General features: G+C 58.4%; 51 protein-coding genes and 1 pseudogene (2 of these 52 running past the window's edge). 23 read left to right on the top strand and 29 right to left on the bottom strand.

What is annotated here, in order from left to right; genetic code table 11:
* Both AC1RTQ_RS09385 and AC1RTQ_RS09380 read left to right on the top strand, forming a co-directional pair.
* Window positions 1-74 carry the final stretch of a hypothetical protein gene (locus AC1RTQ_RS09385; RefSeq protein WP_492875176.1) on the top strand. 565 nt of this gene lie to the left of the window's left edge, so only the last 74 of its 639 coding nucleotides appear in the window; the start codon falls outside the window, past its left edge; its stop codon occupies window positions 72-74.
* Window positions 75-238: 164 nt separating this feature from the next.
* Window positions 239-487: a hypothetical protein gene (locus AC1RTQ_RS09380; RefSeq protein ID WP_492875174.1), complete on the top strand. Its 249-nt coding sequence runs from the start codon at window positions 239-241 to the stop codon at window positions 485-487.
* 294 nt (window positions 488-781) lie between these two features.
* Here the strand turns inward: AC1RTQ_RS09380 and AC1RTQ_RS09375 are convergent, their stop codons facing one another.
* The 3 genes from AC1RTQ_RS09375 to AC1RTQ_RS09365 form a co-directional block, all read right to left on the bottom strand.
* Entirely contained in the window at window positions 782-967 is a 186-nt protein-coding gene (locus tag AC1RTQ_RS09375) for a hypothetical protein (protein WP_492875172.1), read from the bottom strand.
* Window positions 968-1,186: 219 nt separating this feature from the next.
* Entirely contained in the window at window positions 1,187-1,573 is a 387-nt protein-coding gene (locus tag AC1RTQ_RS09370) for a type II toxin-antitoxin system VapC family toxin (RefSeq protein WP_492875170.1), read from the bottom strand.
* Window positions 1,573-1,788, bottom strand: a complete 216-nt coding sequence (locus tag AC1RTQ_RS09365; RefSeq protein ID WP_302090639.1) for a type II toxin-antitoxin system VapB family antitoxin — start codon at window positions 1,786-1,788, stop codon at window positions 1,573-1,575. Before AC1RTQ_RS09365 ends, AC1RTQ_RS09370 begins: the two co-directional genes overlap by 1 nt.
* A gap of 85 nt (window positions 1,789-1,873) precedes the next feature.
* Between AC1RTQ_RS09365 and AC1RTQ_RS09360 the strand changes: the two genes are divergently transcribed.
* A complete protein-coding gene (locus tag AC1RTQ_RS09360) occupies window positions 1,874-2,713 on the top strand; it encodes a SprT-like domain-containing protein (RefSeq protein WP_492875168.1) in 840 nt (279 codons plus the stop codon).
* Between the two features lie 229 nt (window positions 2,714-2,942).
* Entirely contained in the window at window positions 2,943-3,776 is an 834-nt protein-coding gene (locus AC1RTQ_RS09355) for an EAL domain-containing protein (RefSeq protein ID WP_492875166.1), read from the top strand.
* Window positions 3,777-4,239: 463 nt separating this feature from the next.
* On the opposite strand, the gene AC1RTQ_RS09350 is transcribed toward AC1RTQ_RS09355, so the two are convergent.
* Window positions 4,240-4,947, bottom strand: a complete 708-nt coding sequence (locus tag AC1RTQ_RS09350; protein WP_492875470.1) for a response regulator — start codon at window positions 4,945-4,947, stop codon at window positions 4,240-4,242.
* A gap of 419 nt (window positions 4,948-5,366) precedes the next feature.
* On the opposite strand from AC1RTQ_RS09350, the gene AC1RTQ_RS09345 reads away from it, so the two are divergent.
* Entirely contained in the window at window positions 5,367-7,898 is a 2,532-nt protein-coding gene (locus AC1RTQ_RS09345; RefSeq protein WP_492875164.1) for an ATP-binding protein, read from the top strand.
* 45 nt (window positions 7,899-7,943) lie between these two features.
* Here the strand turns inward: AC1RTQ_RS09345 and AC1RTQ_RS09340 are convergent, their stop codons facing one another.
* The 8 genes from AC1RTQ_RS09340 to AC1RTQ_RS09305 all read right to left on the bottom strand — a co-directional run bounded on the left by AC1RTQ_RS09340 (window position 7,944) and on the right by AC1RTQ_RS09305 (window position 19,397).
* A complete protein-coding gene (locus AC1RTQ_RS09340; RefSeq protein WP_492875162.1) occupies window positions 7,944-10,088 on the bottom strand; it encodes an ATP-binding protein in 2,145 nt (714 codons plus the stop codon).
* A 55-nt stretch (window positions 10,089-10,143) separates the two neighbouring features.
* Window positions 10,144-11,274, bottom strand: coding sequence for a CblD like pilus biogenesis initiator family protein (locus AC1RTQ_RS09335; protein ID WP_492875468.1), 1,131 nt, complete (start codon window positions 11,272-11,274; stop codon window positions 10,144-10,146).
* Between the two features lie 120 nt (window positions 11,275-11,394).
* Window positions 11,395-14,097 carry a TcfC E-set like domain-containing protein gene (locus AC1RTQ_RS09330; protein ID WP_492875160.1) on the bottom strand — a complete coding sequence of 901 codons (2,703 nt, stop codon included), beginning with the start codon at window positions 14,095-14,097 and terminating at the stop codon, window positions 11,395-11,397.
* 112 nt (window positions 14,098-14,209) lie between these two features.
* Complete coding sequence (gene cblA / locus AC1RTQ_RS09325) at window positions 14,210-14,728, bottom strand: cable pilus major pilin CblA (protein WP_492875158.1); 519 nt, start codon at window positions 14,726-14,728, stop codon at window positions 14,210-14,212.
* A 3-nt stretch (window positions 14,729-14,731) separates the two neighbouring features.
* Entirely contained in the window at window positions 14,732-15,553 is an 822-nt protein-coding gene (locus AC1RTQ_RS09320) for a fimbrial protein (protein ID WP_492875156.1), read from the bottom strand.
* 1,096 nt (window positions 15,554-16,649) lie between these two features.
* The gene (locus AC1RTQ_RS09315) at window positions 16,650-17,621 is read right to left on the bottom strand and encodes a Bug family tripartite tricarboxylate transporter substrate binding protein (RefSeq protein WP_492875154.1); all 972 of its coding nucleotides are present in this window, start codon (window positions 17,619-17,621) and stop codon (window positions 16,650-16,652) included.
* Between the two features lie 30 nt (window positions 17,622-17,651).
* A complete protein-coding gene (locus tag AC1RTQ_RS09310) occupies window positions 17,652-18,014 on the bottom strand; it encodes an AtuA-related protein (protein ID WP_492875152.1) in 363 nt (120 codons plus the stop codon).
* A gap of 3 nt (window positions 18,015-18,017) precedes the next feature.
* Window positions 18,018-19,397, bottom strand: coding sequence for an acyclic terpene utilization AtuA family protein (locus tag AC1RTQ_RS09305; RefSeq protein ID WP_492875150.1), 1,380 nt, complete (start codon window positions 19,395-19,397; stop codon window positions 18,018-18,020).
* Window positions 19,398-19,477: 80 nt separating this feature from the next.
* Here AC1RTQ_RS09305 and AC1RTQ_RS09300 point away from each other — a divergent pair, with 80 nt between their 5' ends.
* Both AC1RTQ_RS09300 and AC1RTQ_RS09295 read left to right on the top strand, forming a co-directional pair.
* Window positions 19,478-20,368: a LysR family transcriptional regulator gene (locus tag AC1RTQ_RS09300; protein ID WP_492875148.1), complete on the top strand. Its 891-nt coding sequence runs from the start codon at window positions 19,478-19,480 to the stop codon at window positions 20,366-20,368.
* 366 nt (window positions 20,369-20,734) lie between these two features.
* The gene (locus AC1RTQ_RS09295; RefSeq protein WP_492875146.1) at window positions 20,735-22,303 is read left to right on the top strand and encodes an argininosuccinate lyase; all 1,569 of its coding nucleotides are present in this window, start codon (window positions 20,735-20,737) and stop codon (window positions 22,301-22,303) included.
* A gap of 105 nt (window positions 22,304-22,408) precedes the next feature.
* Here AC1RTQ_RS09295 and AC1RTQ_RS09290 read toward each other — a convergent pair.
* Window positions 22,409-23,089, bottom strand: a pseudogene (locus AC1RTQ_RS09290) (aminotransferase class I/II-fold pyridoxal phosphate-dependent enzyme); the annotation flags it as partial.
* Window positions 23,090-23,523: 434 nt separating this feature from the next.
* Entirely contained in the window at window positions 23,524-24,507 is a 984-nt protein-coding gene (locus tag AC1RTQ_RS09285) for a DNA-binding protein (protein ID WP_492875144.1), read from the bottom strand.
* A 390-nt stretch (window positions 24,508-24,897) separates the two neighbouring features.
* Here AC1RTQ_RS09285 and AC1RTQ_RS09280 point away from each other — a divergent pair, with 390 nt between their 5' ends.
* A complete protein-coding gene (locus AC1RTQ_RS09280) occupies window positions 24,898-26,004 on the top strand; it encodes a site-specific integrase (protein ID WP_492875142.1) in 1,107 nt (368 codons plus the stop codon).
* Here the strand turns inward: AC1RTQ_RS09280 and AC1RTQ_RS09275 are convergent.
* Window positions 25,974-26,912: an alpha/beta hydrolase gene (locus tag AC1RTQ_RS09275; protein ID WP_492875140.1), complete on the bottom strand. Its 939-nt coding sequence runs from the start codon at window positions 26,910-26,912 to the stop codon at window positions 25,974-25,976. The two genes, AC1RTQ_RS09280 and AC1RTQ_RS09275, sit on opposite strands and share 31 nt — an antisense overlap.
* A gap of 190 nt (window positions 26,913-27,102) precedes the next feature.
* Here AC1RTQ_RS09275 and AC1RTQ_RS09270 point away from each other — a divergent pair, with 190 nt between their 5' ends.
* Window positions 27,103-28,200 (top strand): outer membrane protein transport protein, encoded by a 1,098-nt coding sequence (locus AC1RTQ_RS09270; protein WP_492875138.1) that lies wholly within the window; start codon window positions 27,103-27,105, stop codon window positions 28,198-28,200.
* A gap of 53 nt (window positions 28,201-28,253) precedes the next feature.
* On the opposite strand, the gene AC1RTQ_RS09265 is transcribed toward AC1RTQ_RS09270, so the two are convergent.
* The 6 genes from AC1RTQ_RS09265 to scpA all read right to left on the bottom strand — a co-directional run bounded on the left by AC1RTQ_RS09265 (window position 28,254) and on the right by scpA (window position 36,654).
* Entirely contained in the window at window positions 28,254-28,718 is a 465-nt protein-coding gene (locus tag AC1RTQ_RS09265) for a VOC family protein (protein WP_003054918.1), read from the bottom strand.
* A 69-nt stretch (window positions 28,719-28,787) separates the two neighbouring features.
* Window positions 28,788-29,600: a YdcF family protein gene (locus tag AC1RTQ_RS09260; RefSeq protein ID WP_492875136.1), complete on the bottom strand. Its 813-nt coding sequence runs from the start codon at window positions 29,598-29,600 to the stop codon at window positions 28,788-28,790.
* A 145-nt stretch (window positions 29,601-29,745) separates the two neighbouring features.
* A complete protein-coding gene (locus tag AC1RTQ_RS09255; RefSeq protein WP_492875134.1) occupies window positions 29,746-31,794 on the bottom strand; it encodes an acetyl-CoA carboxylase biotin carboxylase subunit in 2,049 nt (682 codons plus the stop codon).
* A gap of 27 nt (window positions 31,795-31,821) precedes the next feature.
* Window positions 31,822-33,357 carry an acyl-CoA carboxylase subunit beta gene (locus AC1RTQ_RS09250; protein ID WP_003065036.1) on the bottom strand — a complete coding sequence of 512 codons (1,536 nt, stop codon included), beginning with the start codon at window positions 33,355-33,357 and terminating at the stop codon, window positions 31,822-31,824.
* Window positions 33,358-33,437: 80 nt separating this feature from the next.
* Window positions 33,438-34,442 (bottom strand): methylmalonyl Co-A mutase-associated GTPase MeaB, encoded by a 1,005-nt coding sequence (gene meaB, locus AC1RTQ_RS09245; protein ID WP_492875131.1) that lies wholly within the window; start codon window positions 34,440-34,442, stop codon window positions 33,438-33,440.
* A gap of 37 nt (window positions 34,443-34,479) precedes the next feature.
* Window positions 34,480-36,654, bottom strand: coding sequence for a methylmalonyl-CoA mutase (scpA, locus tag AC1RTQ_RS09240; RefSeq protein WP_492875129.1), 2,175 nt, complete (start codon window positions 36,652-36,654; stop codon window positions 34,480-34,482).
* A gap of 121 nt (window positions 36,655-36,775) precedes the next feature.
* Between scpA and AC1RTQ_RS09235 the strand changes: the two genes are divergently transcribed.
* From AC1RTQ_RS09235 to AC1RTQ_RS09210, 6 genes are all read left to right on the top strand, one after another.
* Window positions 36,776-37,411 carry a GntR family transcriptional regulator gene (locus tag AC1RTQ_RS09235; protein ID WP_492875127.1) on the top strand — a complete coding sequence of 212 codons (636 nt, stop codon included), beginning with the start codon at window positions 36,776-36,778 and terminating at the stop codon, window positions 37,409-37,411.
* A 120-nt stretch (window positions 37,412-37,531) separates the two neighbouring features.
* A complete protein-coding gene (locus AC1RTQ_RS09230) occupies window positions 37,532-39,076 on the top strand; it encodes an MHYT domain-containing protein (RefSeq protein ID WP_492875125.1) in 1,545 nt (514 codons plus the stop codon).
* A gap of 76 nt (window positions 39,077-39,152) precedes the next feature.
* Window positions 39,153-41,102, top strand: a complete 1,950-nt coding sequence (locus AC1RTQ_RS09225; protein WP_492875123.1) for an AMP-dependent synthetase/ligase — start codon at window positions 39,153-39,155, stop codon at window positions 41,100-41,102.
* A 58-nt stretch (window positions 41,103-41,160) separates the two neighbouring features.
* Window positions 41,161-41,490, top strand: a complete 330-nt coding sequence (locus AC1RTQ_RS09220) for a GGDEF domain-containing protein (RefSeq protein WP_492875121.1) — start codon at window positions 41,161-41,163, stop codon at window positions 41,488-41,490.
* A gap of 184 nt (window positions 41,491-41,674) precedes the next feature.
* Window positions 41,675-42,070 carry a GFA family protein gene (locus AC1RTQ_RS09215; protein WP_492875119.1) on the top strand — a complete coding sequence of 132 codons (396 nt, stop codon included), beginning with the start codon at window positions 41,675-41,677 and terminating at the stop codon, window positions 42,068-42,070.
* A 5-nt stretch (window positions 42,071-42,075) separates the two neighbouring features.
* Window positions 42,076-43,212: a winged helix-turn-helix domain-containing protein gene (locus AC1RTQ_RS09210; protein WP_492875117.1), complete on the top strand. Its 1,137-nt coding sequence runs from the start codon at window positions 42,076-42,078 to the stop codon at window positions 43,210-43,212.
* Between the two features lie 227 nt (window positions 43,213-43,439).
* Here AC1RTQ_RS09210 and AC1RTQ_RS09205 read toward each other — a convergent pair whose 3' ends face one another.
* The 3 genes from AC1RTQ_RS09205 to AC1RTQ_RS09195 all read right to left on the bottom strand — a co-directional run bounded on the left by AC1RTQ_RS09205 (window position 43,440) and on the right by AC1RTQ_RS09195 (window position 44,314).
* Window positions 43,440-43,619, bottom strand: a complete 180-nt coding sequence (locus AC1RTQ_RS09205) for a hypothetical protein (RefSeq protein ID WP_492875115.1) — start codon at window positions 43,617-43,619, stop codon at window positions 43,440-43,442.
* 166 nt (window positions 43,620-43,785) lie between these two features.
* Complete coding sequence (locus AC1RTQ_RS09200; RefSeq protein WP_492875113.1) at window positions 43,786-43,998, bottom strand: hypothetical protein; 213 nt, start codon at window positions 43,996-43,998, stop codon at window positions 43,786-43,788.
* 106 nt (window positions 43,999-44,104) lie between these two features.
* Complete coding sequence (locus AC1RTQ_RS09195) at window positions 44,105-44,314, bottom strand: hypothetical protein (RefSeq protein WP_492875111.1); 210 nt, start codon at window positions 44,312-44,314, stop codon at window positions 44,105-44,107.
* A 32-nt stretch (window positions 44,315-44,346) separates the two neighbouring features.
* Here AC1RTQ_RS09195 and dusA point away from each other — a divergent pair, with 32 nt between their 5' ends.
* From dusA to rsxB, 3 genes are all read left to right on the top strand, one after another.
* Complete coding sequence (gene dusA / locus AC1RTQ_RS09190) at window positions 44,347-45,381, top strand: tRNA dihydrouridine(20/20a) synthase DusA (protein ID WP_492875109.1); 1,035 nt, start codon at window positions 44,347-44,349, stop codon at window positions 45,379-45,381.
* Between the two features lie 170 nt (window positions 45,382-45,551).
* The gene (locus AC1RTQ_RS09185; protein ID WP_492875108.1) at window positions 45,552-46,985 is read left to right on the top strand and encodes a polyhydroxyalkanoate depolymerase; all 1,434 of its coding nucleotides are present in this window, start codon (window positions 45,552-45,554) and stop codon (window positions 46,983-46,985) included.
* A 29-nt stretch (window positions 46,986-47,014) separates the two neighbouring features.
* A complete protein-coding gene (gene rsxB / locus AC1RTQ_RS09180) occupies window positions 47,015-47,677 on the top strand; it encodes an electron transport complex subunit RsxB (protein ID WP_492875106.1) in 663 nt (220 codons plus the stop codon).
* An 89-nt stretch (window positions 47,678-47,766) separates the two neighbouring features.
* Here rsxB and AC1RTQ_RS09175 read toward each other — a convergent pair whose 3' ends face one another.
* The gene (locus AC1RTQ_RS09175) at window positions 47,767-49,260 is read right to left on the bottom strand and encodes a methyl-accepting chemotaxis protein (protein ID WP_492875104.1); all 1,494 of its coding nucleotides are present in this window, start codon (window positions 49,258-49,260) and stop codon (window positions 47,767-47,769) included.
* A gap of 189 nt (window positions 49,261-49,449) precedes the next feature.
* Here AC1RTQ_RS09175 and dapC point away from each other — a divergent pair, with 189 nt between their 5' ends.
* The 5 genes from dapC (at window position 49,450) to prmB (ending at window position 55,130) form a co-directional block, all read left to right on the top strand.
* On the top strand, window positions 49,450-50,655 hold the full coding sequence (gene dapC / locus AC1RTQ_RS09170) for a succinyldiaminopimelate transaminase (RefSeq protein WP_492875102.1): 1,206 nt from the start codon (window positions 49,450-49,452) through the stop codon (window positions 50,653-50,655).
* Window positions 50,656-50,736: 81 nt separating this feature from the next.
* A complete protein-coding gene (gene dapD, locus AC1RTQ_RS09165; RefSeq protein WP_003054847.1) occupies window positions 50,737-51,570 on the top strand; it encodes a 2,3,4,5-tetrahydropyridine-2,6-dicarboxylate N-succinyltransferase in 834 nt (277 codons plus the stop codon).
* A 197-nt stretch (window positions 51,571-51,767) separates the two neighbouring features.
* The gene (locus AC1RTQ_RS09160) at window positions 51,768-52,937 is read left to right on the top strand and encodes a PilT/PilU family type 4a pilus ATPase (protein ID WP_492875100.1); all 1,170 of its coding nucleotides are present in this window, start codon (window positions 51,768-51,770) and stop codon (window positions 52,935-52,937) included.
* A gap of 49 nt (window positions 52,938-52,986) precedes the next feature.
* The gene (gene dapE / locus AC1RTQ_RS09155; protein WP_492875098.1) at window positions 52,987-54,186 is read left to right on the top strand and encodes a succinyl-diaminopimelate desuccinylase; all 1,200 of its coding nucleotides are present in this window, start codon (window positions 52,987-52,989) and stop codon (window positions 54,184-54,186) included.
* Complete coding sequence (gene prmB / locus AC1RTQ_RS09150; RefSeq protein ID WP_492875097.1) at window positions 54,183-55,130, top strand: 50S ribosomal protein L3 N(5)-glutamine methyltransferase; 948 nt, start codon at window positions 54,183-54,185, stop codon at window positions 55,128-55,130. Before dapE ends, prmB begins: the two co-directional genes overlap by 4 nt.
* A 78-nt stretch (window positions 55,131-55,208) precedes the next feature.
* Here the strand turns inward: prmB and AC1RTQ_RS09145 are convergent, their stop codons facing one another.
* The 4 genes from AC1RTQ_RS09145 to AC1RTQ_RS09130 form a co-directional block, all read right to left on the bottom strand.
* Window positions 55,209-55,376 (bottom strand): hypothetical protein, encoded by a 168-nt coding sequence (locus tag AC1RTQ_RS09145; protein ID WP_492875096.1) that lies wholly within the window; start codon window positions 55,374-55,376, stop codon window positions 55,209-55,211.
* Window positions 55,377-55,502: 126 nt separating this feature from the next.
* Window positions 55,503-55,736 carry a class I SAM-dependent methyltransferase gene (locus AC1RTQ_RS09140; RefSeq protein ID WP_492875466.1) on the bottom strand — a complete coding sequence of 78 codons (234 nt, stop codon included), beginning with the start codon at window positions 55,734-55,736 and terminating at the stop codon, window positions 55,503-55,505.
* Window positions 55,737-56,104: 368 nt separating this feature from the next.
* Entirely contained in the window at window positions 56,105-56,374 is a 270-nt protein-coding gene (locus AC1RTQ_RS09135; RefSeq protein ID WP_492875095.1) for a hypothetical protein, read from the bottom strand.
* Window positions 56,375-56,666: 292 nt separating this feature from the next.
* Window positions 56,667-56,810 carry the final stretch of a ferritin-like domain-containing protein gene (locus AC1RTQ_RS09130; protein ID WP_492875464.1) on the bottom strand. Its footprint extends 717 nt past the window's final position, so only the last 144 of its 861 coding nucleotides appear in the window; its start codon lies off the right edge, out of view — the gene reads right to left on this strand; the stop codon is at window positions 56,667-56,669.

Raw genomic sequence — 56,810 nt, 5'->3', positions numbered from 1 at the left:
ATCTGAATGAGGTCAAGAAGACAGCTTTGCGTCTACCGATGTTCGGTCAGAGTGTGTCTGATGGACCGCAATGATCTTGATGCTCTGGCCTTTGCGGTGGCCTTGGCTCTGCACCTCACAGGTGTGATGCCCTCTTCTTCTGGGGCTTGCTTGCCTCAGGAATGTGTTGTTCAAGCGGGGCCGCTCGGTGTTACAGCCACCTGGCGCCCCTAACCAAAAGCAGTTGAAAGGAACTGAAATGGCTACTGAAAATTTTAAGGCGGCTCAAGCCGCGTGGGCGAATGTCGTTGCTGACGCTCAGAAAAACCAGTTGAGCAAGGATTCGTTGCTCCAACTGCAGCAAGGCGCAGCGCTCCTGTTGGCCCCTGCCAAGGCAGATCAGCGTCCTCAGGCTCGGGAGGTTGAAGCTTGGTTGGAAAGCATGGGGATTGCAGCCTCTCTGGGTCTTGCCGCGTTTGAGGCCGCGGGGGTGGACAGGTTGGCTTGAGTGATTCACGCGATCGCAGCACTCCAGGGGGTATCGGGGGCGTAGCCCCTGATGTAGCGAAGCGAAACCCGACTGCAGTCGATTAACCACTGGCGATATCCGCGATTAACCTCCGTTGAATCAACGGAGCGGCCGTTCGCGTCCTGATAAACAAGAAAACCTGAAAATAAATCCTCAACGGGGGATAAATAGGGTTTATTTACTCGCTGATGAAGATTATTATCTCGGGGAGTCCAGATAATGCCTTATACATCGCATCTAGTATAAAAGCTCTAAAAATAGGAGCGCTAGAGCTCAATTTTTTGCGGCTTTCAGCAGACCGTTGGGACTACGTTTAAACCTCTTCCTCTTCACCAATTGCGGGTCAAGCCCATGGCCACAGCAGCCATCCTTGTGCAGCATTTTCTCCGTTTTCTCACGTTGCTCAGGCGTTGTGTAGCCGTGTTGAACGGCGATCTCGATGGCGCGATCGAGCTGCATGTGGTAGCGCCAGGTCAATGCTGGCTCCGACGCGTAGCTCGTCTCGTACACCTGGCCATAACCTCGATTGGCAGCGTCCAACAAGGCTGCGTACTTCGCTCTGAAAAGGTCTTCGCCTCTGGAGCTTGCGCTGCGTCGAGTGCGTCGACGCTCGGTGACGTAGTAGTTCTTTTTAAAGAAGACCTTTGATCCATGATCTTAGGAAGTACTTTCCTAGCTTCAATATGTTGGTATGGCGTATGCGACGCCCAGTTGGTTAGCCATCTCAGCAAGACGTCGATCAGCTGTCCACAGCAGTGCCCCAGGTGTGATCAATGTCGATGCCAGCAGTGATAGATCCACTAGGCCGCAGCCTCTACCGAAGAGCTTGTTTTTCTCAAGAAACTCCAGAGTCTCCCGAACTGAGGCCTCCTGGCTCGGGCGCAGCATTGCCAGAGTCGCCAGGGTGTCACCGCGTGGTGCAGGCGGTGTACCGCACGCGATCTCTGCACGCACTATCGAGTGCATCAGCACGCTGTCTTGCATCAGTAGTTCCTGCAGATGGGCATCGGCTTCGCGAAAATGCCTCACCCACACCGACGTATCGACAAGAACGGACACAGGCATCAGCGAGAGCCCTCTGCATCCGTCCCACTGGCGCGGCGTGGCACATCAGGCATATTTGGCGCGGCACCGCCGAGCGCAGCCAAACGCTTACCTGCCTCAACACGCGTGAATGTTTCCAGTGCCAGTCGTACCAGTTCAGGCACCGCAATACCGGGCGCTGCGACGGCTCGTGCGCGGTTTACGACATCGTCATCGATTGTGAAAGTCGATCTCATGACTACTCCTTAAACATCAAATTTGATGCATTTTTGCATCAAATTTGATGTTTGTGAATCATGCTTTGTATTGCACAATACAAATATGCAACCTAAGTCTACCGAGATCGACCTCGCGCATATACGCCGCCTGGCTCCAACACAGGAAACCTACAACGAGCTGCAGATGGCTTATGACCATTTCAATGCGCGGCTGTTTGAGGGGCAACTGCCCAGCTGCTTGATTACGCTGCAGCGGGAAAAGCGGACTTTCGGATATTTCTCGGCCGCCCGCTTTGCATCGGTGGACGGCTCAACCACAGACGAGATTGCGATGAATCCGACCTATTTTGCTGTGGTCCCCATCATCGAAACACTCCAGACTCAAGTTCATGAGATGACACACTTGTGGCAGCACCATTTCGGCAAGCCAGGCCGAGGCCGATACCACAACGAAGAATGGGCACGAAAGATGGAAAGCATTGGGCTCATGCCCTCTTCCACCGGGCAACCTGGTGGCGCTCGAACCGGTGATTGCATGGCGGACTACGCCGTCGAAGGTGGCCGCTTTTTAGCGGCCTGCCAAGACTTGTTGACGGCAAAGTTCAAGTTCAGTTGGTACGACCGATTTCCCTCTGCAGGTCATGTGCTCGCTGGTCAAGCCAGCATGGCCAACCATATTCGAGGAATTGAGGGCACCAAACCGCCTATGGCAAGCATCCCAGCCCTCGCCGAGGCCGTGAAGCCCACGGGCTTGGCTATGGCTGCCATAACTGGAGAACACGGAGCGCTGACCGCGCCCGCGAACAAATCAAACCGAGTGAAATACAGCTGTATCGGCTGTCAAGACGCAATCTCAGTCTGGGGCAAACCCGGCCTCAAGCTAATCTGCGGTAGTTGCCTGCAAGGCTTCAGTCCTACAGGTGCGGGGGCTGCCCATTGTTGACCAGTATTCCATTCAGTATTGACCTTCATGATTGTGTTGACCAACGACGGCAACCGACAGCTGAGCTCAGCCAATGCCTTTGGCAGTTCACGAGATTTTTCAGACGGTTCTGATTTATCCCGCGCAATTCCTTAGCGATACTGAGATTCATCAGGCAATTGAATCGCAGCGACGATGGCTTCTGACTTTTGCCAGAAGCGCTAGCAGCCAGTTTCAAAAAGGAGTACTCATGAAGGACGACTTCGCCATGAGCGTTGAAGTTGCAACGGTATCTGGCACGAGCCGACTTGTTGATCGAATTTGCGCCGGCGTCTTGGCCGGGGAGTTCTCGGTGGCGTTCCAACCGATCATTGACGTGCACTCTGGCCGTACGGTGGGGGCCGAAGCTCTATTGCGCTGGCAACATCCGGAGCTCGGTCAGCTCTTGCCTGGAGCCTTCGCTAAGGCGCTAATGAAACCCGAAGCCGCATGGGCAACAACAGCGTTTGTCATCGATGAAGTGTGTCGGCAACTGAGCGCCTCGATGACCACCTCCTCCGCAGGTGCCCCTGAAAATGGTGCCGAGCTGCAGTTTGTGTCGTTCAATGTTTTACCGTCCCAACTTCATGACCCAAGACTTGAAACGCTGATCCGCTGGTCATCTTTGATGCATCGTATCCATCCATCGCAGATTCTGATCGAATTGCTCGAGTGCGAGCCGATAGTTGATCAAGCCGAGCTGCAGCAAGACATTGAGAGGCTGCAGCGGCTGGGAGTGCGCGTTGCCATTGACGACTTTGGCAGCGGCGCATGGACTTTAAGCGATCTGGCCAACCTCAAGATAGATGTCGTCAAAATCAGCGGTGAGCTCATAAACCGAGGCTCACTGGATTCAAGAACGAGGCCTATTCTTGGCGGCATGATCGGTTTGCTTTCAGATCTTGGAGTCGCGGCAGTCGTGGAAGGGATAGAGTCGATGGATCATCGAGCCTGGATTGAAACGCAGAAGCCTGTTATGGCGCAAGGCTATGGCTACGCGAGACCTCAACCTTGTCTGCGCTCTGCACTAGATATCGAAGCATAGATCCGCCGCATTGTTTCATTCGCAGCGACACCCTCCGATCGCACAGTGGTTCCGTTGTGCAATATGCAGCAGATAGAGGCCCTCCTCTACGCTTAACTTTATAAGTAGAGTTAGCGTTGCCGCTCCCGGGTAGGAGGAGATATTGCGCTCAGAGGTTGCTGAACGCTCGACTCGTTCAAGGGTGTTCCGACCCCGCATGGCCTCTTCGACCATTGTCTAAGAGCTCGGATGCATAAAAGGACACCATAGATATCGGCTGAACCAGGAAGGAGTGCCTACTGCCCTACGCTTAAAGTTTTTTAAATGCCGCAGCAGAGCACACCTGTAGTGCTCAAGGACTGACCTCGCCGCGACAGTTGGCGCATCAGACAGATGCCGAGCACTTCAACCTCCTCATATTTCGGTACGGCGGTCGCTCGGGTCAACCATTCCTGCCACGCTCGGAATCGCAAGGGTTGGTCGCTCAGGGCTCCTCTAGCAGCTTGCGGGATGCAAATAGCTCGGCATCGCTGCGGATACCAAGCTTTCGAAGTGCCGATTGCTTTTGCGTGCTAATCGTCTTAGAACTGCGAGCGAATTTCGCCGCGATGTCAGACACGGACATGCCCGCGAGATAGCAGCGCAGCACTTCATGCTCGCGCGGACTTAGGCTTAAGATCGCAGATAGGCCGGAGTCGGACGCCGATGTACTCTCGGCGCTCACGACTTTTTTTCTCGCAAGGCGGGGGTCCGGCATTGAGCTCGACATGAGCTTACCGGACAACTCTACGCTGATGTACGGACGGCCTCTCGCGACGACGAAGATTGCATCCGCGAGTTTGCTGAGATCTTCGCTCTTGCCGAAAAAGCCGAGCGCGCCCGCCCGCATTGTCATGTTGACGGTCGCAGGCGTATCGCTACTCGACGTCATCAGGATCTTGCATTCCGGGAAACGTGTACTGATCAGCTTGACCAGATTGAGGCCGTCGATCTCGCCGGGACCTAGTGTGTAGTCGAGCAACACAACGTCTGCTAGATTCACCTGGAGCCAGCAAATTAAGTCACGCGATTTCCCGAAGCTCGCCACCACTGCAATGTCATTCCTCTCTGCCAGATAACTGGAGATCCCATGCTGGACTACGGCATGGTCGTCCAGGATCACGACCCGGATCACCCGGTGTTCTGGCCTCATTGTTAACCCTTTCATTCTTGTGAAATGGCTTTGAATGGCTGACTCATTTTTAGTCATCACAAGCAGCTAGCAATGCGGATGAGCATCGGAATCAGACCACAGCCTTTCAAAATAATTTATATGCCCTCCGCCTAATCCGGTCGGAGGTTCGCGCCTATCACTAGCGTCCGAGCAGTTTCAGATAACTTAGTGATTCGGTTGTGGCGAAGGCTGTACAAAGGATGATATGCGCCTGGCGGCTTTGCGCTCGCGATGTACGGCCTATGATTGCAGGCCCGTCTCTCGACTTGAACCGGATTCAGACGGGGGATACTGCTGTAGATATGCACCACAACGCCGGATCGACATTATCGCAGCCGCTCAAGCAATGCGGCCGATTCATTACAGCTCGACCGAGACTGTGGTGGAAGTACGTAAGCATGTTAAATTTGAATGGACGCTCGATCCTAATCTGCCTAGTGTTCGGGCTGACGCCGGCGCTAGGGTGGGCAAACGGCAGGCCGCAGTTTACGCCGGAGGAACAGGCATGGATCGCTACGCATCCCGTAGTTCGGACTCGTGTCGATCCAAGCTGGCCTCCCTTCGAATTTCGACAAAATGGCAAGATCGTCGGTGTCGTTCCGTCATTTCTAGAGGCAATCTCGCGGATTAGCGGGTTGCGTTTCGAGTACGTCGACGATGTCACCTGGCGCAACTCGGCGGAGGCGTTGCGCTCCGGCAGGATCGACATCGCTCCAGATCTGACCTGGCGCAACGCGCTTGATGCATGGAAGGTGCCTCATCCCGATACCAGCTCAGGTATTCAGGCAGGTTCCACCCCGGCCTCAGTCCGCGACAGCCTCATCTTCAGCCGCCCCTATTTCGTCGGCACAGTGTTTGTCGTGTCGTCAGAGCGTCTGAACCTGTTAGTCGACGCCCGTAATCTCGCCGGCCGGCGCATTGCCATCAAGGGCGGAGGTGCAATTGAAGACGCGATTCGCCATGGCGACATCCCCGTCATTCTGTTGACCTACGACGATGATCGAGGTGCACTTGCGGCGGTCGCCGAAGGCAACGCCGATGCCGCTATCGGCCCGGACGTGTCGATGCTGCCGCTCGTGCAGCGTCAATACCGCGACAAGCTGTTCGTGTCCGGAGGGCTACCGGACACTCCGTATGCCCTCTCTATTGCGACGCGCAGCGACCTGCCGGTGCTCGCATCGATTCTCGATAAGTCCCTCGCCTCGATCCCGGCGCGCGACGCCGAGCAGGTCGTGCATCAATGGATCGAATCGACCGACTACGGCAAACCGTCGCTTCAATCGATCCTTTACTACCGACGCTGGCAGGTAACGGCAGCCGGAGCCGGCCTGCTCGCGCTGATAGCAATCGCATTCGCTGCCTGGCGCTCGCGCGTCGCGGCCGTGCGCAGCGAGCAGGACAAGGCGATGTTTTTCGCATTTATAAGCCACGAGATCCGCACACCGATGCACACGATCCTGTCTTCGCTGGAGTTGCTGCAACGCGCGAAGCTGCCGCCAAAGCAGGCAGGTCGCGCCGACGCGGCAGTGGCCGCGTCGGAATCACTGCTGGCATTGCTCGACGACCTTCTCGAATACTCGCGCCTAGAATCACGCAACGTGGTGCTCGCACCCGAGCCTACATACGTCGAACCCTGGGTACAACGAAGTGCCGACATGGTGCGCTGGAGGGTCGACGAGAAGAAACTGGGCCTCGCGCTCGAGTTCGCCTGTCCGCCGGGGCTGTGCTTGCTGATCGATCCGATGCGCACGCAGCAGATCGTGCTGAATCTGCTTGTCAACGCCATCAAGTTCACATCTACCGGTTCGATTACGCTGCGTGTCGACTACCTCGACGGTAAACCGAGCCGTGCCGGATCACTGGTGATTGAGGTTTGCGATACCGGCATCGGCATTCCGCCCGAGCGCCAGCGCCACATTTTCGAGCCCTATCAGCGTGTCGAGCACTCGAGTACTCGCCGTGTCAGTGGAAGCGGATTGGGGTTGTCGATCTGCCGCGAACTAGTCGACCTAATGAAAGGCGTGATTACCGTCAGTAGCAGCCCTGACAACGGCACGGTCTTTACCGTGATCCTGCCGGCGCCGCGCATCGGACATGCGCCGGCTGCAGACATGACCGACACGCGCGACACGAAGTCTGACCCATCGCTGCCTGTGGCGGCGCATGCGCTGCTGAAGGCCTACCCGCCGCAGCCCGTCAACGGACCGATGATCCTGGTCGTCGACGACCACGAGGCCGTTCAACACGCGATCCAGCACCAACTTGACGCGCTCGCATGCCGCTCGGCCGTTGCCGACAACGGCGAGCAGGCACTCGCGCATTTCGCGCGGGCCGAGTTCGACATGGTGCTGCTCGATTGCGACTTGCCCGACATCGACGGCTATACGGTTGTGCAACGTATGCGCAACGACGAACGACTTCAGCAGCGGTCGCACACGCCCATCATCGCGATCTCTGCGTCGAGCGGCGACGCACATCGAGAACGGTGCTTCGACAACGGCATGGATGGCGTACTGTGCAAGCCGCTAAGGCTCGAGGAACTGCGCCAAATGATCGACCTGTGGTGTCCGTTCGCCTTCATGAATGAGAGCGCACCAGCGGCCGGAGACATGCGAGCGCCAAAAGCAGACTTCTGGGCGGTCTTTCGGCAAAGCGTAGACGCCGATCTGGCAGCGCTGGGCGACGCATTGTTGAATGGCGATGTCGATCGTGCACGTCATGCGTCACACCGAATCAAGGGCGCCACAGCAATTGCTGGTCATGCAGCGACGAGCGAACTGGCAGCCGAACTTGAGCGTCTGCTTGAGGCTACATCCGGCATCATGCCGTCAAGCATCCATGCTCTCGGTGACGAACTGTTGCGCCTGCATCGCGCCGACATGGCCGGGCTTGACGCCACCGAGCGCAAATCGGCCGACCCTGATGCATAGACCGCCGAGATGACCGAATGTCAGCCCCTGGGATACGTCGAAATTCTATGACGCGTCCGGTGCGTCGAAAGCATCGACCAGGCACCACGTCGCGATCGCGTTGCGAAGCATTTCAAGCCGTAACGGTTTTCCAAGCACGCCATCCATGCCGCTATCGAAGCACTGCTCGCGATGCGCCTCGCCAGACTCAGCCGAAATCGCGATGATCGGAACCCGCCGGGTCTTGCGGGCGGCCTCTTCCTGCCGGATCGTGCGCGCGAGTGCATAGCCGTCGATATCGGGCAGATTGCGATCGAGCAACACCATGTCGATCCGGTCCTGTGCGAGGTACCGCAATGCGTCTTTTCCCGTGCCTGCAACCACCCCGAAGCAGCCAAGTGCATCGCACTGATCCTGCAGTGCGGTCCTGACTGCGTCATGATCGTCGACGATCAGGATGCGTGCTGCACCGCGCTGCACCGGCCCGGCTGTTGCGAGCTCCAGTGTCGGCGCAGTCGTGACTGGCGGCATCCGGAACACCCCCTGCACTGCCGGAGCTGGCAATTTCACCGTGAATACCGTTTCTACATACGGCGTGCTTTTGACCGCGATCGAGCCGCGCATCAACTCGACGAGCTCGCGACAGATCGCAAGCCCGAGCCCACTGCCGCCAATGCCTTGCTGAGGCTCACGATCAGCCTGCCAGTATGGTTCGAAGACGCGGTCGACGCGATCAGGCTCGATGCCGATGCCAGTGTCGCGCACTTCTAGAATCAAGGAGCCGTGGCGTCCATGACGGGCAGCGTGATAACCCACGTGCAACGTAACGGCCCCGCTCGCTGTGAAATTGATCGCGTTGATAAGCAGATTCAGCACAATCTGGCGCACGCGAACTGGGTCAATCAGCACGAGCATCGACGGCAGCTCTGGCACATCAAGCAGCAACGCCAATGCTTTTCTCTCCGCCCTCCATCGCACCATGTCGACTGTTTGACTGGCCCACACATCGAGTTTGACCGTTTGCGGCAACAGAGTGACCCTGCGTGTCTCAAGACGGGAGTAGTCGAGGATATCGTCGAGCAACGTCAGCAGCGTCTCGGAAGCCGACGCGGCCGCATCCACACGGCAGGCCTGCTCAACGGGGAGCTGCGAACGCTGCAGGAGCTCGAGCGACGACAGGACCGTCTGCATCGGCGTGCGTATCTCGTGACTGACGAAGGCCAGGAACATCGCCTTGTCGCGCTTGCTGCGGATGGCTGCTGCACGGGATTTCCACATCAGGTACACAAGCACCGCGAACGTCAGCAATGTAACTGCGGTCGCCAGTACCACTGGTGCACGATAACGCAGGATCGAGCGGATCGACGGCTTGCCGTAGTCGCCCAGCTCGATCGAGTCTCGCGTGATGCCGGCCGTCTCGCTGACCGTCATGGCAGCGAGCGACTTGTCGATGATTGATGCGAGAATCGGCAGATCGGCGCGGGTGAGCATTGCAAGCGACACCGGGCGATCGGCCAGCATGCCGGACATGTATATCTGGCCGATGAATTGCCGACGCATGATCGGCAGGATCGTGACGTCGACACCAAGCGCGGCGTCGGCGTCGCCGTTTGCCACTGCGGCTAGTGCAAGCTCCTCGGTGTCGAACGTGCGCACGTCGAGCGGTACGCCGCTGTGACGAACAAAGTATTCGACCGCTCCTTGTCCCTTGATGGCCACCCGCTGCCCCTTCAACCGCTGCAGGCCAAAGATCATCGCGGAATTGTTGCCCGTCACAACGGTCAGCCGCCCGACCAGATATGGTGCACTGACCCTTGCACCGACACCAGCACGTTCGGGCACCAACTCGCGCCAGACGCCCGGCAGCAAATCGACCTTGCCGGACGCGAGCGCCTCGTACGCCTGACCCCATTCCGTGCCGGGCACGGTCTGGAACGCGAGACCGGTCATTCTTGAGATAGTACTCAGGTAACCTGCAACGAGGCCCGTCTGCTCACCGTTGTGCATGTATTCGATCGGGCGCCAGTTTGCCTCGACCGCGATATGGACGACCGGGTGATTGCTAATCCAGCCAAGTTCCTCGTCAGTGAGGATCGCCTTTCCCCTGACGTTCGCTGTGCCCGTGCCGACCGAAAGGATCAGCAGCATGGTCGTCAATACGTGGCGAAACATGCGCGACACCGGGAGATGTGCGAAGGATGTAGCTTCCATGATTGATTCGCTGGGGATAGAGGTACCCGACGCCCGGTAGCGGGCGCCCAACACGCTAGAGATTGGCGGATGACGGCGTAAACGTGATCGTCAGCTTGTTGCTGTACTTGCCAGGACGCTTCCTGACCGACTGAAACTCCGGTGTGTCGAGTGTCAATGGCGTCGGCGTGCAGACGACCGGCACCGAAATCCCCGGCAGCGATACCAAGCGACCGGCACTGTTGTTCACGCCCTGAAGCCGCACCTTCTCGTTGTTAGGCAGCGCAATCTTCTTGCCCGCATACGTCAGGTTGAGCGCGTAATCGATGCGTGATTCGTAGCTGCCGCTCTTGTCCGAGTCGAGCAGGACCGAATACTGGCCCTTGTTACGCCGGTCGACGGTGAGACCATCGCTCGCCGATATATCGAACCAGGTGCTTTGTGAGTTGTAACCGTCATACAGGCACAAGTCGACATTCGACGTACCTGACAACCGGCTGCCATTCGGCAGCGCTCTCAGTTTGAGGTCGACGACGGGCGTAGCGGTCGCGAACTCCGGAAGATAGATCTGTATGTTGCCCTTGTCGGTGACATCGAGCTTGATCTCTGCACGAAACACCGCGAGCAGCGGTGCAATGCTGCTGGACCAGGATCGCAGATTGAGTCGCAGGTTCGCCTTCCAGGTTCCGCCCGACGGGAGTTTCTTCAACTCAGCGGCGGGAATCCTAACGAAGAGTAGGCGCCCGTCAAAGTAGATGACGGAGGGACAATTTTGAAGGGCCACCGGCCTCGCTTCTTCTATCGGGCTTCGTTCACCCCCAAGGATTCCTCCGGGAGCGAGAGCGCCCGAGCAAGTTCGATGAATTTCTGATGCAGTTGAACCTCGAAGAGTCAGTACTGCCGTCGCGCCGCTCTTTTCTTCCTTGAACAACAGCTTGATGTCGGTCGAGCTTCCGGTTGGAAACCATAGCCATACCGGCTTGGTCGGACATGCACCGGTCGTCATATCGTTGAGAGATTCGCAAGTCCACGTGTTCTGTCCCCATTTTAGAGCATCGTCCGTATCGTAGCCCCCCGATGCCCGGTCGAAGATGATGACATCGCTCACCACAGCAGCTCCACGATCGTATGTGGCTTGCACCGTAACAGTGCGCCCTAATGGCTGTACCATTAACGCCGACGCATCTAGTGAGATTGCTCCCAACATGGCGGCGAGGACGATTCCTGTGCAGCGAGTTCGGATGATCTGAAGCATATTGATGACAGTTTCCGTATATGTTCTGGTTGACAGTGGAGGCACACCGTGTAGACAAGCGCACGTTGTGTGTCACCGAGACGAGAAGGTCGCGCCAGCGGCTCGGTCGTGCATCACATTCGCGTAACGACGCTCCAGCAGCTTGCGCACGCGGGCCTGCTTGCGCAGCGACTTCGGCAGCGCGTCCGGGCCTGCCACTTCGCAGTGCACCTTGCCCACCATCATCAACACGTCCTGCTGACGCTTGACCTGCAGCGGGCAACGCATCAGGGTAGGACCGTCGACGACGAAGAGTTCGCTTTCCTTTTGCTCCATTTCTGCAACGAAGCCGCCCTGGCTGTCGATCAACGGCATCGCGCCATTGAGAATTACGCTGTCCGACAGCGGCATCCCGCTCTTCGAGAAAGCCTGCCCGACATAGGTGTAGCTGACTTTCGCATCGACGTTGCGCAGCGCAAGTTGCCCGGGCACCATGAACAGTGTGCGCTTGCCGAGCCCCTCGGTAACGCTCGTCGTACCAGGAGCCGCGTGCGCACCTGCGTCGCTCACTTCGGCGGTCACCGGCCTGAAGGCAGACACCGGAAGCAGCGCACGTTGCCCAAAGCCCACTTTGATTCGCGTACCCGAATCGCTGCTGACCTCGGCCGCCATGACACTCGCATCGTCGCGCTTTCCTACTCGCACGGCGAAGCCCGCGAGCGGATCCGACTGTGACGCGGAAGCGCCGAGAAAAACGCCCTGTCGCGCCACGGCGAACGACGACGAATAGCTTGCCGTTACAGACGGATTGTTGCCGCCGCTATCGCGGCTGTAGCTGTTCGCAACCGTCCCGGCGACGTCACCGTAGCGCCCCTTCCAGCGCCCCTGTATCGCGCCGGTCAGGCTGTCGATGCCGTCGCCCGACAGACCGAGCGCGAGCTCCCGGTAGCTATCACCCTGCCAGTTCCAGTTTCGATCGAGCGTGTAACGAGTTTTCGTGCTGTCGCGATTCGAGCGAACGTCAACGCCCGCCGATGTGTAGGCGGACGCGCGCCGCGTCTGCAACGCGGGCTCAGCCATCGAAAGCGTCACGCCAACGTAGCCACCATAATCGCTGCGCGCGACTGCGTTGCGATTCGCGTATATGCCAATCCGCAGGTTCGCGCTGATCTTGCGCCATGTCATCGATCGCGAAAGCGCTACCTGAAACGCGCGGGACACCTGGTTGCCTTGATGGGCAATGGGCGTCGCCCATGGTCGCTCCGACGCGTTAGCTAGTTGGAAAGGTGACCGCCCGACGCTCTTGTTGTAGGTGTAACCCAGCATCGCCGACCAGTTTCTGAGCGGAAACGACACGTTCGCGTTCAGCATGTCGTAGCAACCGATGTCACGATATGACGCTGCCGAGCCGCTGCACGCCGCTCCGCGCATTTGGTAGCGATATACGCTCCACGACAAGCCATTGACGAACGAAATCTGTTGCGTGTTGCCGCGCGAGCCGTCGTTCCCGACAAAGATCGAACCGCCGGCGGATAGGACCCCCTGCGGAAATGCATGGCGCCACTCAAGTGCCGTTTCGTTGTACACATGTCGGCCGATGCTCGCAATGCCGCTTGTCAGCGCCATTGCGCGCGAAAGCGGAATGCGCACGCCAGCAGCTGTTGCCATGCTGTCCGACGCATTTCGGGCGGACGTGCGGCCAGCCTGCGCAAACCATTGCCGCGTGCGCGAATTGACACCACCGCCCGTCTTTGTGAGTGGCGTCGTCTGCGTGCGCGTCTGCACGCCATTTTCGAACACGCGCAGCGTCAGTGGATACGTACCTTCCGGAAAGCGCGACGTATCGAGCGCGTTGACGCCGGCTTTCATGTAGACCGTGCCGAGCAGTTCTTGCCCACGGTACGCATCGATGCGCGAGTCGCGCGGCAGCAGCAGAGTTACAGGCGTGCCTTGCTGAGCAATTTCCGGCTTCACATAGGCCAGCGTTGTTCCGACACGCACGCCGTCCAGCGTGCCAACCGGCAGCATCGTGAAGCCGAAGTTGCCACCTAGCGCGCTCGCGAGGTTGCGATTGTCCATGCGGCCGGCCTGCGCGTAATGCTCGGTGCCGAGATCGTGACGGTAATAGAGATCCCGGAGCAGGAATTCGCTGTTCGATCCGCGCGAGTAGTCCGCATGGGTAAAGCCCCAGTTTCCACCGACGAAGCTTTTCGGCGTAAGGCCCAGCGCACCCGTGCCCGACAAGGACAGGCTTTTGTAGTCGCGACCGCCCGAAAAATTGATCGTCTGCTGATGGATCAGCGCGTTTTCTGTCATCGGCGACGGTTCACGAAAGCGCTGATCGCGCTCCTGCGTGCTCACCCAGTCACGCGATAGGAACAGCTCGATGTTCCCGTCGCTTTCGTCATAGATCACCGCCGCGCTGTCCGTGTCGACATACCCGCAGCCGTTCACGCCCGCCTGTCCGGCGCAAGCGAGGTTGCCGTTGCGCGACATCATTGTCGACAGCGCGTCGCCGATCAGCGACATGTCTGCTGCCGGATCAATCTGCGGACCGAGCGCGTGCAGCAGGGGCGCGGGATCCTCGAATCGAACGGCGTCCGGCGTCACGAACACGCGAAACAATCCAAGCGACTTGCCTAGAAAATTGACGTTGATACGTTCGTCGTGCCCCGTCATGATGTCCTCGAAGCCCGGCGGCACAGTCGAAGCGGGGTAGGCAGAGGACGCGAGGCCCATCATGCTTAGCGCGCCCAGGCATGCGACAACGGTTTTCTTGAGGTCAACTGGAATCATGCGGGCACAGGAACTTATGGCAAAGGACTACAAAAAGGGCGCGCCGCTAAGACGCGCCCATCGATAGATAGGGCGCGGTACTTAGGCGCGCCCGTCTTTCCTGCGAAGAGGCTTAGTCCCCGCCACCTTCCCCGCCACCTGTTGCTGCTGCGCTCTGCGTGAGGACGAGGCTGACGAGACCCTGATAGCTGCCGGTCAGGAGTACCCCGGGAGTCGACTGAGCGATCGACAGCGGCAGGACGATCGAGCCATCTTTCACGTCACCGAGGAAGATTTCCGCAGCCTGCAGCGTCTTCACTGTCGTGGCCAGCGTCTCGTCACCCAACTTAACCGTCAGCGGGGCGGCATCCGCGCTAGGGTTCGTCTGGTTCGTCAGGGACGGCGAACTCGCGAGGCGAACCTCCACATTCTTCGCCTTGTCGTTCGTGAAGATCTTCGTGCTCACTACAGCTGGCTGGAGACCGACGCCCGGCAGATATTGCATCTGCATGGTTGTCGGCAGTGCAGAGCCGTCCGCCGACAGCAGTTCAAGTGTGGCGTCGACGTTAGCAGTGACGGTGATGTTTTTTTCAACAGCATGAGTCGACATGGCCATCAGGGCCGCGGCAGCGATCGGAACGAATTTCAACATTGGTTAGTCCTTATGGTTGGTTGATAAATTGGTGGGACCCGTTTGGGTTTCGTTGTTAGCGCTCAGCGCGTCTATCGCGTCGGTGGAAACCGTACGTACAACCTTCTGCTGTACACCTGACATTCCCTCGACTCGATATCGGATTCGCACATAAGGTGCGGAATTCAGTCCGTCCATCCTGAACTGCTGGTCTGGATAGACGCTGCGTTCAAATTTCGTCCACTGGCATGAAGAGTCTTCTGTGTCGGTCTGGCACGCACCGGCGTCAATAAGGCCGATCCGAACATTGCCGGTGTTGGTCAGAAGTCCGTTCGACACCTCGAAATCGGGAACGGGCGTCTTGGGCAGTACACGAACGAGCGGTGCCCACGAGATGGTGAAGTTGACTTTGCCGGACACCTCATCGTTCACTGCGGAATGGTCTTCAGAGAGCGAGGCCACCGGTTCCATGTAGACGCGATACAGCGCCTCCTTCTGAGGCACGCCCAGCGAAATCACCCGCACGAGCCGCGTGCCGCCAGCCGGCAATGCGAACTTCGCTGGCGAGATCACGACCGCGTCGTCGCCGGAGCTCATGCTGGTCTCCTCGCGCTCGTGATCTGTTGCCGGGTCGATTACGCGCTTCGCAATCACCTTCACGTATTGCGTCGATTCGGATTTCGAATAGACGCGCAGCTCTGCGGCTGGCCCACTGCCAGCTCCGATGGAGGTCCCCATTGGATAGACCATCATGTTTGCGCTGGCGATCGGGGAAGCAAGTGACGTTGTGATCGTGGCGATTAATGCCGCTGCAATACGGTATTTATCTTCAAATATGATCTGCATAACTCCTTAATAAAAATCCAGAATCGTTCATGCATTCATAGGTCAAACTGAATGTGGCGTTTACCTAGATGGCATATACGACTCAGTAAGTGGGCCAGCCATTACGATGCAATGCTTGTTGCGATGTAATATTTAGGTTGGATTTTTACTAAGAGAGAGAATCAGGTCTATAAGAATTGGACTAAAAATCCCGAAAATCGTGCGATTTGCTCAGTTGGCGTGCTGGCGAAGAGCTGCAGTCACCTGCTAGCCAGGCAACTTCTCATGTGGGAGCCAAAGTAGTACATGATTGGGGGAAACTTGGCCGTGACGGGCCGCAACTGCAGCCAAGCATAGTTGGCTGAAGGGCAGTGAAATCTGGCTGCTGCTAGGGTGGATGTGCACAACCCGGCGATGCTTCCAGATTGTTCAATCCACGGCTCCATGGTGCTCTTTAGCTCACGCAGCGGTAGTTCAACGTGCTTTGACGGTGATATTCGTTTTGCTTAATGGCAAGTCCTGCCATTTACCCAATTTCTCAAGAGTGTCGAAATATTTCGGGACGACTTAATTGAAAGTCGACTGATGCCATATTAAAGACCTCTTGTCGACGCCAAAAAATTGCTTGAATTCTCAAAGGCTGGATTCTGAGGTATTTGCATTACCATGCTTATATTAAGTTGCCTTACGCAGGGTGACTTCAATTGCTCAGATCAAGCAGATCGGCTACCCATACTGGAAGATTGACGTCGATATCCAAGGTGGTGTCAAGCGGTAGTCTGCTCAGTCTGGTGCTTGCCTTGGCCAAAGGTTAATACGCATGGTTTGGAGTTGCAATTGACCAGAATTTTTCAACTCCGATAACGGAGCATCGGGCACTTTGGTGAGGCGTGGCTCATCACATGAGCCTTTTGTTCTGCTACTTTTCACGTCTCCGTCGACTTCGGCACGGGACGATTTTTCATGCGCAACGTCTCGCAGATGCAACTGCATAACGCGTGGTGGCGTGCTCTACAGCGAGCGCCAAGCACCTCAAGGCTGCCGGGCTGTTCACTTGAAAAGTGAGTGATGTGCGAGTCAGCGACCAATATCCTTGACCGCTGCGCAGTCGTCTGCTTTATTCAGGGGTAATGCCTGCCGCCTTGATGACCTGCCCCCACTTGGTGGTTTCGGCGGCTTGGAATTGTGCCAACTCCGAGGCTGAGGTGGTCCAGGCTTCGGAGCCAGACATATTGAAGAAGGACTTGGCCGCAGCACTGTTCACGGCTTTGGTCAGCAATTGGTTGAGTCTGCCCGCCACAGGTGCTGATGTATTGGCGGGTGTGTAAGCGGCAAACCAGTAGCCCATGTCATAGCCTTTGACACCAGCTTCCGAGATGGTCGGAACATCAGGCAACTGTGCACTGCGCTTCTGGGTGGAATATCCCAATGGGCGCAACTTACCCGCCTTTATCTGAGGAACGCCCGTCGAGACGTCTGTAATCATCAGGTTTATTTGCCCTCCGAGAAGGTCCGTGAGAGCAAGCGGATTGCTCTTGTAGGGAACGTGAAGGATATCGACGCCAGCGAGCTGCTTGAGCATTTCGCCTGCGACTCTGCTTGAAGAGCTGCCGCTGCCAAAACTCAGCTTGCTGGGATTGGCTTTGGCGTAGCTCAGCAGCTCGCCCACGGAGTGATATGGCGAAGTCGCAGGGACGACCAGAACCTGCCCACCTTTGCCCAGACCTGTGATGGGGGTGAAATCCTTGACAGGGTCATAGGAGAGCCTTTTGTACAAATGTTCATTGGCCGCATGCGTCGTATTGGTCGTGATGAGCACGGTGTAGCCATCAGGCGCGGCCTTGGCCACCGCTTGAGCTGCAATCATGCCACTGGCACCGCCTTTGTTTTCCACCACGACCGGCTGCTTGGTTTGCTCGGTAACGGCTTGTCCCAAGGCGCGCGCAAGCTGGTCTGTGGCGCTGCCGGCGGCAAACGGAACGATAAAGGTAATGGGCTTGTTTGGATATTCGCCCTGTGCAAAGGCCAAGGGGCTGATTGCCAGGCTTGCACCGCATGCAAGAACAGTGCGTCGTGTCAGAAATTTCATGGTTTGTCTCCTAGTGGTTGTTGTAGAAATTCAGGGTGTCGGACCGGCCAGCAGTGACTCGAGATGGCATGGAACCACGACAGGCATTTCAAGCACCCTGAAGCACAGCGTTTTTCCATGGCTATCCAGATTCAGCGAGTCATTGACCCCCCCATCCAGCACGTTGTCGAGCACCAGATTCATGGCGTGGAGCCTGGGTAGCAGGTATCGCCGGACATAGCTTGGCTTGCGGTCTGCAAACAGACGAATCACGGCTTGTTCGGTGACTTGCTCGCACACCACTTCCCACAACTGCGGATGCCATGCAATGACGCTGATGTTGGAGCGGTTGCCTTTGTCACCCGTGCGTCCATGCGCAACTCGGTAAAGGGGAACGGTAAGGCTTGAGTTCATGGCTTACTCCTGATGCGACTTGGTCCAGTGGAAGCCAGTCGTAATCTGTTGCTGAGGTACCAGGCACGACACCATTCCCAGACGCTGGCGCATATGGGTGCGAACGCCCCCTCCCCCCGCCGGGCCGCAGCAATACAAGGCATTTATCTCGCGCGGCAGACGCGCAGCGACTGCATGGTCGGCATGCTGCCAGGCCATGCGAAGCCGAACATCCCGGGATTCGCCGACAATGCTTGCTTCAGTCAGCCAGTCGCTGGTGTCGTTTCCCCAGACGCTGGTTACGCCGATCAGGTCTGTTCTAAGGGGCGCAATATTCGTCAAGCGCCTGGATATGGTCTGGGCGGCCAAACGCGCACGTTCAACGGCTCTTGGACCTGCGTAGGAGATCTCTCCCTCGGCAAACCACCCTGACTCGAAGCAGACATTGACTTTGAGCATCTCCGGTCTCGGGTGGCCGATGACACCTTCCAGGCGAACCCGGTCAGGTCCGACCGAAATCACTTCTGCCTGGGTAATGTCGGCAACAACGTCTGGCGTGAGGTAGCAGGCAGGGTCATGGATTTCGTAGAGCAACTGCTCCTTGACCGTGGCTGCCGTGATGCACCCCCCGGTCAGAGATGGCTTGAAGATGGTGCTGTTGCCCGCGCTGTCGATTTCGGCAATGGGATACCCCAGGCGGTCCATGTCCGGTACATCTTTGTACCCGGGGTCTGCGAAATAGCCGCCAGAGACCTGGGTTCCGCATTCCAGCAGATGCCCGGTCATCGTGGCTCGGGCCAGGCGATTCCAGTCATCCCAGGCCCAGCCGAAGTGGGCCATGGCAGGTCCCACCACCAGTGAGGGGTCGGAGACGCGGCCGCACACCACAATGTCCGCGCCTGCCAGCAGGGCCTCGGCAATGGGGCGTGCACCTATATAGGCATTGGCGCTCACCAGTTGCTGTTCTGGCATGTCCAAGCCCAGGGCTTTTTCGAGCAGCTGGTAATGCGCGGGGCCGCTGAGGTCATCTCCATGAACCACCGCTATTTGGGGTAGGCGCGTTCCGAGCTCCTTGGCCAATACAGCGATGGCTCGCGCTGCACCTTGTGGGTTGGCCGCGCCAAAGTTACTGACGATTCGAATGCCATGCGCGAGGCAGTCGGCGAGCACGGGCCGGAGAAACTCCACCATGAGAGGCTCATAGCCTGCATCGGGATCCTGACGACGAGCAAGCTGTGCCAGTGCCAGAGTGCGCTCAGCAAGCGTTTCAAAGATCAGAAAGGCAGGTTTGCTTTGTCGAATCAGCTCCTGCACGACGGGTTGCGCCGCATCAATTCGATCGCCGGAAAAGCCTGCCGCACATCCGATGAGCAATGACGTCGTTTCGTTTTGCACTCTTGTCATGAAACCTCCTGTTGCCCACTATAGGAAAACCGCTATAAGCTGTGAAATCGATAATTGAGATTAATTAATCTGCATTTCAAATGAATCTATCGTCGCGCGATGTGCAGGCATTCCTTGTACTGGCCAAGCAAAAGAACTTCACCCAGGCCGCCAGCATGTGCCACCTGTCACAACCGGCTTTCAGCGCACTCATCCGCTCCCTGGAGCAAACGGTAGGTCTCAAACTTTTCGACCGCAGCACAAGACACGTGGTGCTTACCCGTGAAGGAGAACGATTCCTGCAGTCTGCGGAGCGCCTCGCCACAGAATTCGCTGCCTGCGAAAGAGCGATGCGTGATACAGCACAACTGGCCCACGGGCACGTATCAATTGCATTGCTGCCATCCCTTGCCGCAGGCTGGCTTCCTGAGGTGCTGAAGGTGTACACGGCCCGCCATCCGGGAGTTCAGCTGAGTGTGTTGGACGTGCTGTCCGAGCCATGCATTGCTGCCGTGGCCAATGGAGAGGCGGATTTTGCACTGGCCGCCATACGCGTGGATACACCCGACCTGAAGGCTGAGCCGTTTTGCAGTGACGGCTTCTATATGGTGTGCCCTAGCGACCATCCACTGGCGGTCAAGGACGCGCTGTCGCTGGAGGATCTGACGCCCTGGCCATTCATCCACCTGGCACGCCACAGCAGCGTTCGTCAGTATCTGGAGGCCGCTTTTTTTCCTCGAACGATGCAGACTTTCGTTGAAGTTGAGCAATTGGCCACCGTGATGGGGCTGGTGCAAGCCGGACTAGGCATCACCGTAGCTCCTGCGCTGAGCCTGTTTCACTTCGACAAGCCGGGGCTGGTGGCGCGGCACCTGCTGCTGCCAGGTATGGACCGGCAGATCTACATGGTCCGGAAGCGAGAGCGCAGCCTTTCATTGGTGGCTGAAGCGCTCTATCAATTGATGCAGGACATGCGTCCTGCAAACGCCTGAACCCCATGCCTGCGAAATCCAGGCCGCAAATGCTCGGCGATCAGCCACGCTGCGAATGCAGCCAAGCATGAGGGATCAGCTCCTCCGAAACCCAGGAGACTATGGCCACGCCTGCAACTGCGAAGTGCGCGAAAACACGGCATGCATGGCCAGCTGTCGTCAGCCTGCCACTGTCCAGGTTTGCGCATCTACACGCTGTCCTCTCTTGGTCTTAAGCTCAGCTGCTTACGGGTCAGCCCATTGAAGCCACTTGCGTCCTTGCATCATGCAGAGATATCTCGCATCTGTGCTTGCAGAGAACGCAAGTCGGTCATGCAGTGCAGCTGGCCTTGCTCAGCATCACTTTCTAAAGCCGCGGAGACATACATGAAGTTCAGAACCAGCCGCAAGCGCACTGCCGCCAACCTCAATTTCCCTGGCCGTCTCACCGACGGCGTGCTGCGCAAGCTGCTAGTTGCTGGGTTTGCGCTGGCAGCGTTGGCCAACGTCACGCTTGCGCAGGAGTCAAAGCGAGATGCCTTCTTCTGGCTGGGCCAGATCAACAAGGCTTCGGCAGTCATCAATACCGACGAAGGCCTGCTGGACAAAGCCATGGCGCCCAAAATTGCACGAGGTCTACAGAGTGTGCTGGCGGCAGGCGATGCCCCCAACGGAAAACGACCGGGTCTGGTGATCACATTCGAGCCCCTGCTCATCGAAGCTGCCGGCGTGGAAGCCACCTTGCTGCATGCCGGGCGCTCAAGTCAGGACATGCTGGCCACCGTGCGCTCCGCCATACAGCGCGACGACATGCTGCGTCTGGCCAGGCAGCTGGCTCAGACCCGTGCTCATCTTCTGCGGCTGGCCGAGACTTATGCCGCCACAGTCGTTCCGAACTATACCAACGGGGTTGCGGCCCAGCCCAACAGTTACGGGCACTATCTTCTGGGGCATCTCGCGGGCTTTGACCGTGATGCCCAGCGTCTTCACGAGGCTTTTGCACGCATCGACCAGTCGGCAATGGGCACTACGGTTCTCAACGGCACCAGCTGGCCGCTGAATCGGGAGCGCATGGCCAAGTACCTTGGCTACCCGGTCACCGTGAATAACGCCTACGATGCCGCGCAAATCCTGGCTGCGGAAATGCCGGTGGAGGTTGGCGCAGTTGCTTCGAGCATTGCCCTGCATGTCGGAGCTTTTGTCGAGGACGTGATGGTGCAGTATGCACAGCCCAGACCCTGGATTCTGCTGCGGGAAGGCGGAGGCAACACCTATGTCTCCAGCGCCATGCCTCAGAAGCACAATCCTGGATTGCTCAACGACACCCGCGCCAATGCCTCGCGGGTCTTGACCCTGGGTGTGGGGCGCCTTATCAGCCAGCACAATATTCCGCCGGGAATGAGCGACAACAAGTCTTCCCATGACTCTTCGGCGCTCGTTGGTGCCACGATTTCCACTCTTCAGGGGTTTGACAAGGTGCTAGGCGGCCTGGTCATCAATCCCGAGCGCGCGCTGGAGGAGCTCAATCTCGACTGGACGGCATCCCAGGAAGTGGCCGATGTACTGATGCGCAAGTACAAATTGCCGTTCCGCGTTGGCCACCACTTTGCGTCGGAGGTCGTGAGCTTTGCCAAGGAGCGCAATATCACCCCACGCGACTTCCCATACGCCGATGCTCAGCGCATCTATGCAGCGACGCTGAAACACGAGATGCCCATCGAGAACGGCAGCCTGCCAATGTCAGAGAGCGAGTTCCGGGCAGCGCTGGACCCTGTGGCCATCGTGAAGAATCGTGTGACTGCTGGCGGCCCCCAGCCTGCGGAGATGGCCCGCATGATTGCGCGCTCCAGGCAAATGCTTGCCCAGGAGGAGCAGTGGACGGCCGAGCGAAGCAAACGCATCGAGACGGCCATCAAGGATCTTGATCGCGACTTCATACGCCTGACGGCTCACTGAATAGGAAAGCAAGAAAAGAGGCCAAAACCTCTTTTCAAATGCATTGGTGGCCGGGCTGGCATTTTTCCGGCTGGCGGTGCCGCAAGCCTTGAAGCACCCTCGCCGTCAGCGCTTGTTTCCTTGCTGGGTGTATTGCGCGTACAGCTCGTCAGCCATTTGTCGCAGTGCACGACCTAGGACCGCGTACTCATACTCGTTGAGATTGGCCAAGGAGGCGCGTCCTGATGGACGGTCCGAGCTGAAGCTGCGCCCCGGCAGGAGCACGATCCCTGTTTCGTCGGCAATCCGGAACAACATGTCGCCGGTCGAGGACTGCTTGACCGCCCATTTGAAGAACGCTTCGCCATAAAGCTTCGACGTCATGTCCTGCAGGTCAATCAAGGTGTAGTAATCGACCGCATTTTCATCTCTTTGCGAAGGTGTTCCCAACTCGCGATACAGCGTTGCTTCACGACGTCGTATCAGTTGCTTGAGCGTGTGCTTTTACTGGTCGCTCTCGTCCATGAGCGCAAACAGCGAGAACAAGGTCATCTGGAGCTACTGCGGCGTGGACAGACCGGCCGTGTGATTCAAGGCAACAGCGCGGCTGTCGGCAACCAGGCGATCTATGAATTTCAATGAACGCACATCGGGCAGAAGCGAACGATAGCGATGATCGAGCGCTGTTATCTCCGACTCAGGCAGCTTGCCCAATGCCAAGTCGAAGATGTTTTCCTTATGGGCGGCCACGACACCCAGACGCCAGCCAGTGGCACCAAAGTATTTGGAGAATGAATAGACCAACAACGCGAAAAGTGCGGCCTCCGGTGATTGGTGAAAGATGCATTTGAGTAAGTCCACGATCGCCTCTACTTCCGGATAAAAGGATCAAGCAACGGAAGGCCCGTCCAGGCCCACAAAAAGCAGAAGGCCTGGAAATGCGTGAACTCAGGAGAAAGCGGTTTGCTACCAGGAAGCGTGGATCGAGATCGCCTATCTCAAAACTGATGCCATGTCCATTGGCGGGATAGGTTCTTGTCTTCTTTTCTTGCCATCCGCTATTAAAGACAAAAGCGTACCGAAATATAGAACGTTGCCGATTATTCTTTTCAAAATACTCATTGCTCTTCAGTTACGGCTTGGCATTGACCGCCAATATTGACAAGCCACCGGCATCAACCGGCGGTGAAGCATGCGGTGCCGAGACTGAGCTGGATCGCAGCCTGGGCGCCGGATAACGGTTAGCGCAAGGTTCGCCTGTTTATGGAGCGACGGGTTGCCGCCAGATTGCTTCGACGCGCCAGAGGTTGGGCCACATTTGGATCCGCAGCATTGGCTGCAGCCGCCAGTCTTTGTTGTGCCTCCAGCAGGCTCTTGAGATCGGCTGCACGCTCCTGCGCCAATGCAGCCGTGTTCTGGGCGGTCTGCAACTGGGCATGCAGATTCAGGATCTCCTGCTCAGATTGTTCAAAGCGAGTCTGCAACTCCTGATAGCGGGACTCTGCCTTGCGCTCCTGGTCCTGCAGGCTTTTTCGCGCTGCAGTGAGTTCCTGCCGCGCACGATCGACCTCGTTGAGCATATGGCGCTCGTTGCCTGCGTACTGCTCAGCCATGCGCTGGCGCTCGGCGGCGGCCGACTGAATTTCCTCGCTGTGCTTTTGCTGCTGCAACTCACGCTGGCGTACGGCATTGCTCAGCTCATCACGTAGTTCTTCCAGGCGCTGATCACGTTCCTGTAGCGTCTGCTGCATTTCGTCAAGACGCCGAGCCAAGTCTTGGGCGTGATTTTGAGCTGCCTGCAGGGCTTGATTCAGCGCATCTTTTTGCGCTTCCATGGTGGCCTGGCGCTGCGCGAGTTGCTCCTGTTGAGCCACAAATGCCTGCTCTGCAGCTTTCAAAGCCTGTTCGCGAATATCCAAAGCCTTGCTGGCAGCGGCTTTCGCCTCTTCCTGCGCCGTATTCCAGAGCTCTTCGGCCAGACGCTGCACAGGGTCCGGCACCGATTGCAACACGGACGGGTCCTGCTCTCCGGCCACGCCCAGACGACGGCCCAGCGTTGCAAACCAGGTCTCCAACATGGGGCTGACCGTATTGGGAGAGCCTCGCCCGATCTGCTGACGCACCCGTTCTATGGTCGGACGCAGCCCCTGGGCAATCAAAGCATCCGCTGCAGCCCAGACATCGGACTCCTGAACACCTCTGGACGTAGTTTTGCTTGTATTCATATCCATTTTTCAAATAACTAACGATAAGTGATTGTTATCGTGATCTATATTCTATTTGTGTAATACACAATACATCTTATGTATTAAATATTACGTATGAAATTTTCATACAGATGACAACATACATTACCGCGTTTTCAGCATCTGAATTTGTGGATAGAGGGCGTTTTCCATTGAGCGAGAGAAATTTCTTTGATTTGTCTACATACTCGGCGCCGTGTCGCTGGTGCAACTGCTTGCGTCGCTCGTGCGTCTCACTTTCGGCATGCCCTGCCAGGTCTGTTAGCCGCTCCTGGAACTTGCCGCTCAAAGCCGCTCGGCTTCTACAGACTTCTTGACTACCGCCAATCGACAGCGGTTGGCAGATGAAGTCAGGGAGAAAATAGCGCCATGGATTCAAGCAAGCCCTCGCCCTTCCCCGCTCCCGTGACTTTTGATGCCAACCGCCTGCAGATACAGGATGCGCCTGAGTCCGCTCTTGCCCCCAAAGCGCATGAAGCCATCAAGGAGCTCATGCAGGAAGGCGAATCCAGCAATACGCGCAGCAGCTATCAGAGCGCCATGCGTTACTGGGCAGCCTGGCATCTGCTGCGCCTTGGCCAGCCCATGCAACTGCCGCTGCAGGTTTCCACGGTGCTGCAATTCATCATCGACCATGCCCAGAGGCAGACCGGTGCGGGCTTGACCCATGAAATGCCGCCCGAAATCGATGAAGCCCTGGTTGCAGCCGGCCACAAGGGCAAAAAAGGAGCGCCTTCACACAGCACGCTGGTGCATCGCATGGCCGTGATGTCCAAGGCGCATCAGGTGCATGCCATGCCCAATCCCTGTCAGGACGGGGCAGTCAGGGAGCTGATGTCGCGCACGCGCAAGGCCTATGCAAGGCGCGGCGAGTTGCCGCAGAAAAAAGAGGCGCTGACGCGCGATGTGCTGGAGGAGTTGTTGGCCAGCTGCGACGACAGCTTGCGCGGCCTGCGCGACCGGGCGCTGCTGCTTTTTGCCTGGGCCAGTGGCGGGCGTCGCCGCTCCGAAGTGGCTGGCGCCGATATGCGTTTCCTGCGCACCGTGGCTAATGGGGAATTCATCTACACCCTGAGCCATAGCAAGACCAACCAGAGCGGCACCGATGCCCCCGAGAATCACAAGCCCGTTACCGGCCGTGCAGCCATTGCCTTGAGAGTATGGCTGGATGCTGCACGGATCACCGAAGGTCCTATCTTCAGGCGAATCCGCAAAGGAGGCCATGTGGCAGAGCCACTGACTCCAGCTGCGGTGCGCAACATCGTCAAAAAACGCTGTGCGCTGGCTGGGGTGGAAGGAGACTTTTCGGCACACTCACTACGCTCGGGATTTGTGACCGAGGCCGGCAGACGCAATCTGCCGCTGGCTGACACCATGGCATTGACCGGGCACCATAGTGTGAACACCGTACTCGGTTACTTCCGTGCCGACTCGGCACTCAACAATCAGGCCGCGCGCATGCTGGACGAGGACTGATGCAAGGGCTGCTCAGACGCAAGCCCCATCAGTTGCAGTGCAGTTTGATGAACGGCGGATTGTGCATCTGCCAGTTGCAGTGGCAAGTCAAAGTGATTGGTCGCCGGCGCCTCCACCCATTGCCCCGATAGGCAACGCGCCTGCCAGGCAGCCAGATATTCGCGCGACTGGCGCTTGAATTCATGGCTTTCAAACTCGCCACAACTCACGCGCAGCTGGCACTGACCATGCGTACTCGCATCGGGCAGAAGAAAGCGCGGGCTGTTGCGTATGGCTGCAGCATCGTCCAGCTGCATCCAGTCGTTGATATGGGTTGTCAGCAGCGGCTGCAAGTCGAACAGACCGCTCAAGGTCAATACTGATCGAGGTACGGCCTGCACTGGCAGGTCATAGTCTTGCTGCCACCCCCTAGCCAGCAGCATGGCTGCCAAATGTCCACCGGCTGAGCTGCCGCAGACACAGATATTGCAGGCATCACCGCCGTAGATGGCGATATTGCGCACCACCCAGGCATAGGCCTGGCGCATCTGCTCGACGATATGGTCAAGCGTGAAGGACGGAGCCAGATCGTAGTCAGGCACCACGACGATGGCACCTTGTTGCGTCAGTGCGGGAGCCATGAAAGCCGAATCATCTTTGCTCAAGGCCTTCCAGTAGCCGCCATGGATGAAGATGAAAACAGGCGCAGCCTGTGCTTTCGCTGCCCGAGTTGCGGGCAGATAGATATCCAGAACATCCGTAGCCCTGGGGCTGTAGCGCTGGTTGCGAACTGCGCCAGGCAATGCAAACGCGGCTTGGCTTTCCTGCGTGTAGCGCGTCATATATGCCAACGGATCCTGCACGCTGGCGCGGGCGTTGTATTGGCGGTCGTAGTAAGCGCTCGTGAGGACGGTCGAGATGGGAGGCATTTTTCTTCGCTACTTTGGGCTTCGGGCGGCGATCACTCGCAGCGAGCAGCATAAGCCACGTTGGTAGCTCTCTAGAGCCCCGAAAGCGTCAACAGCACGAGCCTGCATCCTCCAATTAGACCTATGCACCTGTCATTTAGACACATTAAATTACATTCATGTAACTGAAATCAGAGCGTTGGAGCAGGCGTTGAGAAAAGCAAAAGCGGGGGCTGGCTGTGCAACCATGATGTGGGGGCTCTGCGCCCAGGCCGGCGGCCTTGATAGAACAGGCCAGGATCTCGGACCTCTATTTGAGAACGGCCGCTATCTTTCCGTAGAGACCTATACGGTTCGGCCCCGGATCCAGGGCCTGGATGCCCTGGGCAAGTCCACCGGACAGGTGGCTGACGATTACACCCAATGGGGCTTTGCATACAAGCAGGATGTGAATCCACGCACCTCGTTGCTGCTGATGTTGAGCAAGCCCTTTGGCCTTGACATCGCTTACAGCCCGCTGCAATCGCCTCTTTTTGGCGGCACGCAGGCCCGCGTGAGCAGCCATGAGCTCATGGGAGCGCTACGTTACCGTTGGGATGAGCACTGGGCCGTGCATGGCGGTCTGCGCCTGCAACGCACCGAAGGACATGTCGCCCTGGGGGGCATGGTATTTGGAGCGCTCAATGGGTACCGGGTGGATTTCAGACCCAGTACCGAGCCAGGCTACTTGCTGGGCATGAGCTATGAGCGCCCGGATATGGCTTTGCGCGTCGCTGCAACCTATTACTCGGCGATCAAGCACAAGATCGCGACCCGTGAAAACCTATGGCCGGGCGAAACAAGGACGGCATCGACAGCTCCGCAGAGCTTCAACCTCGATATTCAGACAGGCATCACGCCAGGTACCCTGCTCTTTGGACAGGTCCGCTGGACCAACTGGTCGCAATTCCGGCTACACCCGCAGACCTTGGCAGCGATACTCCCAGGCCGCAGCCTGGCGGACATGGAGGACACCACCACCTACACGCTGGGTCTTGGGCAGAGGCTGGCGGCGAACTGGTCCGGCTTTGTCGCCGTGGCTTATGACAAGCGCAGCGACAAGGCCGCGCTGTCGCCATTGCGCCCCACCGATGGCCGCCTTGGCTACACGGTGGGGGTGAGCTATCAGCAAGGGCAGTTCAAGCTCACGCCCTGGCTGAGCTACCAGCGTCTGGGCTCGGTAGATATCTCCAGCGGCGGCACGACCCTGGCGGCTTTCGATGCCGAGTCCGCCACGGCGTTCGGGATCAGGCTCGGCTATCAGTTCTAAGAGCAATCGCAGCTTTCACGCTGCTGCACTCTGACTGTCGGCGCCCGAAGCACTCAGCCCAGCGCCGCAATCACGTCGGCCGGAGCCTGCACCAGCTCGATCAGCACGCCTTCGCCGGCGATCGGAAACTCGTCATTGCTCTTGGGGTGCAGAAAAGTGATGTCATAGCCTGCAGCTCCCTTGCGGATACCGCCGGGCGCAAATCGCACGCCATTGGCCGTCAGCCATTCCACGGCCTTGGGCAGGTCGTCGATCCACAGGCCGATGTGGTTCAGCGGCGTGGCGTGCACGGCAGGCTTTTTCTCGATGTCCATGGGTTGCATGATGTCCACTTCCACCTTCATCGCGCCCCGGCCCATGGCCAGGATGTCCTCGTCCACGTTTTCGCGCTCGCTCTGGAAGGTGCCGGTCTGCTCCAGACCCAGCATGTCCACCCACAGCTTTTTCATGCGCTGTTTGTCGGTGCCACCGATGGCGACTTGCTGAATCCCCAGAACCTTGAAAGGACGATTGCTCATGAATGACTCCTTGATTGATAGCTTAAAGCGCAATACTGGTAAGCGCTATAGCCGGTTTTTATTGAATTATCAGACCTCGCCCAGCAACCAGCTGCTGGCCATGGCAAAGTATTCGCGCAGCCAGGCATTGAAACGCGTGGCCAGAGGGGTCGGAGCCGCCACCGGATAGACCTGAGGCAGATCCTGCCGCTTCGCAATGTCCATGGCGCGCATCAGATGAAAGTCGCTGCTGACCATGGCCATGGGTGCATCCGCGGCCACGCCGCGCTCGGCCAGCAAGGGCCGGCTGAGCTTGAGATTCAGCTCGGTGCTGGTGCTGAGCTTTTCCAGTACCAGCCGCTGCGCCGCGATGCCGTGACGCAGCTGCAGATAGCGAGCCATGACCTCGGCCTCCGACTCTTTTTCACCCCAATCCACACCGCCGCAAACGGCGATCAAGGCCTGGGGCTGCAGCTTGGCCAGTTGCGCCGCCTGATCCAGTCGCGCAGCCAGAACCGGCCTTGGATGGCCGTCGAGCGTGCCGCTGCCCAGCACCACGATGGATTGCACGGGCGGCACTTGCTGCGGCGCAAGGCCCAGGCCGGACAGGCGGCTCCAGAACCAGAAAAGGCTGATCAGCCACAGCGCCAAGCCGGCCCAGGCCAGTGACCAGAGCCTTGCATGCAGGCGCCTGGCTTCACGCCAGTACTGCACGGCCCGCCATTTCCAGCTCAGCCCCAAGGCCGCAGCGCCCAAGCCGGCGGGCAACACCACCCCCACATTGAAGTGCCCCATGCACATCAGCACCAGAGCATCGACAAGCAGCAGCGTCCCCAACAGAGCCAGCAGCGCTCGCGCCAATCTGGCAGGGCGGGAAATCGTTGTATCTGCTTTCAATGTCATAGCTACTAGCTGAGTCTGGATAAAGGATAGAGCCGATCTTATTGAAAATTGGAAAGCCCGCAGAGCCAAAGCCGTGCGGGCCTTTGCTTCGGGGCCTTGTGCTCAGACCATATCGGCTCTGAACAGAGGCCCCGAAAAGCTCTCATCACTCGAATTCCAGAATGATGTCGTCCACCGCCAGCGAGTCGCCCTTGGCGGCACTGATCTTGCTGACCACACCATCCTGCGCTGCGAACAGGATGTTCTCCATCTTCATGGCTTCGATGACGGCCAGCTTCTCCCCGGCCTGCACCTTCTGGCCGGGCTGCACTGCCACGTCGACCAGCAGGCCAGGCATGGGCGAAAGCAGGAACTTGGACAGATCTGGCGGGGCCTTGTAAGGCATGAGCTTGTGCATCTCGGCGCCCTTGGGCGAGAGCACCAGCACATCGGCTTGCGTGCCGTTGTGGATGACGCGCAGTGCCAGCGGGTTCTTGCCGTTGCCGCGTTCGATCTGGCAGGTGAAAGCCTTGCCGTTGCACACGCCACGCACCACCAGGTCGCGAATATCGGCATTGCTGCGGAAGTCGTAGGCCTTCTCGCCGATCACCACCTTGCAAACGCGCGCCTGGGCATCGAAGTCGGTTACTTCGCCGGTCACGTACTTGTTCTGGCCTTCAGCCCCCAGAACCACAGCGGTGTACTTCTCACCCACCTGCACCTGATGGCCCTGCATCTGGCCGGTAATGGTCGATGCTCGCGCACGATAGCGGCGATTGCGGAACAGGGCCAGAGCCACCAGGAAGTCGGGATCATCGTGGGGCACGTCCTCGGCATGGAAGCCGTCGGCATAGTGCTGGGCGATAAAGCCGGTGTTGAACTTGCCCGAAACAAAGTCCGGGTGCGCCAGCAGGGCCGCCTGGAACGGGATGTTGGAGCTGATGCCGCGGATGGCAAAACCGTTGAGCGCTTCGCGGGCCTTGGCGATGGCGTCGTTGCGATCCTTGCCGTGCACGATGAGCTTGGCGATCATCGAGTCGTAGTACATGGGGATTTCACCGCCGTCGTAGACGCCGGTATCCACACGCACGCCGTTCAGATGCTCGGTGTCGGACTGCCACATGGTCTGCTCGGGCGGCGCAAAGCGAACCAGGCGGCCAGTTGAAGGCAGGAAATTGCGGAATGGGTCTTCGGCGTTGATACGGCACTCGATGGCCCAACCGTCGCGTTTCACATCGGTCTGGGCAAAGGACAGTCTTTCGCCGGCAGCCACACGAATCATCTGCTCGACCAGATCGAGTCCGGTGATGCATTCGGTCACCGGGTGCTCGACCTGCAGACGGGTATTCATCTCCAGGAAATAGAAGTCCTGGTCCTTGCCGACCACGAACTCCACGGTGCCAGCGCTCTGGTACTTGACGGCCTTGGCCAGGGCCACGGCCTGCTCGCCCATGGCCTTGCGGGTGGCGTCGCTGATGAAGGGCGAAGGCGCTTCCTCGATCACCTTCTGGTGGCGGCGCTGTATCGAGCATTCGCGCTCATTCAGATAAACCACATTGCCGTGGCTGTCGCCCAGAATCTGGATTTCGATATGGCGGGGCTCCTGGACGAACTTCTCGATGAAGATGCGGTCGTCGCCAAAGCTGTTGCGCGCTTCGTTCTGGCACGAGGCAAAACCTTCAAAGGCCTCCTTGTCGTTGAATGCCACGCGCAGACCCTTGCCGCCACCACCGGCCGAGGCCTTGATCATCACGGGGTAGCCAATGCCCTTGGCGATTTCCACGGCCTGCTCGGGGCCGGCGATGGCGTCGTTGTAGCCGGGGATGGTGTTGACCTGGGCTTCGCCTGCCAGCTTCTTGGACGCGATCTTGTCGCCCATGGCCGCAATGGAATGCGACTTGGGGCCGATAAAGGCAATGCCCTCTTCTTCGCAGCGCCTGGCAAAGCCCTCGTTCTCAGAGAGAAAACCGTAGCCGGGGTGCACCGCCTGTGCGCCTGTCTGCTTGCAGGCTTCAATGATTTTCTCGCCCAGCAGATAGGACTCGCGGCTGGGCGCAGGACCGAGGCGCACGGCCTCGTCGGCCAGCTTGACATGGCGCGCGTCCTTGTCGGCGTCGGAATAGACCGCCACAGTCTGGATGCCCATCTTGCGGGCGGTGGCGATGACTCGGCAGGCGATCTCGCCACGGTTTGCGATCAGAATCTTGGTAAACATGGATATATCTCCTGGTTCTTCTTGTTCTTACAGGGGGATGTTCCCGTGCTTGCGCCAGGGGTTGTCCAGCTGCTTGTTCTTGAGCATTTCCAGCGAGCGGCAGATGCGCTTGCGCGTTTCGTGCGGCTGGATCACATCGTCGATAAAGCCACGGGCGCCGGCCACAAAGGGGTTGGCAAAGCGTTCCTTGTACTCCGCTTCACGCGCAGCCAGCTTCACCGGATCGTTCTTGTCTTCGCGGAAGATGATCTCCACCGCGCCCTTGGCACCCATCACGGCGATTTCGGCATGCGGCCAGGCCAGGTTCACGTCGCCGCGTAAATGCTTGGAAGCCATCACGTCGTAGGCACCGCCATAGGCCTTGCGCGTGATGACAGTGATCTTCGGCACCGTGGCTTCGGCATACGCATACAGCAGCTTGGCGCCGTGCTTGATGATGCCGCCGTACTCCTGGGAAGTGCCAGGCATGAAACCAGGTACGTCCACGAAGGTGACCACGGGGATGTTGAAGGCATCGCAAAAGCGCACGAAGCGCGCGGCCTTGATGGAGGACTTGATGTCCAGGCAGCCTGCCAGCACCAGTGGCTGATTGGCCACGACGCCCACGGTCTGACCGGCCATGCGGGCAAAACCGATGATGATGTTCTTGGCGTACTCGGGCTGCAGCTCGAAGAAATCGCCATCGTCCACGGTCTTGAGAATCAACTCCTTCATGTCGTAGGGCTTGTTGGCGTTTTCAGGCACCAGCGTATCCAGCGACATATCGGCGCGACCAACAGGGTCGGTAGTCTCGCGCACGGGAGCCTTTTCCTTGTTGTTCAAGGGCAGGTAGTTGTAGAGACGACGCAGCATCATCAGTGCTTCCACGTCGTTGTCGAAAGCCATGTCGGCCACACCGCTCTTGGTGGTGTGGGTGATGGCCCCGCCCAGCTCTTCGGCCGTGACTTCCTCGTGGGTCACGGTCTTCACGACTTCCGGGCCGGTCACGAACATATAGGAGCTGTCCTTGACCATGAAGATGAAGTCGGTCATGGCCGGCGAGTACACGGCGCCTCCGGCGCTGGGGCCCATGATCATGGAGATCTGGGGCACCACGCCCGAGGCCAGTACATTCTTCTGGAACACATCGGCATAGCCGCCCAGCGAGGCAACGCCTTCCTGGATACGTGCACCGCCCGAATCGTTGAGGCCGATGACAGGAGCGCCGACCTTCATGGCCTGGTCCATCACCTTGCAGATCTTCTCGGCATGGGTTTCGGACAGCGCGCCGCCGAACACCGTGAAGTCCTGGCTGAACACAAAGACCAGACGGCCGTTGATCATGCCGTAGCCGGTGACCACGCCGTCACCGGGGATCTTGGTGTTCTCCATGCCGAAGTCCGTGCAGCGGTGCTCCACGAACATGTCCCACTCTTCAAAAGTGCCGTCGTCCAGCAGCAGCTCGATACGCTCGCGCGCCGTCAGCTTGCCTTTCTTGTGCTGCGCATCGATGCGCTTTTGTCCCCCACCCAACCGAGCGAGTTCTCGCTTGGCTTCCAGCTGCTTCAGGATATCGTCTTGCATGCTTGTCCTCTAACGTGATTTGGGTTGCTTGTCTCGCAATGGTGATGCTGCGATGCTATGGTAATGAGAGCTACTAGCGCCTACTGCATTTGGGCTAGAAGCAGATTTCTTGCTGCAGTACTGGCGGCGATGCGACCCGAGGCCACATCGTCCTGAAGGACGGGGAGCATGGCTTTGACCTGCGGATGCTGGCGAAACGCCTGCTTGAGACCGAAGTCGATGCGCTCCCACATCCAGGCCAGGGCCTGCTTCTCGCGGCGCAGGGCCAAGCGGCCGTTGGCGGTCTGCAGCACCCTGAAGCTGCTGACTGCAGCCCAGAAACCCTCCACTCCCTGCCCCAGCAAGGCACTGATCTGCAGCACACGCGGCTGCCACAGCGCGCCGGTGTTGGCGTGATCGGGGTTGCCGTGCATCCCCAGCAGGCGTAGGCTCGATGTGATCTGGGCCTGGGCACGCGTGGCGGCATGGGGGTCGATGTCGGCCTTGTTGATGACCACCAGGTCGGCCAGCTCCATCACGCCCTTTTTGATGGCCTGCAGATCGTCGCCTGCATTGGGCAGCTGCAACACGCAGAACATATCCGTCATGCCGTGCACGGCGATCTCGCTCTGGCCCACACCCACGGTCTCGACGATGACCACGTCATAACCGGCGGCTTCGCAGACCAGCATGGCCTCGCGCGTCTTTTCGGCCACGCCGCCCAGCGTGCCGCTGCTGGGGCTGGGGCGGATATAGGCCTCCAGCCGCATGGACAGATGCTCCATGCGGGTCTTGTCGCCGAGGATGGAGCCGCCCGAGACGGTACTGGACGGGTCGATCGCCAGCACTGCCACACGCAGCCCTTTCTCTATCAGGTACAGGCCCAGAGCTTCGATGAAGGTGGATTTGCCAACGCCCGGCACGCCGCTGATACCAAGGCGAAACGCCTTGCCCGTATGCGGCAGCAGAGCGGTGAGCAGGCCGTCGGCCTGTTCACGGTGGTCGGCCCGGGAGGATTCAAGCAAGGTAATGGCCTTGGCCATGGCCCGGCGCTGCACGGCAGGGTTGCCGCGCAGGATGCCGTCTTGCATTTGCTCAGGTGTCACGTCGCGATCGCCTTTGCTATCGATGCTTGCCGGCCGATCAGAGACCGTTGGCCTTCTTGATCTGCTCCAGCACATCCTTGGCGCTGGCAGGAATGGGGGTGCCGGGGCCGTATACGCCCTTGACGCCCGCGCTGTAGAGGAAGTCATAGTCCTGAGCGGGAATCACACCGCCCACGAAGACAATGATGTCGTCCGCGCCCTGCTTCTTGAGCTCCTCAATGATGGCCGGCACCAAAGTCTTGTGCCCGGCGGCCAAGGTCGATACGCCCACGGCGTGCACGTCGTTCTCAATGGCCTGGCGCGCGCATTCTTCGGGGGTCTGGAACAGCGGCCCCATGTCCACGTCAAAGCCCAGGTCGGCAAAGGCGGTTGCGACCACCTTGGCTCCACGATCATGGCCGTCCTGACCGAGCTTGGCGATCATCACGCGGGGACGGCGGCCCATGGCCTGCGAAGCGGTGTTGATTTCTTCCTTGAGCTTGTCCCAGCCTTCGGCAGAGTCATAAGCAGCAGCATACACACCGGTCACCTTCTGGGTATCGGCGCGATGGCGGCCAAAAGCCTTTTCCATCGCATCGGAGACTTCACCTACGGTGGCACGCAGGCGCACAGCCTTGATGGACAGATCCAGCAGATTGCCCTCGCCGGACTCCGCCGCAGCCGTGATGGCGGCCAGTGCGGCTTCCACCTTGACGGTATCGCGTGAGGCCTTGATATTCCTGAGCCGTGCGATCTGGCTGTCACGCACCTTGACATTGTCCACTTCCAGGATGTCGACCGGGTCTTCCTTGGCCAGCTTGTACTTGTTGACGCCGACGATGACTTCCTTGCCGGAATCGATACGCGCCTGCTTCTCGGCGGCGGCGGCTTCGATCTTGAGCTTGGCCCAGCCGCTGTCCACCGCTGCGGTCATGCCGCCCATGGCATCGACTTCCTCGATGATGGCCCATGCCTTGTCGGCCATCTCCTGGGTCAGCTTTTCCATCATGTAGGAGCCCGCCCAGGGATCGATCACGTTGGTGATGTGGGTTTCTTCCTGAATGATCAGCTGTGTGTTGCGGGCAATGCGGGCCGAGAATTCGGTGGGCAGGGCAATGGCCTCGTCCAGCGCATTGGTGTGCAGGGACTGGGTTCCGCCGAACACGGCTGCCATGGCTTCGATGGTGGTGCGCACCACGTTGTTGTAGGGGTCCTGCTCGGTCAGCGACCAGCCCGATGTCTGGCTGTGGGTGCGCAGCATCAGACTCTTGGGGTTCTTGGCATGGAAACCCTTCATGATGCGGCACCACAGCAGGCGTGCGGCGCGCATCTTGGCCACTTCCAGGTAGAAATTCATGCCCACAGCCCAGAAGAAGGACAGGCGACCCGCGAAAGCGTCCACATCCATGCCCTTGGCGATGGCGGTCTTCACGTATTCCTTGCCGTCAGCCAGCGTGAAAGCCATTTCCAGCGCCTGATTGGCCCCGGCTTCCTGCATGTGATAGCCAGAAATCGAGATCGAGTTGAACTTGGGCATGTTCTGGCTCGTGTACTCGATGATGTCGCCAATGATCTTCATCGATGGCTTGGGCGGGTAGATATAGGTGTTGCGCACCATGAACTCTTTCAGAATGTCGTTCTGAATCGTTCCGGCAAGTTGGTCCTGCGGGACACCTTGCTCCTCGGCAGCCACCACATAGCCGGCCAGCACGGGCAGCACGGCACCGTTCATAGTCATGGAAACGGAGACTTTGTCCAGGGGGATCTCGTTGAAGAGAATCTTCATGTCCTCGACGGAGTCGATTGCCACGCCGGCCTTGCCCACATCACCCGTCACACGTGGATGGTCGGAGTCGTAACCACGATGCGTAGCCAGGTCAAAAGCAACGGAAACGCCTTGACCGCCGGCAGCCAGCGCCTTGCGATAGAAGGCGTTGGACTCTTCGGCGGTGGAAAAACCTGCGTACTGGCGAATGGTCCAGGGCCGGCCTGCATACATGGTGGCCTGGGGGCCGCGGATATAAGGGGCGAATCCAGGCAGCGTGTTGGTGAATGGCAGATCTTGCGTGTCTTCGGCCGTATACAGCGGCTTGACGGTGATGCCGTCCGGCGTGACCCAGTTCAGGTTGTTGATATCGCCACCGGGGGCCGCCTTGTTGGCGGCCTTGTTCCAGGCTTGCAGATCAGCGGGTGCAAATTCTTGTGGGTCCTGTGCCGGATTCTCTTGGCTCATGTTGTCTCTCGTATGCGGTGCACGCAGTGAAGTTTGGAATTGCGGTGAACTACCTAGATGCGCCTAGTGTACATGATTCATAATTATGAATTCAAAATACTGCAGCATATAATCTCGCGTAATGACAAGCAAAACACTTACTCCTCTTGCGCTATATGAGCAGGTCGCCGAGCAGTTGCGTCAACGCATCTTCCGGCGAGAGCTTGAGCCCGGAGCCTGGATCGACGAACTCAAGATTGCCGAGGAATACGGCATCAGCCGCACCCCCCTGCGTGAGGCACTGAAGGTACTGGCCGCTGAAGGCCTGGTGACCATGAAGCTGCGCCGGGGCGCTTACGTGACCGAGGTATCGCGCAAGGACATCTCCGACGTCTATCGATTACTGAGTCTGCTGGAGGCAGATGCTGCGGCCGAGGTTGCCGGCAAGGCCACGGACGAGCAATTGCAGCGTCTGCAGCAGACCCACGAAGAGTTGAAGCGGAACACAGCCGACGCCGAGCGTTTTTTTGCGCTCAACGAGAGCTTTCACATGCAGATTCTCGATATTGCCGATAATCGCTGGCGTAACCAGCTGGTAGCCGATTTGCGCAAGGTCATGAAGCTGAACCGTCACAAATCGCTCTTCAAACAAGGCCGTATTGAAGACTCCCTGGCAGAGCACGAGGCCATCATGCAGGCCCTACTGCAGCGCGATCCGAAAATTGCCATGAGCGCAGTGCAGCAGCATTTCTCAAATGGACTCGACGCTGCGATCTAAGAGATCCACGTTTGATCCGGTCTAGTATTTATCCTACATCTTTGAAATATTGGCTTACCCACTTCATGAGAAGCTCGCCAGGTAACTGAATGTGCTTTCAGTGTTACAGGATCATGATTCATGCTGGCGCAATTTTTCTGGAACCCGTCTGCCGATGCACACGTGCTCAAGGGTGAATATGACCCCTTCCTCGTGACCTTATCGCTGGCAGTTTGTTGGATTGCCTCCGGTCAAGCTTTGCGCCATGCTGCTTTTGCCAGATTGGCCACGTCAAGGCAGTTGCGCAACTGGTCAATTGCGAGTGGCTCGCTGGCACTAGGCATAGGCATCTGGGCCATGCATTTCATTGGAATGCTCGCTTATTCGATGCATGCTGCAGTTCAGTATGATTTGCTGGTCACCGTCTTCTCCATCATCCCAGGTATCGCAGCATCAGCAGTTGCCCTTGCCTTGCTGGCCCACAATGAACTCCATATCAGGCAATTGGCGTTAGGTGGCTTGACTGTTGGTATCGGCATTGCTGCCATGCATTACAGCGGTATGGCGGCAATGCGCATGCCTGCCACGCACCAGTATTCACCACTCTGGTTTGCCATTTCTCTCATTGTTGGCGTAGCGCTGGCTACCTTAGCGCTCTGGATTCGTTTCGGGCTGGCACGCTTCAACCTCAAACAGGACCACTGGCGCAAAACACTGGCGGCCATCATCATGGGCGCCGCGATCTCGGGCATGCATTACACAGCCATGCTGGCGCTGCGAGTCACGGCCGAGCATGAAATGCATGACGCGGCATCATCGAACGATCGGTTGATTCTGGCGTTGACCATTGCCGTGATTACTCTGTTATTTGGCGGACTGATCGCACAGGCCAATGCCTTGATTCAGTACCGCAGTCGCTGGCAAAAAGTGGACATGAATGAAGCAAGACTGCAAGCTTTGGTGAATATGGCAGCAGATGGAATTATCTGCATCGATAATCAGGGATGCGTAACCGATTACAACCCTGCTGCTGAGGTCATATTCGGCTGGAGCCCAGATGAAGTATTGGGCCAGAACGTGAAAATACTCATGCCCGCTGCGCTATTCAACCAGCATGATAATTATCTGGAACAGCATGAAGCCGGCCAGCGAAACAACGCACCACCTCTGAAAAACAAAATTTCAGAGGTGCTTGGCCAGCACAAGGACGGCACGCTGATTCCCTTGCGCCTGGCCTTGAGCCAGGCCGAAGCACGAGGTCAGCGCATGTATTTAGGCCTTCTGACTGATCTCTCGGACCGCAAGCGAACCGAGCGGCAACTGCATATAGCTGCCACGGTATTCAATCATTCTTTCGAAGGCATGGTGGTCCTTGATGCGAACCGGAAAATTGTAGACATCAACCCGGCCTTTGCACGTATCAGCGGCTTGAACCGCCAAGGAGCGAAGAACAAGGAGTTTTCCAGTCTTTTCATCCAAGACGATGCCAACAAGGCTGTCCAGTGGTCGCAGATCTGGACGGAAATTGGTAAGAAAGGACACTGGCAAGGCCTGCGTGTCATGCACCATGACAGGAACCGCCATCAGATTTCCCTGACGGCTGTGCGCGACGAGCAGCATCGCCTGCACCATTACATCGCCGTCTGCTATCAAAGCATCGATATCCCGCTTGGAGCCACAATCTGAGTCCTATACCAGCCTGAATTTCTCTGGCGCTATCATTCACGTAGCGGGAAATTGCCCGCTTCCTGAAGGCAAGCGCATGAACCAAGTAAGTGAAACCGATGTACTGGGTCTCCAAGCAGAGAAACAGCATTTGACTATCGAGCAAGTGCAAACCTTGCCAGAGCTTTTGGCAATGCGGGTTCGCTGCACGCCATCGGCCGAGGCTTACCGAGAGTTCAATGAAGGCACAAATACCTGGAAAAGCCTGAACTGGGCCGAAACAGCCGAACGCGTCACTCTGTGGAGCCGCGCCTTGTGCGCCTCAAATCTTCCTATCGGTGCAAGGGTTGCAATCTTGCTGCCTAATGGCTTTGATGCAATGACCATCGACCAGGCCTGTCTGCGCTGTGGTTACGTGCCAGTTCCTCTGCATGCCATCGACAATGCCGGCAGCATTGCTTACATCCTGGCCGACTCGGGTGTTTCCTTGCTGGTCGTGGCTGACGCCAAGGCCTGGCAGAAAATTTGTGCAACAGGTCAGGACCTGCCCGAACTCCAGGCCGTCATTCACGCACAGCAAGGCCGCCCAATCGATTCATCGAACGCCTACGTCGTACCTGCCGAACAAGCAGCGCAGGACTCAGTCAAGGCTTTGCAGCGTAAGCCGGTCATTGTTTTGTCTGCCTGGCTTCAGGCTGGTAAGCAGCATACCTCTGCCCTCCCCCTGCCACCAAAGAAAACCGAGCTGGCGGGCATTGTCTACACCTCCGGCACAACGGGAAAGCCCAAGGGCGTCATGCTCACTCACGACAATGTGGTCAGTGATTTACACGCGGTGATGCAGCGTGTGAAGGCCTTCCCTGAGGACGTCTTTCTCTCGTTTCTGCCGCTCTCACACACTTTTGAGCGAACTGCAGGCTACTACCTTGCCGTTGCTACCGGTTCCTGCGTCGCCTACGCACGCTCTGTCGCACAACTCGGACAGGATATGAAGCAGGTCAGGCCGACCGTACTGATCTCGGTGCCTCGCATCTATGAACGTGTCTATGCCAAGATTCAGGAGTCGCTTGCTTCAAGCCCTTTCAAGCACAAGCTGTTCGACGCAGCAGTCAACAAAGGCTGGAAGAGCTTCTGCGCTCGTCAAGGCATGCCCTGGAGCGACCAACTGGAAGCCAAGGCCGGCTGGGCTTCCGCCTTGCCCAGTTGGCTTTTGCGCAAACTGGTCGCCCAGCCCTTACTTGCGCAGTTTGGAGGCCGGCTGCGCGTGGCTGTGAGTGGCGGAGCTCCACTGTCTCCGACAATTGCTCGCACTTTTCTGGGTCTGGGCCTTCCCATGGTTCAAGGCTATGGCATGACCGAAACCGCTCCTGTCGTCAGCGCCAACGGACTCGACGATAACTGGCCCGATACGGTTGGCCGCGTACTGCCGGGAATTGAGGTTCGAATTGGCGAGGACCAGGAGTTGCAGGTGTCTGGCCCGGTGGTGATGCGCGGTTATTGGAACCGTCCGGAAGATACAGCCAAAGCCTTTACTGCCGATGGCTGGCTGAGAACCGGCGATCAAGCTTCAATCGAAAATGGTCGTATCCGAATCAAAGGTCGCATCAAGGAAATCATTGTTACCTCGACGGGTGAGAAAGTGCCTCCCAATGATGTGGAACAGGCCATTCTCGTCGATCCCCTGTTTGAGCAAGTGTTTGTGGTTGGCGAGGATCGTCCGTTCATTGCCTGTATTGCGGTTGTTAGTCAAATGGAATGGGAAATGCTCGCCACGAGTGTTGGACTGAACCCGAATGACGGATCCAGTCTGCACCATGCAGCGGCAGAGAGAGAAGCACTTACCCGAATCGAAAAGCAGACACGCAACTTCGCCCGTTATGCCGTACCCAGAGCCATCCACCTGGTCAGGGATAGCTGGAACATTGACAACGGACTGATGACCCCTACCCTCAAGCTCAAGCGAAAAAACCTGATGGCCCACTACAAAGACGCTATCGAGCAGATGTATGGCAAGCCTATTGATAGTTGGAAGACAAAGGATCAGTAATTGATCTATAGAGGGTTCAAGGAACCCTATTGAATTTCATGTAAGTTACATTAAAAACTTGGTAAAGCAGATGAGATTTATCTCCCGCGCAGATGACTTGCCTTGTCATGTCGGAGGTGAAGAATTTGTAATCGTCTTGCCTATGGCCAGCGAAAACACTGCAGCTCAAGTCGCAGAGAGCCTGCGCAAGCAGGTGGAAGAAACAGTGTTTGAAGGCATCAGCCACATCACCATTTCCCTGGGTGTGACAAGCTGGCCGAACAGCTCTTCCGACATCCCAACGGTTATCAAATACGCCGACGAGATGCTCTACAAAGCCAAGCGTGAAGGCAGAAACCGTGTGGCTGTCTATCGTCAATCAGATACTGAAGAAATGCAGCCGGCTTAGTGCGAGTACTGGTCCTGCATGAACAGGATTCCGCCAAAAGATGAGCGATACCCTTGAGCTCGCCGCCAAGCGCAATCGGATCAAAGAAGGCATTGTTCCTATGCTGCACACTCCACAAAGAACACTGGAAATCCACACAGCACTGTATTAAAATACAGCATCGCATCAAAATGAAAGACTGAACATGCTTACAGGTAGTTGCTGCTGTGGAAAAGTGCAATTTACGGTCGCCAGTCCACCTACCATGATGGGCACATGCCATTGCAGCCGATGCAGAAAGATTGGAGCCAGCACCTTCGTCTTCGTCAAGCGTGAATCTTTCACCCTACTTTCTGGCGCAGACTCCATCACCACATTCAAACCACAAGCCCCCTATAAATACAGCCGCTGCTTTTGCTCTCACTGCGGCACTGCACTTGGCGAAGTGACCTCAAATAGCGAGTCATTCCCTGTCGCAGCTAACTGTTTTGACGTCGAATTGCCAGTCAGCAACCTGTTTCACGAATTCGTCCAGGAGAAGCCCAACTGGTACGGTATATGCGATGACGCCAAACAGTTCCCTGAGCATCCTCACCAGTAAAGCGCGTGGCAACCCCATCACGTTGGCGACACCTTGCGCTGGCCTCCCAGGGATTAGGACTGCGCAAGAGATTTAGCAAGGGCCCTGCCGGTACCTTAGCTGCAATTGAGCATCTAGGCTATGTGCAAATAGACACGCTATCAGTTGTGGAGCGAGCACATCACCATGTTCTTTGGAACCGGGTGCCTGGGTATTCTCGGCTGCACTTGAATCAATTAACCAGCACCGGGAAAGTTTTTGAGCACTGGTTTCATGCGGCGGCTTACCTGCCTATGCGCGACTACCGATATGCGCTGCCACTTATGCTCTCTTTTCGACGTGGCGAGAGCCCCTACTTCAAGAACGTTGACAAGGGCCTAATGGCAGAAATTATTGCCCGTGTGCGCGGCGAAGGTGTACTGAAAACACGCGACCTGAAAGAAAGTACAAAAGGTAAAGGGGTGTGGTGGGACCATGGCCCGGGCAAGCGCGCGCTCGACAAATTGTTTATGCAAGGCGACTTGATGATTCGCGAGCGCAACGGTATGGAAAAGCTCTATGTCTTGCCTGAACAATTGATCCCCCCAAGTTTGAATCAGCAAGAACCTAGCCCCGAAGAAGTGGCAGCCTATCTGATAGATAACGCCATGCGTGCGCATGGTGTTTTCACCTTGGGGCAACTCCTTCATTTGCGTACCGGAAAGCCCTTGCGCAACGCGATGCGTGAACTACTTCAAGCTCGTCTGGAGCAAGGTATGGTTCAAAAACTGGACACCCCATTCCTGCCTGATGCCTATGCCGTGGTGGTCAAGCATCTAGCCACTCGCCATCCGCAATCAGGCGCTGAGGTTCGTCTGCTATCCCCGTTTGACAATGCAGTGATTCATCGCGAACGTTTGAAGCAGATGTTCAACTTTGAGTACCGACTTGAAAGCTATGTGCCTGCGACTCAGCGCAAGTACGGCTATTTTTGTTTGCCCATTCTGTGGCAAGAGGCCTTTGTTGGCCGTATCGACTGTAAGGTAGATCGGGCCGCCGCACGTCTTCATGTTCATAACCTGCACCTGGAGCCGGGCTGGGTACCTGACGCAATTTTTCACCAGCGGCTGCAAGATGCGGTCAGTGAGCTGGCGCACTTTTGTGGTTGCACTGATGTGCAGTAATCGGTTTTCACTGGAGTTTTTTCATCGACCGAAGGATCTGCCACGCCAAACCAGCTCAGACACATCCGCAGAATCAAGATACTTATAGCTTCATGTCGCATGATCATGAAAGCGCGAATCTGTGATGTTCAAAAGCTTGCACGCCCGCGTGAAACTGGAGCTGATGATGCGGTGGTTATAGGGAAAAACCAACTCACCAGCCTGGCCTGACTCCATTCGACGCTTGATCAGTTCCAGCGCAGGCTCCAGCATCCGAAAACAGCGCCGGTTGCCGGTCTTGAGTTGGGGTGCTTTACGTCATCCAGCCAGCCCACGCGGCTCTTGAAGTCAACATCAGCGACCTTGAGCGTGGTGATCTCTTCCTGGCGCCGTGTGGTCAGCAGCGCAAACTCGAAGATCTGCAGCATGGGAATCGAGGCGCGAGCTTCCTGCTTTTCAAAGTATTCCTTGAGCGCAGCCTCTTCCTCGGGCTTCAGGCGGCGTATGCGCCGGCGTTGCTTGGAGATGATCTTCAGCCGAGCTCCTGCTTGGCGGCGTCCAGTTCCTGCACCAGTTTGTTCATTCCGTAGCGCGTCACACAGCGCCTAGGCGGGCTTGCCTCAGCCAGAGGATGTCATTGAGCACTGTGGCCGGGCCGCTATCCTCTTCGACACGGCACCATCTGGCGCACTCGATGAAGTCAATGGCACGAAGGTGCCGAGCATCCCGGTGCACCAGCTTGGCCTTCTGCAGCCAGGTGATGTCGGCCGTCTTGGACCGCCCCCAATGCCACGATGCCTTTTGCATCGCTGACATAATCCTGCAGTATCTGCTTGAGGGTGACGAGACCTTGAACAGGCTGGCCAGTCGCTTGGGCCTCCTCGATTTCTGCTTCACGTCTGCGCAACCATTCCTAGGCAAAAGCGCGCCGGGTAAAGGTCTTGGACTCGGAAAGAGTCAGTTCTCCGCCTTCCTTCAGACGGATCTGAGCACGGAACGATACGACACCCTCGGCACTCTTTCGCTGGGTGATGGTTCCCATCAGGGCTCCATGAAATTCGTGGTGCACCAATGTGGCCTTCAGCATCAAAAAACCCGGCAAAACGGGGTAAAACAGGGTCAATTTTCAGTGCACCACAAGGCACTTTTTGTAGTATGAGCACCGAACAAACCGTTAAAAAACAACTAGATAGCAGCATGTGGCGTATGTCGGTGGCCCCTATGATGGACTGGACAGACAAGCATTGCCGCTACTTCCACCGCCTGCTAAGCCAGCACACCCTGCTATACACCGAAATGGTAACAACCGGAGCTCTGGTGCATGGCGATGTGGCTCGCCATTTGCGGTTTGAGGCCGAAGAACATCCTGTGGCATTGCAATTGGGTGGCTCGGAGCCGGCCGATCTGGCGCAGAGCGCACGCCTGGGCGAGCAATGGGGCTATGACGAGATCAATCTCAACTGCGGCTGCCCTAGCGAACGCGTGCAGCGCGGCGCTTTCGGTGCATGTCTGATGAACGAGGCCGCACTGGTCGCCGATTGCGTCAAGGCCATGGCAGATGTGGTGTCCGTGCCGGTCACCGTCAAGCACCGGATCGGCATCGACAAAATCGAAAGCTACGACTTTGTGCGTGACTTCGTCGGAACCGTTGCCGACGCAGGTTGCCAGGTGTTTGTGGTTCATGCTCGCAACGCCTGGCTCAAAGGCCTCTCCCCCAAGGAAAACCGTGAAATCCCACCGCTGCGCTACGAGGTCGTGGCACAGCTCAAGCGTGACTTTCCGGGCCTGACAATCGCCGTCAACGGCGGCATCAAGACCGACGACGTAGTGCAGCAGCAGCTGAAGCAGGTCGATGGAGTCATGGTGGGCCGTGAGGCCTATCACAACCCCTGGTGGATCTCGTCCTGGGATGCTCTTTACTATCAGGACGAGAGCAGGGAGCGCACACGAGAGGATATTGAAGAGCAGATGGTGCTGTATATGGAGCGCGAAGCACGCGAGCATGGCACGCACTGGTATTCGATTGCCCGGCATATGCTGGGGCTGCGCAATGGCCTCGCCGGTGCACGCCGCTGGCGCCAGGTCTGGAGTGATCACCGCCTCAAGACCCTGCCGCCGCACGAGGTCATGAAACTGGCCCGCACCAAGCCGAACGAGATTCAACAAGAACCCGCAGAGCAGATGCTTTGAGCACTCATGAAAAAGCTGACTTCGGTCAGCTTTTTTACTTTCAAACTCAGTGAGGTCCGGCATACGTTGCGCAATGCCAGCAGATCCGTCATTTGAAGGGAATTCACTACTTCGCATGTCAAACTCTGCTGTTATATTGCACTGCAACATAACCCGCAAAAGTGCATCCCATGCTCTATCAGATCTACGAAATGCAACGCGCAATGGTCGAGCCATTTGCAGACTTTGCCCAGGCCGCCTCCAAGTTCTACAACAACCCTCACTCGGTCTTCAGCCAGGTGCCCATGGCCCAGCGCATGGCTGCGGGCTTCAACCTCATGTATCGCCTGGGCAAGGACTACGAAAAGCCCGAGTTCGACCTGCATAACGTCGAAGTCAACGGCGTGGATGTCACCATCCGCGAGCGCGTGGAGGTCGACAAACCGTTTTGCGAGCTGCGCCGCTTCAAGCGCTTCTCCGACGACCCCGAAACGCTGGATCTCATGCTCAGCCAGCCTGTGGTGCTGATCGTGGCCCCACTCTCGGGCCACTACGCTACCTTGCTGCGCGACACCGTGCAAAGCATGCTGGGAGGCCACAAGGTCTATATCACCGACTGGAAAAATGCCCGCGTCGTGCCGCTGACCGAGGGTGAATTCCACCTGGACGACTATGTGAACTATGTACAGGAGTTCATTCGCTATCTGCAAGGGCGCTATGGCCAGTGCCATGTAGTCAGCGTCTGCCAGCCCACGGTGCCGGTGCTGGCTGCGGTCTCTCTGATGGCCAGCCGTGGCGAAGTCACACCGCTGTCTATGACCATGATGGGCGGCCCCATCGATGCGCGCCGCTCACCGACGGCTGTGAACAACCTGGCCGAAACCCGCAGCTACGAGTGGTTCGAGAACAACGTCATTTACGAAGTACCGAACAATTACCCCGGTGCCGGCCGCCGTGTCTACCCGGGCTTTTTGCAGTACTCGGGCTTTGTGGCCATGAATCCCGACCGCCACGCCAACAGCCATTACGACTACTTCAAGGACCTGATCAAGGGTGACGAAGCCAGCGCCGAGCATCACCGCAAGTTCTATGACGAGTACAACGCGGTACTGGACATGGACGCCGACTACTACCTGGAAACCATCGCCACCGTGTTCCAGGAGTACAAGCTCGTCAAGGGCATCTGGGAAGTCAAGAACGAGCAAGGCAAGCCCGAGCTGGTGCGCCCGCAGGACATCAGGAACACGGCCTTGCTGACGGTGGAAGGCGAGCTGGACGATATCTCAGGCGCAGGCCAGACCCGCGCCGCCCATGACCTGTGTGTCGGCATCGCTGCCGAGGCGCGCCACCATATCGAAGTGCAAGGTGCAGGCCACTACGGCATCTTCAGTGGTAGCCGCTGGCGCAAGACTGTCTACCCCCAGGTGCGCGACTTCATCCTGTCCCACCAGCCCGCGAGCGCCACGGCCGCCAGTGCCGCCGGTCATCTGAGCAGCGTCAGCGATGACGGGGCCGAGCTGGAAAGCCATGAGGCCCATGCCGACAAGCCTGCCAAGACCGCGAAAACAGGTGAAAATAGCGCCCTTGCCCAGAAAGGACGCGGCTCGTATCGCGCCAGGGCATAAAGGCTCACCAGACCAGAATGAACTCATCCATGTCCGCAGCCTCCTCGCTTCAAGCACTGGCTGCGAACATTGATGCAGCCCTGCCCCAGACACAGTGCACGCGCTGCGGTTATCCCGACTGCGCGTCCTATGCCCAGGCCATTGCCAGCGGAGAAGCCCCCATCAACCAATGCCCCCCCGGCGGCCAGGAAGGCGTGCGCCGTCTGGCGAGCATCACCGGCAGGCTGGAGTTGCCGCTCAACGCCGAAAACGGCCTGGAAGCGCCTCGCGCCCTGGCCGTGATAGACGAGGCCTGGTGCATAGGTTGCACGCTGTGCATCAAGGCCTGCCCTACCGATGCGATTCTGGGTGCCAACAAGCGCATGCATACCGTGATTGCCGAGCATTGCACGGGCTGCGAGTTGTGTATTCCTGTCTGCCCCGTTGATTGCATAGAGCTGGTCAACGCCAGCTCTGAAGCCACAGGCTGGTCCGCCTGGAGTACTGAGCAGGCCGAGCAGGCCCGCAGCCGCTATGGCGCGCATTTGCTGCGTACGGGTCGCAAGGCCAACGCACCGGTACGCACCACGGCACAAACCCCAGTTGAAGAAGCTGGCGCTCAAGCAGACACACCGTCAACGCCCCCCGCAGACAAAAAGGCCACGCTTGCAGCCATTTTGGCCAGGGCTAAAGCCCAGCGCGCAGGAGCCTGATACCCAATCAGCCTCCGGCGCTTGAAAAAAGCGCTTGCGCTCCCAATGCAGAAACAAATCAGTGGCGGCAAGTGCCAATCAGGACCGCATTAGGCACTGACCAGGCTCTTGTAGACACCGCAGCCCCAGTACAAGTCTGCATGCTTGCAGACATAGGACATCTTGGTCTGCACCTGCTGGTTGCTGGGGTTGATGTAGTCGTATTCCACCCAGCCCGGACGAAGCTCGGCCTGGGCCATGATGTCGGCCATCAGGCTGTCACCGTCGATGCCGGGCACATCCTGAACGCGCAGCCCCACTTTGGCCGGATTACCGCCGAAGGCCCGGTACTCCCCCTCGGAAGACAGGGCAAACACATACATGTCGCGGTCGTAGAACGGCTGCGAGGGATCGGTGACGGTCTGAAGCAGGCTGGCAACACTGGACGAGCTCCTGGCTTGTCGCATGGTCGCATTCATCAGAGCCACCGCCTCCTCGGCCGTGCCCTGCTGCAGCCTGAAGCGCGACACCGCATCCGAGAGATGCCGGGCGCGCAGCTGTAACTCCTGCGCCTGCTGAAGCGCCTGACCTACCATCTGGGCGTTGTTCTGGGTGATTTCATCGATCTGACGCACGGCATTGCTGATTTCCTGAAGACCTGAGCTCTGGCTGCTGGCCGTGTCCGCAAGCGTCCCCATATGGGCGACCACATCGTGAATGGCCCGCGTCACTCCCTGGATCTCCTCGCCTGCACTGCGTAGCTGCTGCGTGCTCTGAGTGACCTGCTGCACGGTCTCGCCGATCAGTTGCCGAATCTCCTTGGCTGCTTCGGCGCTGCGCTGGGCCAGCGTGCGCACCTCACTGGCCACCACGGCAAAGCCACGCCCCTGTTCACCGGCTCTGGCTGCCTCCACCGCTGCATTCAGGGCAAGAATATTGGTCTGGAAGGCGATGCCGTCAATCACGCCAATGATTTCCCGCATGCGCCCGGCATTGCGCTCGATCAGCTCCACCGACTGCACCGCATGCTGCATGGCTTGGGCGCCCTGATCTGCAGCGGCACAAACGCCGTCAGCGCGGGAATGTGCTGCCTTGCTCACTTCCGCATTTTGCTCAACCGCTGCGGTGAGTTGCTCAACACTGACCACCGTCTGCGCGAGATTGCTCGCCTGCATCTCGGTTCGTTCAGACAAGGCCTGATGCTCCTTGACCATACTCTGTCCAGCCTGGGCCACCAGGGCCGCGTTGCTGCGAACATCGGCCACCATGGCCGACAGCGCATGCACCATGGACTTGGTGAGGCTTGATGCGGAAAGCCCTTGTTGCGGCTCTCCGCCGACGCCCAGACTCAGGTCTCCATGAGCGACTCTTTCAAGCGCAAGCCGCATGTCCAGCCACTGCTGCTGCCAGCTCCTGTGAAGAGCGCCGACCCACAACAGCACTCCCATGACCCACAGCAGCAACCAGCCCAGCTGCCATGTTCCGCCCAGGCCCAGCACAGGCAAAACAGGCCCCGCCAGCAGCCATGGCAGGCCCAACCACAGCAGTCCGGAATTCCTCACTCGTACGCGGTTTTTTTTGTCGGGCAAGATGCGCTTTTGCATTGCGTGTCTCCATTCGTTTCTTGTTGTTGACTTCGTTTGCTGACCTCGCAGCTCGCTCACGGTAGCCACTTGCTCTGTCGCCCAGCTTACGTAACAAATTGCAATTCCCGGAGCCTGCAAACCCGCAAACTCAAAACTATGAGCGCTGTTTTCTCATGCGAAAATGGCATCAGCCCATAATGTGTACCTATGAACCCCCTGCTCTCGCGCTTACAGCCTTATCCGTTTGAACGTCTTCGCCAACTGTTCGCCTCGGCTCAACCACCTGAGGGCCTGCGCCCTATCAGTCTGGGCATCGGAGAGCCGCGCCATGCCACGCCGGAGTTCATTGAAAAAGCATTGAGCAGCGAACTGCAGGGCTTGTCCGTTTACCCTGCCACCGCCGGTCTACCGGCCTTGCGCCAGGCCTGTGCGCAATGGGCCAACCAGCGCTATGGCATCGAGTTGGATGCTGCAACTCAGGTTCTGCCCGTCAATGGCTCGCGTGAGGCATTGTTTGCCTTCACCCAGGTCGTGGTGGACAACACCAAGGCCGGTGCGCGTGTCATCTGCCCCAACCCCTTCTATCAAATCTACGAAGGTGCGACGCTGCTGGCCGGAGCCACCCCCTATTACGCTGCCAGCGATGCTGCGCGCAACTTTGCCGTGAACTGGGATGCAGTGCCCGAGGAGGTATGGCAACACACACAGCTGATTTTTGTGTGCTCGCCCGGCAACCCCACGGGCGCAGTGATGCCGCTCGGCGAATGGGAGAAGCTGTTTGCCCTGTCCGACAGGCATGGCTTCGTGATTGCCAGCGACGAGTGCTACAGCGAGATCTACTTCCAGGAAGAAGCCCCGCTGGGCGGCCTGGAAGCTGCCCAAAAGCTGGGCCGCCATGACTTCAAGAATCTGGTGATGTTCACCAGCCTGTCCAAGCGCAGCAATGTTCCCGGACTGCGCAGCGGCTTTGTAGCGGGTGATGCGGCTCTGCTCAAGTCCTTCTTGCTCTATCGCACCTATCACGGCGGCGCCATGAGTCCCGTGGTGCAGACGGCATCGATTGCGGCCTGGGGCGACGAAGCCCATGTGCAGGAAAACCGCCGCCTTTATCGCGAGAAGTTTGCGCAGGTCACGCCCGTGCTGTCCCAAGTCATGGACGTGAAGCTGCCCGATGCCAGCTTCTATCTCTGGGCCGGCATTCCACCGGAATTGGGCATGGATGATGCACAATTCGCCAAAGAGCTGTATATTCATACAGGAGTGACGGTCTTACCAGGCAGCTACCTTGCGCGTGAGGCTCAGGGGTTCAACCCCGGCGCCAATCGCATTCGCATGGCTCTGGTGGCCGAAACGGCGGAATGCCTTGAAGCCGCCCAGCGTATTGCACAATTCATCGAATCCCGTACCCGCTGATCCACATCCAAGGCCTGCTATGTGCAAGCCTTTCATGACTCAACGATTCACCTCAACTTTCGATCCTTGACCGAAAACATCATGACGCAACAACTGCAATCCATCATCGACAACGCCTGGGACAACCGTGCCAATATCTCGCCTTCCGCCGCCCCCAAGGAAGTGGTGGATGCCGTGGAGCACGTGATTGCCGAGCTCAACGACGGCAAGCTGCGCGTGGCCACCCGCGAAGGTGTGGGCCAGTGGACCGTGCACCAGTGGATCAAGAAAGCGGTGCTGCTGTCCTTCCGCCTCAAGGACAATGCCCTGATCAACGGCGGTGCCCTGAACTTCTTCGACAAGGTCCCCACCAAGTTCGAAGGCATGAGCGAGGCCGAAATCGCTGCCACCGGCGTGCGCGTGGTGCCTCCTGCCGTGGCCCGTCGCGGCTCCTTCATCGCCAAGGGCGCCATCCTGATGCCTTCCTATGTGAACATCGGCGCCTATGTGGACGAAGGCACCATGGTCGACACCTGGGCCACCGTGGGATCCTGCGCTCAAGTGGGCAAGAACGTGCACCTGTCCGGCGGCGTGGGCCTGGGCGGCGTGCTTGAGCCCCTGCAAGCCAACCCCACCATCATCGAAGACAACTGCTTCATCGGCGCCCGCTCCGAAGTGGTCGAAGGCGTGATCGTGGAAGAGAATTCCGTTCTGGGCATGGGCGTGTACATCGGCCAGTCCACCCCTCTGTTCAACCGCGAAACCGGCGAAATCACCTACGGCCGCGTGCCCAGCGGCTCGGTGGTGGTCAGCGGCAACATTCCCAAGCAGACCAAGGATGGCAAGGACTACTCCATGTATGCCGCTATCATCGTCAAGCGCGTGGATGCACAGACCCGCTCCAAGACCAGCATCAACGACCTGCTGCGCGACTGATGGGCCCCTGGCCATGCTTGCTCTGCCTTGATGCAGACACTGCCGTGGCCACCCCGCTCACAAGCCTGCCCGCTCCCGAGCGTGCAGGCTTTTTTCATGCCCGAGATCTGCTTTGCGCATCAAGCGCGACCGGCACCGAGTTGACACACGCTAACATGCGTCCATAGAGAGGCTGAGCGAAAAAGGATGAAGAAAAAATGAGCACCATGGAAAAAATTCTGCGTCTGATGTCCGAAAAAAAGGCCTCGGACGTCTATCTCTCCGCCCGTGCGCCGGCGCTGATCAAGATCAACGGCATCTGCATCCCCATCAACAATCAGGAGCTGCCAGTCGAAGCTCCGCTGGCCTTGCTTTCCGAGGTCGTCAAGCCTGAAGCCATAGAAGAGCTCAAACAGACGGGCGAGCTGAACATGGCCATTCCCCTGAGCGGCATAGGACGTTTTCGTATTAGCGCCATGCGCCAGCGTGGCTCCTATGCGGTGGTCGTGCGCTTTATCTCGTATCAGATTCCGTCGCGCAATGAACTGAATCTGCCCGCCATCGTCAGCGAACTGGTCATGGAAAAGCGCGGTCTGGTGCTGGTTGTGGGAGCAACGGGCTCGGGCAAGAGCACGACACTGGCGACCATGATCGACGAGCGCAACGAAACGCTCACCGGCCACATCCTCACAGTGGAAGACCCCATCGAATACCAGTTTCGCAACAAGAAATCCATCGTCAACCAGCGTGAGGTCGGTACCGACACCAGTACCCTCGCAACCGCACTCAAGAATGCGCTGCGCCAGGCACCCGATGTGATTCTGATCGGAGAAATCCGCGACCGCGAGACCATGTCGGCCGCACTGGCCTATGCCCAGTCCGGCCATCTGTGCCTGGCAACCCTGCATGCCAACAACAGCTATCACACGCTCAATCGCATCCTGTCCTTCTTCCCCGAGGAGGTTCGCCCCAGCATGTTGGGCGAGCTGGCCGCCTCGCTTAAGGCCGTGATCTCTCAGCGCCTGGTCCGTACCGTCACCGGCACGCGCGTGCCGGCCGTGGAAGTCATGCTCAACACGAAGCTCATCAGCGACATGATCGTCAAGGGTGACTTCGGTGGCGTGAAGGAGGCCATGGAAAAATCCATGGCCGAAGGCTCGCAGACCTTCGAGGACGCCCTGGCAGCCCTGGTGCGCAATGGCACAATTGAGCGCAGTGAAGCGCTGGCCTATGCCGACTCGCCCACCAATCTGATGTGGCGCATGGATAATGACGTCAGCCACGCGGCCACTGCCGCCAACGCCCCAGCCGTCACGGATGTGATTCTGCCCGGCGATGACGATATGCCGTCCTTTACGGAAATCACCCTGGATGTCAGAACCGCCTGAAGCCGCCAGCCAAGGCGACCTAGGCATTGTTTTAGTTTGAAGCCCCTCCATGTCCCGGACACTGCAACTGACCGAGCAGCTTATCAGCCTGCCCTCCGTCACCCCCGAAGATGCTGGCTGCCTCGAGCTGCTCGCCGACGCCCTGACACCCATGGGTTTTACCTGCGAGCGCCTGGATAGCGGCCCCGCAGACTTCCGCGTTCAAAACCTGTGGGCAAAACGCTCTCCAACGCAGAATCAATCTACACAAGACGCCATCAGTTCAGATAGGCCTGTGCTGGTCTTTGCTGGCCATACCGATGTGGTGCCGCCCGGCCCGCTCAAGGAATGGACCAGCCCGCCTTTCGTGCCCATGCACCGCGACGGCAAGCTCTACGGTCGTGGTGCCAGTGATATGAAGACCTCCATTGCCGCCTTTGTCGTGGCGCTGGAAGAGTTCCTGCAGGCCACGCCCGAACCCGCCTTCGACATCGCCCTGCTGCTGACCAGCGACGAGGAAGGCCCCTCGATTGACGGCACCAAGGTCGTGGTCGAAGAGCTGCGCCAACGCGGCGAGCGCCTGGACTGGTGCATTGTGGGCGAACCTACCTCGGTCAAACAGACCGGCGACATGATCAAGAACGGCCGCCGCGGCACCATGAGCGGCAAGCTCACCGTCAACGGCGTGCAAGGTCATATCGCCTATCCGCAACTGGCACGCAACCCCATTCATGAGGCCTTGCCCGCACTCGCCGAACTCGCGGCCACGGTCTGGGACCGCGGCAATGCGTTCTTCCCGCCCACAAGCTGGCAGATCAGCAATATCCATGGCGGCACGGGCGCCAGCAACGTCATTCCCGGCCATGTGGTGATCGACTTCAATTTCCGTTTCTGCACCGAGTCCAGCTCCGACTCCCTGCAAAAACGCGTGCATGAGGTCCTGGACCGTCATGGCGTCGAATACTCGCTGGTCTGGACTGTGGGCGGACAACCCTTTCTGACCACGCCGGGCACCCTGGTGCAGGCCGTGCAAGCCGCCGTCAAGGATGAGACCGGACTCGATACCGAGCTGTCCACCACAGGCGGCACCAGCGATGGCCGATTCATCGCCCAGATATGCCCTCAGGTCATCGAGATGGGCCCGCCCAACGCCAGCATCCACAAGATCGACGAACACATCGCCGTGGCCGATATCGAGCCGCTGAAAAACATCTACCGCAAGACTCTGGAACAACTCCAGCGCCAGCAGACCGCACCCCAGACCACATGAGCAATACCAGCCCCACCCCGATCTCAGGCAATACCGTTGCCGAACTGATTGCCAGCGGCGCTCAGGCTCTCACAGCTGCCGGCGTGGCTTTTGGCCACGGCACGGCCACGGCAGAAGACGAAGCGGCCTGGCTGGTGCTCTGGAAGCTGGGCCTGCCCCTGGACAGCGAGCTCACTCCAGGCGCGCCGGAATCCGTGGAGAACCAGCCTGTATCCCTTGATATACGAGCGCAAATAGCTACTCTTTTTGAAGAACGCATCCGCAGCCGCAAGCCCGCCGCCTATCTGACGAACGAGGCTTGGCTGGTAGGTGTGCCCTTCTACATTGACGAACGCTCCATCGTGCCGCGCAGCTTCATCGCCGAGCTGCTGGCCGATGGGAGCATCGACGACTGGCTGTCCGACAAGACCGTGCAGGTGCTCGACCTATGCACCGGCAACGGGTCTCTGGCCTGCCTGGCCGCCATGGCCTATCCCGAAGTCCGGGTGACCGGTGCCGATATCTCGACCGATGCCCTGGCCGTCGCCCGTATCAATGTGGACAAGCACGGGTTGCAGGATCGCGTGACGCTGCTGGAGAGCAACGGAATGAGCCAGGTGCCCGGCCCCTGGGATCTGGTACTGTGCAACCCGCCCTACGTGAACTCCGACAGCATGGGTAAGCTGCCTGCCGAATACCAGGCCGAGCCCGAGCTGGCCCTGGCCGGCGGCGCCGACGGCATGGACTTCATCCGCCAGTTGCTCCAGGACTTGCCTGCGCGCCTGAACAAGGACGCCGTGGTGGTGCTGGAGATCGGCAATGAAAAGCCGTACTTCGAGGCAGCCTTCCCCGATCTGCCCGTGTTCTGGCTCGACACCAGCTCAGGCGACGAGCAGGTGCTGCTGATTACCGAGGAGGCGCTGCGCCACTGGTCCGAGGGCAATACCGCAGCCTTGCAACTGTAAGTTCTTTGTCTCTCACCCAAGGCACAGGCTGCTCAAAGCCCTGTGCCTTTTTCTCTATGCAGGTCCTTGAACAAGCGCTCAAGCACGCTTGAAGGCACCCAGATAGCGAAAACCGCCGCCCGCAATCTGCAGACCATCGCGCCTGCCTGCAAAGAAGCAGGCGTCGAGCTGCGCAGGCCCCAGATCCTCTTCCACCTCGAAGCCCGCCGCGACCAGCAGCCGTGCGCTGCGGTGTGATGGATGCATGCCATGGTTCGCCACCTGCCGCCATCATCTGCGCCGTAAACTGCATCATCATCTGCTCCATGGGGCTGAGCTGCTGCTCATCCACTCTGTAGTCCAGCATGATGGTCGACCCTGTTGCCAGACGGCTCAGTGCAAATATTTCGCGCTCAACGGACTCATCCTCAAATACGCCAGCAGACCCGGCATCAACAGGCTGACTGGTGAATCGAGATCCATGCCAGAAGCCTTCAAGCCCTGCACAGTCCCGGTGTCACGCAGATCAATGCCAAGCTGACACAGGCTTGAGGGCAAGTCCCAGCCATTGCGCTCATACAGCCAGGTCTTCCAGGTCAGCAATGCCGGCTGATCCAGCTCAAAGATGTGGACAGCAGGCAGCTAAGCCGCCATGCGCAAGGCCCAGGTATCCAGGCCTGCGCCCACGATGGCGTATTGCATGCTTCCCTAAGCCACGGCATCCCGCAGACGGTCTTCGGCCCATCGGGTCCGGGCCCAGATGCCGGCACGAAGCGACCATGAGGACACATCGCTATGCACCAGAGGCTGACGCAGCAGCTTTGCTGCTTCCGCGCTGCCGAGGGCAGGCCACGGCAAAACGGTCAGCGAAAACCGGCTCGCCCTCCAAAATCTGATGAACGGCGCGTGCCATGGCAACACACAGAGCCGAGGGGCTGGGGCAATCAATCGCAGTCATCGCGGAACTCCTTGCTGTTTCGACAAAGAGCACAGCTTCAGGCCTGCAGTGACAGCTCCCGATAACGCACGCGCAGTTGGCGTGCGACGGCAGTCTGGGCCGCAACGCACCGTGCCAGCAGCTTTTCGCCACTGGCGGCGTATACCTCCCAATCCGGCCCCGTATAGCAGTCAAGCCCCTGCAGCTCCGCAGGCGTCAGATGACGCTGCAAAGCAGCCCTCCTGAGGCCGATTGCCTGCTCCAGATAGGTCGGTAGTTCAGGCTGAATCCCTGCAGGCCGAGACGTCTGCGGCTCGTGTTCATGCATGCGGACTCAGTCCTGGATCAGGCCCAACCGTCCGCGAAAAACCGTCATCGCCGCATTCATCCAGCGCTGTGTCAGCAGTTGCACCTGGGCGGTACCGTCCCCGGTCCCTCGCGCGAGCACCTTAGCAGGGCATTAGCCACAGGCTGCCAACGTGGCCTGGGCCTGTGCCAGCGTCCCAGCATCTGTCATATGCCAGCAGCGGGCAGATACAGCCGCCGTGATACAGGTGCCCGCCAGGGAAACAAATGCCCAGACATTTGGAGTCGGCCGGGCTTGTTTGCTGCAGCAAGACTCAGTACGACATCATGCGTGTCGCCAGCTTCGAGATGGGTGTGCGCACCAACCCCTCCACGCGTGCTGGCAGCAGCATCGGCTTGAGCAGCATGCGCACGGCCAGGTCGGCAGGCAGGCGACGACTGACCAGCTCGTAAATGCG

Source organism: Comamonas sp. GW821-FHT11H03 (genome assembly GCF_058807955.1).
This window is presented reverse-complemented; position numbering and strand designations above follow the sequence as displayed.

What these genes read in the sequence shown, in the direction of transcription:
- dapE (WP_492875098.1), top strand. Translation starts at nt 52,987, where the DNA reads ATGTCCCGGACACTGCAACTGACCGAGCAGCTTATCAGCCTGCCCTCC.
- AC1RTQ_RS09275 (WP_492875140.1), bottom strand. Translation starts at nt 26,912, where the DNA reads ATGCCTCCCATCTCGACCGTCCTCACGAGCGCTTACTACGACCGCCAA.
- AC1RTQ_RS09355 (WP_492875166.1), top strand. Translation starts at nt 2,943, where the DNA reads ATGAAGGACGACTTCGCCATGAGCGTTGAAGTTGCAACGGTATCTGGC.
- AC1RTQ_RS09260 (WP_492875136.1), bottom strand. Translation starts at nt 29,600, where the DNA reads ATGACATTGAAAGCAGATACAACGATTTCCCGCCCTGCCAGATTGGCG.
- AC1RTQ_RS09175 (WP_492875104.1), bottom strand. Translation starts at nt 49,260, where the DNA reads ATGCAAAAGCGCATCTTGCCCGACAAAAAAAACCGCGTACGAGTGAGG.
- AC1RTQ_RS09280 (WP_492875142.1), top strand. Translation starts at nt 24,898, where the DNA reads ATGGATTCAAGCAAGCCCTCGCCCTTCCCCGCTCCCGTGACTTTTGAT.
- AC1RTQ_RS09235 (WP_492875127.1), top strand. Translation starts at nt 36,776, where the DNA reads ATGACAAGCAAAACACTTACTCCTCTTGCGCTATATGAGCAGGTCGCC.
- AC1RTQ_RS09265 (WP_003054918.1), bottom strand. Translation starts at nt 28,718, where the DNA reads ATGAGCAATCGTCCTTTCAAGGTTCTGGGGATTCAGCAAGTCGCCATC.
- AC1RTQ_RS09295 (WP_492875146.1), top strand. Translation starts at nt 20,735, where the DNA reads ATGAAGTTCAGAACCAGCCGCAAGCGCACTGCCGCCAACCTCAATTTC.
- AC1RTQ_RS09185 (WP_492875108.1), top strand. Translation starts at nt 45,552, where the DNA reads ATGCTCTATCAGATCTACGAAATGCAACGCGCAATGGTCGAGCCATTT.
- AC1RTQ_RS09250 (WP_003065036.1), bottom strand. Translation starts at nt 33,357, where the DNA reads ATGCAAGACGATATCCTGAAGCAGCTGGAAGCCAAGCGAGAACTCGCT.
- AC1RTQ_RS09370 (WP_492875170.1), bottom strand. Translation starts at nt 1,573, where the DNA reads ATGCCTGTGTCCGTTCTTGTCGATACGTCGGTGTGGGTGAGGCATTTT.
- dapD (WP_003054847.1), top strand. Translation starts at nt 50,737, where the DNA reads ATGACGCAACAACTGCAATCCATCATCGACAACGCCTGGGACAACCGT.
- AC1RTQ_RS09320 (WP_492875156.1), bottom strand. Translation starts at nt 15,553, where the DNA reads ATGCAGATCATATTTGAAGATAAATACCGTATTGCAGCGGCATTAATC.
- AC1RTQ_RS09335 (WP_492875468.1), bottom strand. Translation starts at nt 11,274, where the DNA reads ATGTTGGGAGCAATCTCACTAGATGCGTCGGCGTTAATGGTACAGCCA.
- AC1RTQ_RS09315 (WP_492875154.1), bottom strand. Translation starts at nt 17,621, where the DNA reads ATGAAATTTCTGACACGACGCACTGTTCTTGCATGCGGTGCAAGCCTG.
- AC1RTQ_RS09375 (WP_492875172.1), bottom strand. Translation starts at nt 967, where the DNA reads ATGCAGCTCGATCGCGCCATCGAGATCGCCGTTCAACACGGCTACACA.
- AC1RTQ_RS09330 (WP_492875160.1), bottom strand. Translation starts at nt 14,097, where the DNA reads ATGATTCCAGTTGACCTCAAGAAAACCGTTGTCGCATGCCTGGGCGCG.
- AC1RTQ_RS09255 (WP_492875134.1), bottom strand. Translation starts at nt 31,794, where the DNA reads ATGTTTACCAAGATTCTGATCGCAAACCGTGGCGAGATCGCCTGCCGA.
- AC1RTQ_RS09215 (WP_492875119.1), top strand. Translation starts at nt 41,675, where the DNA reads ATGCTTACAGGTAGTTGCTGCTGTGGAAAAGTGCAATTTACGGTCGCC.
- dusA (WP_492875109.1), top strand. Translation starts at nt 44,347, where the DNA reads ATGAGCACCGAACAAACCGTTAAAAAACAACTAGATAGCAGCATGTGG.
- AC1RTQ_RS09300 (WP_492875148.1), top strand. Translation starts at nt 19,478, where the DNA reads ATGAATCTATCGTCGCGCGATGTGCAGGCATTCCTTGTACTGGCCAAG.
- AC1RTQ_RS09285 (WP_492875144.1), bottom strand. Translation starts at nt 24,507, where the DNA reads ATGAATACAAGCAAAACTACGTCCAGAGGTGTTCAGGAGTCCGATGTC.
- cblA (WP_492875158.1), bottom strand. Translation starts at nt 14,728, where the DNA reads ATGTTGAAATTCGTTCCGATCGCTGCCGCGGCCCTGATGGCCATGTCG.
- AC1RTQ_RS09200 (WP_492875113.1), bottom strand. Translation starts at nt 43,998, where the DNA reads ATGCAAAAGGCATCGTGGCATTGGGGGCGGTCCAAGACGGCCGACATC.
- AC1RTQ_RS09360 (WP_492875168.1), top strand. Translation starts at nt 1,874, where the DNA reads ATGCAACCTAAGTCTACCGAGATCGACCTCGCGCATATACGCCGCCTG.
- dapC (WP_492875102.1), top strand. Translation starts at nt 49,450, where the DNA reads ATGAACCCCCTGCTCTCGCGCTTACAGCCTTATCCGTTTGAACGTCTT.
- AC1RTQ_RS09225 (WP_492875123.1), top strand. Translation starts at nt 39,153, where the DNA reads ATGAACCAAGTAAGTGAAACCGATGTACTGGGTCTCCAAGCAGAGAAA.
- AC1RTQ_RS09230 (WP_492875125.1), top strand. Translation starts at nt 37,532, where the DNA reads ATGCTGGCGCAATTTTTCTGGAACCCGTCTGCCGATGCACACGTGCTC.
- AC1RTQ_RS09310 (WP_492875152.1), bottom strand. Translation starts at nt 18,014, where the DNA reads ATGAACTCAAGCCTTACCGTTCCCCTTTACCGAGTTGCGCATGGACGC.
- scpA (WP_492875129.1), bottom strand. Translation starts at nt 36,654, where the DNA reads ATGAGCCAAGAGAATCCGGCACAGGACCCACAAGAATTTGCACCCGCT.
- AC1RTQ_RS09135 (WP_492875095.1), bottom strand. Translation starts at nt 56,374, where the DNA reads ATGCATGAACACGAGCCGCAGACGTCTCGGCCTGCAGGGATTCAGCCT.
- AC1RTQ_RS09350 (WP_492875470.1), bottom strand. Translation starts at nt 4,947, where the DNA reads ATGAGGCCAGAACACCGGGTGATCCGGGTCGTGATCCTGGACGACCAT.
- AC1RTQ_RS09345 (WP_492875164.1), top strand. Translation starts at nt 5,367, where the DNA reads ATGTTAAATTTGAATGGACGCTCGATCCTAATCTGCCTAGTGTTCGGG.
- AC1RTQ_RS09380 (WP_492875174.1), top strand. Translation starts at nt 239, where the DNA reads ATGGCTACTGAAAATTTTAAGGCGGCTCAAGCCGCGTGGGCGAATGTC.
- AC1RTQ_RS09365 (WP_302090639.1), bottom strand. Translation starts at nt 1,788, where the DNA reads ATGAGATCGACTTTCACAATCGATGACGATGTCGTAAACCGCGCACGA.
- AC1RTQ_RS09205 (WP_492875115.1), bottom strand. Translation starts at nt 43,619, where the DNA reads ATGCTGCAGATCTTCGAGTTTGCGCTGCTGACCACACGGCGCCAGGAA.
- AC1RTQ_RS09160 (WP_492875100.1), top strand. Translation starts at nt 51,768, where the DNA reads ATGAGCACCATGGAAAAAATTCTGCGTCTGATGTCCGAAAAAAAGGCC.
- AC1RTQ_RS09305 (WP_492875150.1), bottom strand. Translation starts at nt 19,397, where the DNA reads ATGACAAGAGTGCAAAACGAAACGACGTCATTGCTCATCGGATGTGCG.
- AC1RTQ_RS09340 (WP_492875162.1), bottom strand. Translation starts at nt 10,088, where the DNA reads ATGGAAGCTACATCCTTCGCACATCTCCCGGTGTCGCGCATGTTTCGC.
- prmB (WP_492875097.1), top strand. Translation starts at nt 54,183, where the DNA reads ATGAGCAATACCAGCCCCACCCCGATCTCAGGCAATACCGTTGCCGAA.
- rsxB (WP_492875106.1), top strand. Translation starts at nt 47,015, where the DNA reads ATGTCCGCAGCCTCCTCGCTTCAAGCACTGGCTGCGAACATTGATGCA.
- AC1RTQ_RS09145 (WP_492875096.1), bottom strand. Translation starts at nt 55,376, where the DNA reads ATGCATCCATCACACCGCAGCGCACGGCTGCTGGTCGCGGCGGGCTTC.